At 70.8% G+C, this 57,671-nt stretch carries 50 protein-coding genes and 3 pseudogenes (2 of these 53 cut by a window edge); 30 read left to right on the top strand and 23 right to left on the bottom strand.

Annotation, left to right across the window (positions count from 1 at the left end; all coding sequences use genetic code 11):
* The 12 genes from ACFZAX_RS22150 to ACFZAX_RS22095 all read left to right on the top strand — a co-directional run.
* On the top strand, positions 1–255 hold the 3' portion of the coding sequence (locus ACFZAX_RS22150; protein WP_390963595.1) for a TadE/TadG family type IV pilus assembly protein. The gene continues 165 nt to the left of window position 1, outside the view; the window shows 255 of its 420 coding nt (coding positions 166–420); its start codon lies off the left edge, out of view; the stop codon is at positions 253–255.
* A 104-nt stretch (positions 256–359) separates the two neighbouring features.
* On the top strand, positions 360–1,697 hold the full coding sequence (locus ACFZAX_RS22145; protein WP_390963593.1) for an ATPase, T2SS/T4P/T4SS family: 1,338 nt from the start codon (positions 360–362) through the stop codon (positions 1,695–1,697).
* Between the two features lie 11 nt (positions 1,698–1,708).
* Positions 1,709–2,641 (top strand): type II secretion system F family protein, encoded by a 933-nt coding sequence (locus ACFZAX_RS22140; protein WP_390963592.1) that lies wholly within the window; start codon positions 1,709–1,711, stop codon positions 2,639–2,641.
* Between the two features lie 13 nt (positions 2,642–2,654).
* Positions 2,655–3,542, top strand: coding sequence for a DUF5936 domain-containing protein (locus ACFZAX_RS22135; protein ID WP_390963591.1), 888 nt, complete (start codon positions 2,655–2,657; stop codon positions 3,540–3,542).
* A 69-nt stretch (positions 3,543–3,611) separates the two neighbouring features.
* Positions 3,612–4,952, top strand: coding sequence for a histidine kinase (locus ACFZAX_RS22130; protein WP_390963640.1), 1,341 nt, complete (start codon positions 3,612–3,614; stop codon positions 4,950–4,952).
* A 13-nt stretch (positions 4,953–4,965) separates the two neighbouring features.
* On the top strand, positions 4,966–5,994 hold the full coding sequence (locus ACFZAX_RS22125; RefSeq protein WP_390963590.1) for a response regulator: 1,029 nt from the start codon (positions 4,966–4,968) through the stop codon (positions 5,992–5,994).
* 252 nt (positions 5,995–6,246) lie between these two features.
* Positions 6,247–6,477: a hypothetical protein gene (locus tag ACFZAX_RS22120; protein ID WP_390963589.1), complete on the top strand. Its 231-nt coding sequence runs from the start codon at positions 6,247–6,249 to the stop codon at positions 6,475–6,477.
* Positions 6,474–7,082: a pilus assembly protein TadG-related protein gene (locus ACFZAX_RS22115; RefSeq protein WP_390963587.1), complete on the top strand. Its 609-nt coding sequence runs from the start codon at positions 6,474–6,476 to the stop codon at positions 7,080–7,082. The genes ACFZAX_RS22120 and ACFZAX_RS22115 overlap by 4 nt, the downstream gene beginning before the upstream one ends.
* Before the next feature lie 29 nt (positions 7,083–7,111).
* Positions 7,112–7,717 (top strand): hypothetical protein, encoded by a 606-nt coding sequence (locus ACFZAX_RS22110; protein ID WP_390963586.1) that lies wholly within the window; start codon positions 7,112–7,114, stop codon positions 7,715–7,717.
* Between the two features lie 8 nt (positions 7,718–7,725).
* Positions 7,726–8,373: an OmpA family protein gene (locus ACFZAX_RS22105; protein WP_390963639.1), complete on the top strand. Its 648-nt coding sequence runs from the start codon at positions 7,726–7,728 to the stop codon at positions 8,371–8,373.
* 655 nt (positions 8,374–9,028) lie between these two features.
* Positions 9,029–9,658: a hypothetical protein gene (locus ACFZAX_RS22100; RefSeq protein WP_390963585.1), complete on the top strand. Its 630-nt coding sequence runs from the start codon at positions 9,029–9,031 to the stop codon at positions 9,656–9,658.
* A 142-nt stretch (positions 9,659–9,800) separates the two neighbouring features.
* Complete coding sequence (locus tag ACFZAX_RS22095; RefSeq protein ID WP_390963584.1) at positions 9,801–10,559, top strand: hypothetical protein; 759 nt, start codon at positions 9,801–9,803, stop codon at positions 10,557–10,559.
* Between the two features lie 30 nt (positions 10,560–10,589).
* Here ACFZAX_RS22095 and ACFZAX_RS22090 read toward each other — a convergent pair whose 3' ends face one another.
* Entirely contained in the window at positions 10,590–10,967 is a 378-nt protein-coding gene (locus ACFZAX_RS22090) for a DUF192 domain-containing protein (protein WP_390963583.1), read from the bottom strand.
* A 122-nt stretch (positions 10,968–11,089) separates the two neighbouring features.
* Here ACFZAX_RS22090 and ACFZAX_RS22085 point away from each other — a divergent pair, with 122 nt between their 5' ends.
* The 7 genes and pseudogenes from ACFZAX_RS22085 to ACFZAX_RS22055 all read left to right on the top strand — a co-directional run.
* Complete coding sequence (locus ACFZAX_RS22085; protein WP_390963581.1) at positions 11,090–12,097, top strand: prepilin peptidase; 1,008 nt, start codon at positions 11,090–11,092, stop codon at positions 12,095–12,097.
* A 152-nt stretch (positions 12,098–12,249) separates the two neighbouring features.
* The gene (locus ACFZAX_RS22080) at positions 12,250–13,086 is read left to right on the top strand and encodes a methyltransferase domain-containing protein (RefSeq protein ID WP_390963580.1); all 837 of its coding nucleotides are present in this window, start codon (positions 12,250–12,252) and stop codon (positions 13,084–13,086) included.
* Between the two features lie 86 nt (positions 13,087–13,172).
* Positions 13,173–13,610 carry a hypothetical protein gene (locus tag ACFZAX_RS22075; protein WP_390963579.1) on the top strand — a complete coding sequence of 146 codons (438 nt, stop codon included), beginning with the start codon at positions 13,173–13,175 and terminating at the stop codon, positions 13,608–13,610.
* Positions 13,611–14,297: 687 nt separating this feature from the next.
* Complete coding sequence (locus ACFZAX_RS22070; RefSeq protein ID WP_327180140.1) at positions 14,298–15,059, top strand: isoprenyl transferase; 762 nt, start codon at positions 14,298–14,300, stop codon at positions 15,057–15,059.
* 454 nt (positions 15,060–15,513) lie between these two features.
* Positions 15,514–16,830: a PhoH family protein gene (locus tag ACFZAX_RS22065; protein ID WP_327177722.1), complete on the top strand. Its 1,317-nt coding sequence runs from the start codon at positions 15,514–15,516 to the stop codon at positions 16,828–16,830.
* A 413-nt stretch (positions 16,831–17,243) separates the two neighbouring features.
* On the top strand, positions 17,244–17,963 hold the full coding sequence (locus ACFZAX_RS22060; RefSeq protein ID WP_390963578.1) for a lytic transglycosylase domain-containing protein: 720 nt from the start codon (positions 17,244–17,246) through the stop codon (positions 17,961–17,963).
* A gap of 145 nt (positions 17,964–18,108) precedes the next feature.
* Positions 18,109–19,482: pseudogene (locus ACFZAX_RS22055) on the top strand (AI-2E family transporter); the annotation flags it as partial.
* A gap of 362 nt (positions 19,483–19,844) precedes the next feature.
* Here ACFZAX_RS22055 and ACFZAX_RS22050 read toward each other — a convergent pair.
* Positions 19,845–20,243, bottom strand: coding sequence for a VOC family protein (locus ACFZAX_RS22050; protein ID WP_390963577.1), 399 nt, complete (start codon positions 20,241–20,243; stop codon positions 19,845–19,847).
* Between the two features lie 125 nt (positions 20,244–20,368).
* Between ACFZAX_RS22050 and ACFZAX_RS22045 the strand changes: the two genes are divergently transcribed.
* On the top strand, positions 20,369–21,352 hold the full coding sequence (locus ACFZAX_RS22045; RefSeq protein ID WP_390963576.1) for a WYL domain-containing protein: 984 nt from the start codon (positions 20,369–20,371) through the stop codon (positions 21,350–21,352).
* Between the two features lie 109 nt (positions 21,353–21,461).
* Here ACFZAX_RS22045 and ACFZAX_RS22040 read toward each other — a convergent pair whose 3' ends face one another.
* Both ACFZAX_RS22040 and ACFZAX_RS22035 read right to left on the bottom strand, forming a co-directional pair.
* Positions 21,462–21,995, bottom strand: coding sequence for a carboxymuconolactone decarboxylase family protein (locus tag ACFZAX_RS22040; protein ID WP_390963575.1), 534 nt, complete (start codon positions 21,993–21,995; stop codon positions 21,462–21,464).
* A gap of 12 nt (positions 21,996–22,007) precedes the next feature.
* Entirely contained in the window at positions 22,008–22,562 is a 555-nt protein-coding gene (locus ACFZAX_RS22035) for a redoxin domain-containing protein (protein ID WP_390963573.1), read from the bottom strand.
* A gap of 133 nt (positions 22,563–22,695) precedes the next feature.
* On the opposite strand from ACFZAX_RS22035, the gene ACFZAX_RS22030 reads away from it, so the two are divergent.
* Positions 22,696–23,661 (top strand): LysR substrate-binding domain-containing protein, encoded by a 966-nt coding sequence (locus ACFZAX_RS22030; RefSeq protein WP_390963572.1) that lies wholly within the window; start codon positions 22,696–22,698, stop codon positions 23,659–23,661.
* Between the two features lie 29 nt (positions 23,662–23,690).
* Here the strand turns inward: ACFZAX_RS22030 and ACFZAX_RS22025 are convergent, their stop codons facing one another.
* The 6 genes and pseudogenes from ACFZAX_RS22025 to ACFZAX_RS22000 all read right to left on the bottom strand — a co-directional run bounded on the left by ACFZAX_RS22025 (position 23,691) and on the right by ACFZAX_RS22000 (position 28,612).
* Positions 23,691–24,014, bottom strand: coding sequence for an FtsX-like permease family protein (locus tag ACFZAX_RS22025; RefSeq protein ID WP_390963637.1), 324 nt, complete (start codon positions 24,012–24,014; stop codon positions 23,691–23,693).
* A gap of 1,080 nt (positions 24,015–25,094) precedes the next feature.
* Positions 25,095–25,424, bottom strand: a pseudogene (locus ACFZAX_RS22020) (FtsX-like permease family protein); the annotation flags it as partial.
* Positions 25,425–26,047: 623 nt separating this feature from the next.
* Positions 26,048–26,764 (bottom strand): ATP-binding cassette domain-containing protein, encoded by a 717-nt coding sequence (locus tag ACFZAX_RS22015; RefSeq protein WP_390963570.1) that lies wholly within the window; start codon positions 26,762–26,764, stop codon positions 26,048–26,050.
* A complete protein-coding gene (locus ACFZAX_RS22010; RefSeq protein ID WP_390963569.1) occupies positions 26,761–27,285 on the bottom strand; it encodes a helix-turn-helix transcriptional regulator in 525 nt (174 codons plus the stop codon). The genes ACFZAX_RS22015 and ACFZAX_RS22010 overlap by 4 nt, the downstream gene beginning before the upstream one ends.
* Before the next feature lie 86 nt (positions 27,286–27,371).
* Positions 27,372–27,632 (bottom strand): hypothetical protein, encoded by a 261-nt coding sequence (locus tag ACFZAX_RS22005; protein ID WP_390963567.1) that lies wholly within the window; start codon positions 27,630–27,632, stop codon positions 27,372–27,374.
* Entirely contained in the window at positions 27,629–28,612 is a 984-nt protein-coding gene (locus ACFZAX_RS22000; RefSeq protein WP_390963566.1) for an SPFH domain-containing protein, read from the bottom strand. Before ACFZAX_RS22000 ends, ACFZAX_RS22005 begins: the two co-directional genes overlap by 4 nt.
* Before the next feature lie 315 nt (positions 28,613–28,927).
* On the opposite strand from ACFZAX_RS22000, the gene ACFZAX_RS21995 reads away from it, so the two are divergent.
* Positions 28,928–31,162, top strand: a complete 2,235-nt coding sequence (locus ACFZAX_RS21995; RefSeq protein WP_390963565.1) for a transglycosylase domain-containing protein — start codon at positions 28,928–28,930, stop codon at positions 31,160–31,162.
* An 83-nt stretch (positions 31,163–31,245) separates the two neighbouring features.
* Here the strand turns inward: ACFZAX_RS21995 and ACFZAX_RS21990 are convergent, their stop codons facing one another.
* The 6 genes from ACFZAX_RS21990 to ACFZAX_RS21965 all read right to left on the bottom strand — a co-directional run bounded on the left by ACFZAX_RS21990 (position 31,246) and on the right by ACFZAX_RS21965 (position 40,011).
* On the bottom strand, positions 31,246–31,473 hold the full coding sequence (locus ACFZAX_RS21990) for a hypothetical protein (RefSeq protein ID WP_390963564.1): 228 nt from the start codon (positions 31,471–31,473) through the stop codon (positions 31,246–31,248).
* Between the two features lie 108 nt (positions 31,474–31,581).
* Positions 31,582–33,504, bottom strand: a complete 1,923-nt coding sequence (locus tag ACFZAX_RS21985) for a SpoIIE family protein phosphatase (RefSeq protein ID WP_390963563.1) — start codon at positions 33,502–33,504, stop codon at positions 31,582–31,584.
* Positions 33,505–33,986: 482 nt separating this feature from the next.
* Positions 33,987–34,673: a DUF402 domain-containing protein gene (locus ACFZAX_RS21980; RefSeq protein WP_390963562.1), complete on the bottom strand. Its 687-nt coding sequence runs from the start codon at positions 34,671–34,673 to the stop codon at positions 33,987–33,989.
* Between the two features lie 109 nt (positions 34,674–34,782).
* Positions 34,783–36,186: an aspartate ammonia-lyase gene (locus ACFZAX_RS21975; RefSeq protein WP_390963561.1), complete on the bottom strand. Its 1,404-nt coding sequence runs from the start codon at positions 36,184–36,186 to the stop codon at positions 34,783–34,785.
* 208 nt (positions 36,187–36,394) lie between these two features.
* A complete protein-coding gene (locus ACFZAX_RS21970; protein ID WP_390963560.1) occupies positions 36,395–37,699 on the bottom strand; it encodes a M18 family aminopeptidase in 1,305 nt (434 codons plus the stop codon).
* A 644-nt stretch (positions 37,700–38,343) separates the two neighbouring features.
* Positions 38,344–40,011 (bottom strand): FumA C-terminus/TtdB family hydratase beta subunit, encoded by a 1,668-nt coding sequence (locus ACFZAX_RS21965; protein WP_390963558.1) that lies wholly within the window; start codon positions 40,009–40,011, stop codon positions 38,344–38,346.
* Between the two features lie 246 nt (positions 40,012–40,257).
* Here ACFZAX_RS21965 and ACFZAX_RS21960 point away from each other — a divergent pair, with 246 nt between their 5' ends.
* Together ACFZAX_RS21960 and ACFZAX_RS21955 are read left to right on the top strand one after the other, a co-directional pair.
* A complete protein-coding gene (locus ACFZAX_RS21960; RefSeq protein WP_390963556.1) occupies positions 40,258–40,953 on the top strand; it encodes a DUF1707 domain-containing protein in 696 nt (231 codons plus the stop codon).
* 221 nt (positions 40,954–41,174) lie between these two features.
* On the top strand, positions 41,175–41,549 hold the full coding sequence (locus ACFZAX_RS21955; RefSeq protein WP_390963554.1) for a WhiB family transcriptional regulator: 375 nt from the start codon (positions 41,175–41,177) through the stop codon (positions 41,547–41,549).
* Positions 41,550–41,659: 110 nt separating this feature from the next.
* Here ACFZAX_RS21955 and glpX read toward each other — a convergent pair whose 3' ends face one another.
* The gene (gene glpX, locus ACFZAX_RS21950) at positions 41,660–42,691 is read right to left on the bottom strand and encodes a class II fructose-bisphosphatase (protein WP_390963553.1); all 1,032 of its coding nucleotides are present in this window, start codon (positions 42,689–42,691) and stop codon (positions 41,660–41,662) included.
* Positions 42,692–42,847: 156 nt separating this feature from the next.
* On the opposite strand from glpX, the gene ACFZAX_RS21945 reads away from it, so the two are divergent.
* On the top strand, positions 42,848–43,366 hold the full coding sequence (locus ACFZAX_RS21945) for a DUF4245 family protein (protein WP_390963552.1): 519 nt from the start codon (positions 42,848–42,850) through the stop codon (positions 43,364–43,366).
* A 115-nt stretch (positions 43,367–43,481) separates the two neighbouring features.
* Here the strand turns inward: ACFZAX_RS21945 and ACFZAX_RS21940 are convergent, their stop codons facing one another.
* From ACFZAX_RS21940 to ACFZAX_RS21925, 4 genes are all read right to left on the bottom strand, one after another.
* Positions 43,482–44,072 carry a malonic semialdehyde reductase gene (locus ACFZAX_RS21940; RefSeq protein ID WP_390963550.1) on the bottom strand — a complete coding sequence of 197 codons (591 nt, stop codon included), beginning with the start codon at positions 44,070–44,072 and terminating at the stop codon, positions 43,482–43,484.
* A gap of 194 nt (positions 44,073–44,266) precedes the next feature.
* Positions 44,267–44,509, bottom strand: coding sequence for an exodeoxyribonuclease VII small subunit (locus tag ACFZAX_RS21935; protein ID WP_390963549.1), 243 nt, complete (start codon positions 44,507–44,509; stop codon positions 44,267–44,269).
* Positions 44,510–44,579: 70 nt separating this feature from the next.
* Positions 44,580–45,791 (bottom strand): exodeoxyribonuclease VII large subunit, encoded by a 1,212-nt coding sequence (gene xseA / locus ACFZAX_RS21930; protein ID WP_390963548.1) that lies wholly within the window; start codon positions 45,789–45,791, stop codon positions 44,580–44,582.
* Between the two features lie 120 nt (positions 45,792–45,911).
* Positions 45,912–47,312 (bottom strand): amino acid permease, encoded by a 1,401-nt coding sequence (locus tag ACFZAX_RS21925; protein ID WP_390963547.1) that lies wholly within the window; start codon positions 47,310–47,312, stop codon positions 45,912–45,914.
* A gap of 122 nt (positions 47,313–47,434) precedes the next feature.
* On the opposite strand from ACFZAX_RS21925, the gene ACFZAX_RS21920 reads away from it, so the two are divergent.
* Both ACFZAX_RS21920 and ppgK read left to right on the top strand, forming a co-directional pair.
* The gene (locus ACFZAX_RS21920; RefSeq protein ID WP_390963546.1) at positions 47,435–48,424 is read left to right on the top strand and encodes a 4-hydroxy-3-methylbut-2-enyl diphosphate reductase; all 990 of its coding nucleotides are present in this window, start codon (positions 47,435–47,437) and stop codon (positions 48,422–48,424) included.
* Between the two features lie 135 nt (positions 48,425–48,559).
* A complete protein-coding gene (gene ppgK, locus ACFZAX_RS21915) occupies positions 48,560–49,303 on the top strand; it encodes a polyphosphate--glucose phosphotransferase (protein WP_390963544.1) in 744 nt (247 codons plus the stop codon).
* Positions 49,304–49,367: 64 nt separating this feature from the next.
* Here ppgK and ACFZAX_RS21910 read toward each other — a convergent pair whose 3' ends face one another.
* Positions 49,368–50,141 carry a DUF6542 domain-containing protein gene (locus ACFZAX_RS21910; protein ID WP_390963542.1) on the bottom strand — a complete coding sequence of 258 codons (774 nt, stop codon included), beginning with the start codon at positions 50,139–50,141 and terminating at the stop codon, positions 49,368–49,370.
* 283 nt (positions 50,142–50,424) lie between these two features.
* Here ACFZAX_RS21910 and ychF point away from each other — a divergent pair, with 283 nt between their 5' ends.
* Positions 50,425–51,513: a redox-regulated ATPase YchF gene (gene ychF / locus ACFZAX_RS21905; RefSeq protein ID WP_386887593.1), complete on the top strand. Its 1,089-nt coding sequence runs from the start codon at positions 50,425–50,427 to the stop codon at positions 51,511–51,513.
* 111 nt (positions 51,514–51,624) lie between these two features.
* On the opposite strand, the pseudogene ACFZAX_RS21900 reads toward ychF, so the two are convergent.
* Positions 51,625–51,893: pseudogene (locus tag ACFZAX_RS21900) on the bottom strand (type II toxin-antitoxin system RelE/ParE family toxin).
* A gap of 529 nt (positions 51,894–52,422) precedes the next feature.
* Between ACFZAX_RS21900 and ACFZAX_RS21895 the strand changes: the two are divergent.
* Positions 52,423–52,794: a hypothetical protein gene (locus ACFZAX_RS21895; protein ID WP_390963541.1), complete on the top strand. Its 372-nt coding sequence runs from the start codon at positions 52,423–52,425 to the stop codon at positions 52,792–52,794.
* Between the two features lie 27 nt (positions 52,795–52,821).
* A protein-coding gene (locus ACFZAX_RS21890) for a caspase family protein (protein ID WP_390963540.1) crosses the window boundary here: on the top strand, positions 52,822–57,671 show its 5' portion. The gene runs 43 nt beyond the window's last position; 4,850 of the gene's 4,893 nt are visible here — the first part of the coding sequence; it begins with the start codon at positions 52,822–52,824; the stop codon falls past the right edge of the window.

The raw sequence follows: 57,671 nt of genomic DNA, 5'->3' as shown, positions 1-57,671 counted from the left end.
TACGCGGCCAACCAGGCGGGCACCGCCGCCCGGGTCGCGGCCCGCAGCGCCAGCCAGGACTACCCCCGGGGGGACGCCGAGCAGGACGGCCGTGACGCCATCAGCGACTGGCTCACCGACTCCGACGAATTCCACATCAACGTGTCCGGCGGGGCCAGGGAGGTCACCGCCACCGTACGGATCAAGGTCCCGAGCGTGGTCCCCGGTATCGACTGGTCCTGGGCCCGGCGCAGCGCCACTTTCCCCCGGGGCTGACCACGCCCTCCCCCGTGCCCCGTACCTCTTCCCCCGCACCCCCTACCCCGTACCTCTTCCCCGCCCGCGGCACCGACCGGACAGCCAGAGAGAGAGTCACGCACATGAGCCTGCGGGCACGCATCACCGCTCCCGAGGAGAACGGCGGGGCGCGCGAGGACGGCCACATGGTCGCCCTCTACCGCGCCAAGCTCCTGGAGGAGATCGACCTCGCGGAGATGTCCTCGCTGGCCGCCGCCGACCGGCGGGTCCGACTGGAGCGTGTACTCGGCCACATCATCAGCCGGGAGGGCCCCGTCCTCTCGACCCTGGAGCGTTCCCAGCTCATTCGCCGCGTCGTGGACGAGGCCCTCGGCCTCGGCATCCTGGAGCCGCTGCTCGAAGACGCGTCCATCACCGAAATCATGGTCAACGGCCCCGACCAGGTCTTCGTCGAGCGCAGCGGCAAGGTCGAGCAGCTGCCCCTGCGCTTCGGATCGCACGAACAGCTGATGCAGACCATCGAGCGCATCGTCTCCACCGTCAACCGCCGCGTGGACGAGTCCAACCCGATGGTCGACGCCCGGCTCCCCAGCGGCGAGCGCGTCAATGTGATCATCCCGCCGCTCTCGCTCACCGGCGCGACGCTCACCATCCGCCGCTTCCCCCGCTCCTTCACCCTCCACGAGATGATCGGCTTCGGCTCGCTCGACGAACAGATGCTGGTGCTGCTCGCCGGGTTCGTCCAGGCCAAGCTCAACATCATCGTCTCCGGCGCCACCGGTACCGGGAAGACCACCCTGCTCAACGCGCTCTCCGGGCTGATCCCGAACAACGAGCGCATCGTCACCATCGAGGACTCCGCCGAACTCCAACTCCAGCAGAACCACGTGATCCGGCTGGAGTCCCGCCCCGCCAACGTGGAGGGCAAGGGCCAGATCACCATCCGGGACCTGGTCCGCAACTCCCTGCGTATGCGCCCCGACCGCATCGTCGTCGGTGAGGTCCGTGGCGGCGAGTCGCTCGACATGCTCCAGGCGATGTCCACCGGCCACGACGGCTCGCTCGCCACCGTCCACGCCAACAATGCCGAGGACGCGCTGATGCGCCTCCAGACCCTCGCCTCGATGTCCGAGATCAAGATCCCGTTCGAGGCGCTGCACGACCAGATCAACAGCGCCGTCGACATCATCGTCCAGCTGACCCGGCACGCCGACGGCACCCGCAAGATCACCGAGATCGCCGCCCTGGACTCCCACGGCCGCGACCCTTACCGCATCGTGAGCGTCGCCCGCTTCAACGCGCAGCCGATGGCCGCGGACGGCAGGATCTACGGCCAGTTCCAGTACCTCCCGCTGCCCCGCCGCATCGCCGACCGCCTGTACATGGCCAGCCAGCCCATCCCACAGGCCTTCGGCGTGGCCATGCACTCCGACCAACTCGCCACCCGAGAGGCCATGTAGGTATCCCCGCCATGAACTATCTCCCTCTGATCACGGTCGGCGTGACCCTGCTCTGCGGCGTCCTCGGCGTCTGGGGCCTGCACGCCTACACCGGCGGCAAGGCGGACCGCGACGCGCTCGTGGAGCGGTTGTCCCACACGGGCCATGTGCCGATCACCCCCCGCCGCTTCGCCGCTCTCGACCGGCGGCTACGGGCCACCAAGCTCGGCCGACGGATCGAACTCAAGCTGGGCGCGACGGGCCTGGAGATCACACCGGGCGAATTCTTCGTGTACGCGCTTGCGGCGATGGCCCTTCTCTGGGGTGTGGCCTCGGCGATGCTCGCCGCGTTCTTCGGTCCAGTGGCCGCCCTCATCGGGTTGTGGGGGACGAACGCGTTCCTCAACTGGCAGCGTGCCAAGCGTACGGAGCGCTTCATCAATCAACTGCCCGAACTGTCCCGTATCCTGGCAAACGCCACCCAGGCCGGTCTCGCCCTGAGGACATCACTCTCGATGGCGTCGGAGGAGCTGGAAAACCCTGCGGGGGAGGAACTGGCGCGAGTCGCCCGTCGCCTCGCCGTCGGCGAGTCCCTTGACGATGCCCTGAGCGAACTGACGGACCGACTGCCGTCGCGCGAACTGGCCGTGCTCGTCAGCACTTTGGTTCTCTCCAATCGAGCCGGCGGTACGGTTGTCAGTTCGCTGCGCAACCTCACGGAGACCCTGGAGGAGCGCAAGGAGACCCGTCGCGAGGTCAAGACCCAGCTCTCCCAGGTCACGGTTACCGCCTACGCCGTACCCATCTTCGGCCTCGGAGCGATGCTCCTGATGAACGCCGTGATGCCGGGGGCCCTGGATCGCATGACGGGCGCCTTTCTCGGCCAGGTCGCCGTAGTGGTTTCCATCGCCCTGTACACGATCGGATTCATCGTGATCCGTCGTATGTCCCGTATCGACGTCTGAGGGAGGAACGGACATGGATCTGCTGCTCGCCGTGGGCATGGGAATTGCCGTTTACGGCGTCATCTACGGCTACCGGATGTACCGGGCCGACGCCAAGCTCCCCACCGACCTCGCCATCGCCCTCGAAGTGGGTGCCACCCGCACCAACGCCGTCGGCTCCGGTATCGACCGGCTGGGCATGCGCTGGGCCCCCACCGTCCTGCGAATGATGGGCGAGAAAGCCGTCAACAAGAAGCGTCGCCAGATCGACATGGCGGGCAACCCTGGCGGCCTCACCATCGACCGGTACGCGGCCCGGCGCGCGGTCTACGGCGCACTCGGCATGTTCGGCGCGTTCGCCATGTTGCTGCGCGGCCAGATCTTTCTCGCCCTGCTGATGGTCGGTTTCGGCCTCTTCTGGGTCGAGGCGGGTATCTGGTCGGCGGTCCGTGTCCGGCGGGAGCACATCGAACGGACCTTGCCGGACTTCCTCGACGTGCTGGCCGTCGTCGTGTCGGCCGGCCTGGGATTCCGGCAGGCGCTGGGCCGGGTTTCGGAGAAGTACGAAGGCCCCTGGGCCGATGAACTCCGGATCACCCTGCGACAGATGGACATGGGCGTCAGCCGACGCCAGGCCTTCGACGAGCTGCGCAAGCGCAACGACTCCGAGCAGGTCGCCATGTTCGTCACCGCCCTCCAGCAGGGTGAGGAGCTGGGCGCCCCAATCGTCGACACGCTGATCCAGATCGCCAACGACATGCGGCGCACCGATGCCCAGAACGCCCGTCGGAAGGCCGCCCGTGCCGTACCCAAGGCGACCTTCGCCGTCACCACCTTCCTTCTGCCCGGCACGCTCGTCCTTCTCACGGTCGGGTTCATCTACGGCGCCAACGTGGACTTCGGGTTCGTGACGGGCGGATGAGATGAAGGCCGGAGGCCATGCGCGGGAGGGAGAGAAGTGTCCGTGGAACGAGCAAGCAGATGGCATGCGTTGATCGGGGAGATCACCCACTCCTCCGTCGTTCAGACGCTCCCCACGCTGTCCATCCAGGTCAACGCGCTGCAGGCCATGTGCAGGCAAGTTTTCGGCTTCAGGCTGGCGATGATCGCCATCGCCACTCCGTTCGCCATCGGCCACACAGCACCTGGACCCGCTACCTGGCTGATCGGCGGTGCGATTCTCGTCACCTTCATGGGGTCGTACGTCCTTTTCCGCGACTGGGAGCGGTTCGGCCCACAGTTGCTGCGGCACCGCTGGATCCTCGGCATCGATGTGTTCCTCGGAGCCTTGCTGCTGATCACGGCCACTCCCGAATCGACCCTCGCCTACGTCACCGTCTGTACCCCCTTACTGGCCGGACTGGTCTACGGCTGGCGGGGCGCGGCCGTTTTCGCGGCGCTCGAGATCGTGGTCGTCCTCGGCGTGTACAACACCGTCCCGGGTCCGGGGAAGGAGGACGCGAGCGTTCTTCTCCTCCCTGGCTTCTGCGTGATCGCCGGCGCGGTCGGCGTGACCCTGCGCAACCTGCTTCTCCGGTTCGGCACGGCCAGCCAGGCTCTCACCGAGACCAGAGCGCGGCTCGCCGTCAACGAGGCGGTGGAGGGTGAGCGCACCCGTCTTGCGCGGGAGATGCACGACTCCGTGGCGAAAACCCTGCACGGGCTTGCCATGGCGGCGGACGGGCTCGCCGGTTCGGCCGACCGGATGGACCCGCTCACCGTCCGGAGCCAAGCCGAACTCGTTGCTCGCTCCGCGCGCCGCGCCGCAGCCGAGTCCCGTGAACTCCTCACCGATCTGCGGCGGGAGTCGGGGCTGGACGGCGGCATCGACGTGATGGCCGAACTGCGAGCGCGTACGGACGACTTCACGAATCGCTACCCTGTGAGCGCCGCGTTCCGGCCGCTGAGCGACCTGACCGTCCCGCACGTGCCTCACGCGGTGGCGCGGCATCTCCTCACCGTCGCCTCCGAGGCGATGGAGAACGCCGGCCGGCATGCCGATCCGACCCGCCTTCTCGTTCTCGCGGGCGTACATGGTGACGTCCTGCGTGTGAGCGTGTGGGACGACGGGCGCGGGCTGCCCGACGGCACATCGCTCGAGACCTTCCGGAGGGCCGGGCATTTCGGTCTCGTCGGCATGGTGGAACGTGCGGCGTCGATCGGTGCGCGCATCCGGATCGGTCAGGGCGAGGCGGGGCGCGGCACCGAAGTGCGCGTGGACCTTCCGCTGGCCGCTCTCAGCTCCCCGGGAACCGCCCCCGAGCAGGCGCGGCCGGGGCCGAACCTTCTCCGGTCCGCTCCCTCGCCCGCCCCCACATCCGAGAGATTCTGAGAGGAGGTCGCAGATGCCGGAGGACAGATGCCGGGAGCAGGGACCACTGGCACGGAGTCATGGGCCGGGTCACGTCACAGCTGCCGGTCCGGACCGAAGCGCGCAGGGAGCTCCAGCGGGCCAGCAGTCCGCGACACCCGAGGCCCAGCCTTCGCCTTTCCCTCCGTTCCCCGTCGCGACCTCACCCAAAGTGCTGAGAGTGGTGGTTGCCGACGACAATCCCGTCGTCCGGGCGGGCCTCGGGGCCTTGCTCTCCGGGCGGCCCGACATCGACGTGGTGGCCGAGGCCACGGACGGACGGCAGGCGTACGAAGCGGCGCTGTTCCACCGCCCGGACGTTGTCCTGCTGGATGTACGGATGCCGGGCGTGGACGGCATATCGGCCCTGCCGTACCTGGTGGGGATCGCGCCGGTCCTGATGCTGACGTACAGCCGCGAGAACGAGATCGTCCAGGAAGCACTTCGACTGGGTGCGGGCGGATATCTGGTGCACGGCGAGTTCACGGCAGGCCAACTAGTGCAGGCGGTGCGCGATACGAAGGACGGCCGGGCTGCTTTCACTGCCACCGCGGTGGAGGCCCTGGTGGCACACATGCGTCAAGAGGCTTCCGAGCACTCGGGCGGACTTCCCGAGGGACTGGGTACCGCACTCGCCTCGGGTATCTCGACCCAGGGCGTCGTCACCGACATGCCCACCGGTTCCGAACCCGGTCCTCCTGAGATTCGACAGGACGGACCCGGGGAAAGTCTTTCGCAACTGCAATCGATTGTGGGACAGTCGATCGGAGGTGTCAGCCGGGTTGGCCCTGTCAACCACCGCACATACGGCTTGAGTTCGCGGGAGATGGAGATCATGGAGTTGATTGCTAGCGGGATGAGTAATCAGCAAATCGCTGCCACGTGCTTCATCAGCGAGAAGACCGTGAAGAATCACATCAACCGCATCTTCACCAAGCTGCACAGTCGCACCCGCGGCGAAGCCATAGCGCGCTGGCTGGGTACGGCTCCTCCGGCGGGCCCGGGCCCGCAGGGGGGCCGGTAGCGATGGCCCGCAGGATGACCGGGCGCCGGGAAGCCGGCTGGGTACACCATCGCGATCAGGTCAACGGCGCTCTCCGTAGCGGGCTTTGGGTCCGGAAATGGGCCCTGGGGCCCTCTGGCGGCGAAGCCGCTCCGTCGTATGTTTCTCATGCTGTGAACGGCACCGGCCAGGAGAAAGCCGGCACCTGGAGTGGCACTACGGGAATGTGCGAGTCGGCCGGCAACCGGTCGGCCGGACCAGGAGGGGACCACCATGTCGAACATCACCTTGAAGACTGCCGTCCGCGTCAACGGATGGGCCAACACTGCGGTCTCCGCGATCCAGAAGCGCCACGCGGCGAGGGACCGGGGTCAGACGGCTTTCGAGTACCTCGGCATCATTCTGGTGGTCGTAGCGATCATTGGAGCCATCGTGGCGACCGGGATCGGTGGCGCGATCTCGGAGCGCATCAAGGGCCTGGTCACGTCCATCACGACCAAGTGACCGCACGTTCGCGGCTGGAGCGAGGGCAGGCCTTCCCCATCTACATCATGATGGTGGCGGGCCTGCTCTTCCTTGCGTTGGCCTTTTTCGCTGTCGGTAAGGCTTCGGCGCTCCGCAATGGCGCACAGGGGGCGGCGGACGCGTCCGCTCTGGCAGCTGCACAGTCAGCCCGTGAGCAGTTCCAAGCCCCGTTCATCGCCGCGCTCTGGGCCAACTCGATCGACACGTTCCTCCAGAGGTCCCCCTTCTACGCCGCGTGCAGCGCAGCCCAGGGGCTAGCCTCGGACAATGATGCGGACCTCAAGAGTTGCAGCCCGAAAGAGGGCGGCCGTCGTGACACGATCACGACGAAGGTGGAGGGCCGCGGCACGGTGGATTCGTCGGTGATTCCGGGGTCCGACCACATCGTGGCCAAGGCGAAGGCGACGGCCATAGTCGAGTTCCGGTGTGACTGGACGTCTGTGGATCTGAACAACGACGGGGTCCGGGACGTCTACTTCTTCACCTGTGATGACGGGAAGATGGCCGAAATCCGGCCAAGTAGCCCTCCCCCGTGGTCCAGCGTGAGCAAGATTCTCTTCGACGTGCACTTGGTCGACCAATGACAGCGAACGACGAGTAGAGGAATCGGCCCATGAGCATTCGGCGCACCACGAGACCCCAGAGGGTGATGATGACTGTCGCGATGTCCGCGACGGTTGCCCTCGCACTCACCGGTTGTGGCGGGGACAGCGACCGCACGGACAGCGGGGCCGCCGGCTCGCCCTCGGCCAGTCCCGCTGCCGAGGACAAGGGGCCGCAGCAACCGGACACCGCTGCCGGGGACCCCGTCGACCCGAATGCGAAGCTCGCCGAGGCCCAGGGAGCGGGCGGACTCACTCTCGTCGTCCACCAGGTGAAGCGGGACGCCGGTGGTTTTGTCACGGTCCAGGCCGAGATCAAGAACACGGGAACCGAGACCCGCAACAGCGCGGACTGGGGAGGCCAGGAGTCCGATATCGTCGCCAAGAACCCCAACTCCGTCGCGGGGGCGACCCTGGTGGACGCGGTGGGCAAGAAGCGCTACTACGTCCTGCGCGACACCGACGCGCGTTGCTTGTGTACTACTGCCATCGCGCCCCTGTCGCCGGGAGAGGCGGCGTCCGTTTTCATGCAGTTCCCCGCGCCACCCGACACGACGGACGAGGTGGACTTCACGCTGCCCACCTTCGCCACCACTTCGCTGAAGATCTCTGGGTGAGCGGCGAGATGACCACCGTGCAGAGGCAACGGCGCGCCCGCCATGCCGGAGCCACCATGGCTGTGGGGCTCATGCTCGTGGGCACTACAGTGCTCTTCGGCGCCCCCTCGTACGCCGACGACGGGCCCTCCGTCCCTCCGGGCACCGAGGCCACCTCCGAGGCTCCCGTCCCTCTCGACGCCAACGACCCCGACCTCCGGATGCCCGAGGGCGGCACGCTCGCCCCGGGCAAGGTTCTCGACATCGTCCAGGTCGTCGAGGACATGGGGGGCGAGGAGCGGCGGGAGGACTCGAACCAGTCCATCAAGTTCGCGCTCCAGGCCGAGGTGCTCTTCGGCAAGGACAGCGCGAAGCTCAGCCCTCAGGCGAACTCCCGGATCGCGGCCATCGCGGCCGAGATCAAGAACCAGAACGCCACCCAGATCCGGGTTTTCGGCTTCACCGACAATCTCGGTTCCTCCGCCCACGGCGACGTGCTCTCCAAGCAGCGTGCGGAGGCCGTGCACGCGGTGCTCTCCAAGCAGCTCGGCGCCGAGGTCACCTTCGAGATCCGCGGGTACGGCGAGGAGTACCCGATCGCGGACAACAGCACCGAGGAGGGGCGGAAGAAGAACCGGCGCGTGGAGGTCTCCTTCCCGCGCGGCGCCACCTCCTGAGGCTCCGATCGGCTGAACCGCCGGGCCCGGGCCGCGAGCACCTCGTGACCCGGGCCCCGCCCTTTCCGGCCCGGCCCGCCGGCAGCACGGCGCACGCCGTGACGGCGAGGCCGGGCACGTGCAGTAGTCCCATCCGCCAGCCGAAGCTGTCCAGGCGTTCCGAGTTGCCGAGTGTCACGTCCAGTGCCCGGCCGAGCATGAAGCCGCCACCCAGGTGGACGAGCGCACCCGTCACCCAGCTGCGGATCAGAGGGAGGAGCCGGCCGGTGCGTGGCCCCGTACCGGCTTCGACCCGCTCTCCGCCCGGGCCGCCACCGCTCACGGTCCACCTCTTCTCGGCGTACGCCCATGGCTCTCTTCGAGAGAGTAGGCGTTGTACGGGCTCCAGGCGCGGGTCTCCAGCCCCCATCGAGGGCCCAAGTCGTCCCTGGGGCAGGCCTGTTGGGGTGCGCGGGCAACCGAACGGCGGTCCGCGCGCCCGTAGTTGCTCCCACGACGGCTCTCCCGCCGTGTGCGGATCAATGGGCCCCCGCTGAGCCCACGGACCCAAGACCGGGCTCCCTACGGGAGTTAGCGTCGGACCCGTAGATCACGAGACAGCGATCCGGTGCTCGCTCCTCCACCGCGCCGGGCCGCACGCCGACGGGAACCTGCCGTGAAATTGCTGGAAAGTGTGCGCAGTCTGGTCTTCCTGGGGAGCCTCCCGCAAGCCAGGGCCTTCGCCGCCGGCTGCGCGGAACGCACCTCCGTGGTGCTGCTGCGATCCCTGGACCTCGCCGGGCGCGTCGACGACCTGGCGGCGTGTCGGGCCGCCGTGGACCTGCTCTGGAGTCCGCACCCGCAGCCCACGAGCGTCCCGAAACTGCTCCAACACCTGCACGCGCTGCCCGAGCTGCACGGTCCCGGAGCCGTCGCCGGTCTCGACGTGCTGGCGAGGACCGGAGCCCGCGCGCTGTACTCCGCGCTGGTCCTCGCCGCCAGCCCCGAGGACCGTGGCGGACCGGGAGGTGCGGTGGAACCGTCTTTCTTCGCCCGGGACTTCGCGCGGGAGCTGTACTTTCATGGGGCGAAGCGGCTCCCGGCCGAGGAGGACGGTGCGCAGAACCGCGACGTTTCGCTGATCATGTCCTTGCGCGGCGCGGAGCTTCCTTCGTCACTGGTGTCGTTACGGGCGAAGGCGGTGGAGGAGGGACGCTACCGGCTGACCCTGGCCGTCACCGGGTGCACGTCCGAGGCGCCCGGCCCGGTGCGCCGGAGGAGGGGCGACCTGCGGCGCTCCGCCTGATTCCGCGTCCCGCTCGTCGTCACGCGGCCTCCCGCGACATGCAAGCGAAACGCGGGACGTGCAGGGTGGAGACACGACGGACGGGACGGACAGGGCGGGCGCCCGACGCGGGTGTGCCCAGCAGAGGACGGACGGTGGGCGCATGCGAAGTCGGCCCGGGCGCTCGGCCGGCGCGCTTGCCGCCGTCGCGCTCTGCCTGGTGGCGGGAGCCTGCGCACCGGACGGCGACGTGGCCGATCGGGCGAGTTCGCTTCCCGGGACCGCGAGCCCGGCGCCCGCGGCCCTCGCGCCCGCCACCGGAATCACACCGGCTGCCGGACCGTCCGCCCGCACACCGGCCGACATGGTCCTGAACAGCGGCGAGTTGAAGGGATACGAGATCACGCCTCTGCGGTACGAGGAGGTGGGCGGCACCGAACGGTCCGACGACTCCGCGTGCGCCCCGCTGGTCGGCCTGGTCAACTTGGCGCCTCAACCAGTCCCTGTGTCAACCGTGTTGCGCACCGCCGTCGACGCCTCCCGCGCCGGGCGGGACGATCAGACCGTGGTCACAATGCTGTTGGCCGCGTACACCCGCGACGACGAGGCCGCGTCGCTCGTGGACCGGGTGCGGCGGGCCGTCGCCGACTGCGGGCCCGGCTTCCGTACGCGTGGAGGCGACGGGCCTGCCGTGTACACCGCCATCACCGCGCTCCCCGCCCCGCGTGCCGGCGAGGACGCGCTGGCGTTCCGGATGTCGTGCGGCAGGGGCGGGCAGCCGAGCCCGCTGGTGTTCACCGTCGTACGGAGCGGGGCCGCCGTGGTCGTCTTCAGCGCGGCCAACTACCTGGACGGCGTGATCCCCGTCATACCCCCCGCGCTCGTCACCGTGCAGGCCGCGAAGCTCCCGCACGCCTCATGAGGCCCGAAGCGCAACCCTCGTCGGGTGAGCTCAACCGGATACCGACCCCGCCAGGTCCACCGTCACCCGAACTCCCGGCCGAAGCCCCCATTCGGCCATCGCCCCTGCCTCCGACTCCACCGCGTGGCGGGCACGCAGCCGGGGGAGGCCGAGTCGGCCCGGCCTCATCGTGCGGACGGCGACCACGTTCAACTTCCGGTCCAGATAGGCCACGTCGATGGCGAACCGCATCCGGAAGGTATGGACGCTCGAACAGGGTGTGAGCAGCAATGCCCCCTCGATCCCGTCCTGCCCGAGCAGCCCTCGGGTACGTGCCCGGTACGAAGCAGCCACCCGCAGCGGGACCGTCCGCGCCTCGCCGCCCGTACCGACGGTCAGTGTTCCGTCGCCATCACGCCATCTGCCCATGGGCACCGACCGTAGCGCCCGCCGGAGGGGCCCGCGCCCTGTCGGGTAAAAGAGCACGCAGTCCCGTCAGTGGGCCCTGAGGCCCAAGACCGGTGCGGGGGAGTGCGATTAGGGTCGGGGCCGTGGACGCCACCTGGATCGCCGTCGTCACCTTCGCCGCCGTCTGGGGCGCTGCCACCGGGCTGCTGATCCCGCGTGCCGCGTACCGGTTCTCGGTGGAGCCTGAGGAGAAGTGGCGGGACGCCTGCCCTGCCGGACATCCGTTTACCGGCAGCACCAGCAGCACCAGCAGCACCAGCACCAGCACCAGCACCAGCAGCACCGGCAGCACCGGCAGCACGGGCCGCAGCTTCACCCGTGGCTGGCTGGGCCCCGCCCGCTGCCCGTCCTGCGCGCCGGGCAGCACAGACACGCCGAGCAGCACAGACGCGCCGGGCAGCACAGACACGCCGGGCACCACAGACACGCCGGGCACCACGGACGCGCCGGGCACGACGGACGCGCCGGGCACGACGGGCACCACGGACGCGACCGGCACCACAGGCTCGAGCCCCACCCCAGCCCCCACCCTCACCCCCACCCCAGCCCCCGCCCCGTACGCGCCGCAGTTCGCCCTCCCCGTGGTGACCGCCCTGGTCTGCGCCCTGCTGGCCGCGGCGACGGGGGCGCGTCCCGAGCTCGCCGTCTGGCTGCTGCTCACCCCCGTCGCCGTACTCCTCGCGGCCGTCGACCACCGGGTCCACCGGCTCCCCGATCAGCTGACCCTGCCGCTGGCCGGAGCCGCCGTCGTCCTCCTGGGCGCGGTGGCCCTGCTGCCGGAGCACGTGGGCTCCTGGACCGGGGCGCTGCTCGGCGGGGCCGAACTGGGCTGCTTCTACCTGGTGCTCCATCTGATCAACCCGAACGGGATGGGTTTCGGCGACGTGAAGCTCGCCCTCTCCCTGGGAGTGGTGCTCGGCTGGTACGGCTGGCCCGTGCTGGTCGCGGGCGGGTTCGCCGGGTTCCTTTTCGGCGCCGCGTACGGCCTCGGGCTGCTGGTGCTGCGGCGCGCGAACCGTCGTACGGGCATCCCGTTCGGCCCCTTCATGATCGCGGGCGCGCTGACCGGTGTCGTTCTGGGCGCCCTGTGACGCCCGGCCACGGGCAGGCCGGGGCGAGGTACCGCCGGCTGGGCGAAGGGCCCCGGCTCCCGAAACCGGCTCCCGAAACCGGCGGCCGAACCCCAAGACACAGGCCCCCAAAACCGTTCGCGGTCGCGGCGCCGTCCTGCGACCCTGCGGACATGCCCGAGCAGCCCGAGAACCCCGCCGTCTCCCCGCCTCCCACCGGGGCGTCCGCCGACCGCTTCGCCGCGCTGGTGGCCGAGGCGGAGGCGGCGCCGATCGACGGCTGGGACTTCTCCTGGCTGGACGGGCGGGCGACCGAACAGCGGCCCTCGTGGGGGTACGCCCGCGCCATGGCCGACCGGCTCGGTCGGGCCACTGCCGCGCTCGACCTCCAGACCGGCGGCGGCGAGGTACTGGCCTCGGCCCCCGTACTCCCGCCGCTCATGGTGGCCACCGAGTCCTGGCCGCCGAACGTGGCCCGCGCCACCGGCCTGCTCCACCCGCGCGGGGCGGTGGTGGTCGTGGACTCCGACGAGCCGCCGCTGCCGTTCGGGGACGGCGCCTTCGACCTGGTGACCAGCAGGCACCCGGTCACCACCTGGTGGCAGGAGATCGCCCGGGTCCTGGCCCCCGGCGGTACGTACTTCTCCCAGCAGGTCGGGCCGGCGAGCGTCTTCGAGCTCGTCGAGCACTTCCTCGGCCCGCTGCCGCCCTCGGCGTACGCCGCCCGCGACCCCGAGCGGGCCCGCGCCGAGGCCGAGGCGGCGGGGCTCGTGGTGACCGACCTGCGGACGGAGTCGCTGGACACCGCGTTCTTCGACATCGGGGCCGTCGTCTACTTCCTCCGCAAGGTCATCTGGATGGTGCCGGGCTTCACGGTCGACGCCTACCGGCCACAACTGGAGTCGCTGCACCGGCGGATCGAGACCGAAGGCGCTTTCACCGCCCGCACCACGCGCTTCCTGATCGAGGCGCGCAGGCCGACCGACGCCCCGCAGAACGGCTTTCGGTGAGGAAATCATTAACCTCCCTCCCCTTGTGCCGTCTTGTACCGCAGAGTGCGATCCTGGACGAGTTGTACGGAGAGAGGGAGCGTGTCGTGGGGAGCGAGCAGTCCGGGGGGACGGCCGGCCGGCACCGCTCGGGCAGGTCCGACTGGCTCCGGGGCGCCCGGATCATCGGCGTCCACGGTGTCTTCTACCGCCCGGACGGCCGGGCCGGCGGCGCCGAAGCGGTCGAGTTCGTCCTCGCTGACGACCGGTCCGTCCTCATGACCTGCGCCACCGACTGGACGCTCCGGGTGACCGCCGGCACCTGGCCCCACCTGCCCGAATGGTGCGTGCCCGCAGGGCTGTGGCTGCACGGCCCGTTGAACAGCGTGCCGCCCGCCCCGTACGGGGGAGGCTGGACGGTCACCGGAGCGCGGGAGAGCAGGGACGAGAACGACGAGGTGCGCGAGGCCGTCATCCACTGCGAGAACGGCGACTTCGTGGTCGCTGCCGGGGACGCGCTCGTCATCCGCTTCCACCCGGCCTGAAACCGGTCTGCAACCGGCCCCGAAGCCGCCTCGAATCCGGTCCCGAAGCCGGCGTCGACACCGGCCCCAGGCTCGGACCACGCCCCCGGTCCGAATCGTCCCCGCATCCGTCCCAGGCTCCCCCCTCACGCCCGGAATGTCGGATTCCCTGCCCGGAACGGAGTCCGGTGGATCCGGAGAGTAGTGGTGGAGTGGCGCGGCAGGCGGAAACGCTCACGAAGGGTTAGGGTGGAGCTCCCCCCCTCGGGCCGGTCCGTATCCCCCCCCACGGACCGGCCCGAATTTTTTCGGGCCCACGCTTCGGTTCCGTCTCCGCCTTCTCCACCCCTCCGCCTCTCCGCCCCCCACCCGGCCTTCCGCCCGTCCACCCGGCCTTCCGCCGCCCTACCCGCCGGAGCCTCCGGCGCGGGCCCGGCACTCCCCGCAGTCGGCGCGCGACGCGGGGGTACGAGAGGTGGGTGAGTGCTCACATTTCTCTGTTTTTCGCGGAGTTGTGACAGACCGGGTTGGGCCCGTGCCGCCTTCCCGCAGTAATGTGACGGCTTCGGGGAATGCCGGCGCGCGGCGCGGCACTCGTCCGCGCGGGGCCGTGCGGACATGGCGGCGAACCCCCACGGGGAGGTCCCCGTATCCCCGTGAAGGGGCAGGCGGGCCGATGACCCGTACGGAACCGAGAGGGTGAACTCAGTGAACTTGCGCGACCTGGTGTACGGGCTCTACGCACGCCGGGTGGAAGGCCGGCTGGACCACTCGCAGGTGCCGAAGCACATCGGGGTCATCCTCGACGGCAACCGCCGCTGGGCGAAGGCGTCCGGTGGTTCCGCGGTGCAGGGGCACCAGGCCGGAGCGGACAAGATCTCCGAGCTGCTCGGCTGGTGCAACGAGACCGATGTCGAGGTCGTCACTCTCTGGCTGCTGTCGACGGACAATTTCGACCGCCCCGAAGCCGAGCTGAAGCCCCTTCTCGGCATCATCGAGAACACGGTGAGCAACCTGGCGTCGGACGGCCGCTGGCGGGTCCACCACGTGGGCACCATGGACCTGCTCCCCGCGCAGACCCAGCTGGTCCTCAAGGAGGCGGAACAGGCCACCGCCGACATCGACGGGATAATCGTGAACGTCGCCGTCGGCTACGGCGGCCGCCAGGAGATTGCCGACGCCGTGCGGTCGCTGCTCCTGGACCACGCCGACAAGGGCACCACCTTCGAGGAGCTTGCCGAGGTCGTCTCCACCGACCTCATCTCCGAGCACCTCTACACCCGCGGCCAGCCCGACCCCGACCTGGTGATCCGTACGAGCGGCGAGCAGCGTCTCTCCGGATTCATGCTGTGGCAGAGCGCTCACTCCGAGTACTACTTCTGCGAGGTCTTCTGGCCGGCCTTCCGCAAGGTCGACTTCCTCCGCGCGCTCCGCGACTACGCGGCCCGCCACCGCCGCTACGGCGCCTGAGCCGAGCCCCCGGGTCCGCGCCTGCTCCTTATATACGTACGCACCACGCCACGAGACATACGTACGCACCGCGCCACGAGGGCGTCCCCACCGACCGGGGGCGCCCTCGTGGCGCGTGGGGGCATCCGTCGCCCGGCGGTTGCCACGTGTCCACCTGGGCGCCTCGGGACGGTGGCGCAACCCGTGGCATGGCTTCGGGCGTTCGAGGGAATACCCCTGACAGGTCGACGTCCGGTCAGCAACCAGGCGGACGTCGCATCACGTGGGCGGCCCACCGGACCGTCCACCCGGGAGGCCCTTTGCACACGAAGGACCGTACGCACCGTACGTCCGACGCGGAGGGCCGGCGTTCGGCCCGCGCATTCGGGGCCGAACCCGGTCCGTCCTCTTCCTCCGGGAAGTTCCGCGACGTCCGTCGCACTCCCCGACCTCGTCCGAGGGGGTACGTCCTTCCGTGGTGACCAGCTCAAAGCGCCGCATGCCCGACAGGCGCACCTATGTTCTCGACACCAGCGTCCTGCTGGCCGACCCCAACGCCATGACGCGCTTCGACGAGCACGAAGTCGTGCTGCCGATCGTCGTCGTCACGGAGCTGGAGGCCAAAAGGCACCACCCGGAGCTCGGTTACTTCGCCCGGCAGGCCCTGCGTCTGCTCGACGACTTCCGCGTCCGGTACGGCAGGCTCGACGCCCCGATCCCCCTCGGGGACCTGGGCGGCACGCTCCGTGTCGAACTCAACCACTCCGACCCCGGCGTGCTGCCCGCCGGCTACCGGCTGGGGGACAACGACTCACGGATTCTCGCGGTGGCGCGCAACCTCCAGGCCGAGGGGTACGACGTCACCGTCGTCTCCAAGGACCTGCCGCTGCGCATCAAGGCGTCCTCGGTCGGGCTGCTCGCCGAGGAGTACCGCGCCGAGCTCGCCATCACCGACTCGGGCCACACCGGCATGGCCGAACTGCCGCTCTCCGGCGAGCAGGTGGACCTGCTGTTCGCCGAGGAGACGCTGTACGTCCCCGAGGCGGCCGAACTCCCGGTGCACACCGGGCTCGTCCTCCAGTCCGAGCGGGGCAAGGCGCTCGGCCGGGTCACGGCGCAGGGCAACGTCCGCCTGGTGCGAGGGGACCGGGAGGCGTTCGGCATCCACGGCCGCAGCGCCGAACAGCGGATCGCGCTCGATCTGCTGCTCGACCCGGAGGTCGGCATCGTGTCGCTCGGCGGCCGGGCCGGTACGGGCAAGTCGGCGCTGGCGCTCTGCGCCGGCCTCGAAGCCGTCCTGGAGCGCCGCCAGCACCAGAAGGTGATGGTCTTCCGGCCGCTGTACGCGGTCGGCGGGCAGGAGCTGGGCTATCTCCCGGGCAGCGAGGCCGAGAAGATGAGCCCCTGGGCGCAGGCCGTCTTCGACACGCTCTCGGCGGTGGCCGGGCGCGAGGTGATCGAGGAGGTGCTGGGGCGCGGCATGCTGGAAGTCCTGCCGCTCACCCATATCCGGGGCCGCTCGCTGCACGACGCGTTCGTGATCGTCGACGAGGCGCAGTCTCTCGAACGCAACGTCCTGCTGACCGTTCTGTCCCGTATCGGGGCGAATTCCCGTGTGGTGCTCACCCATGACGTGGCCCAGCGGGACAACCTCAGAGTCGGGCGGTACGACGGAGTGGTCGCCGTCGTGGAGAAGCTGAAGGGTCATCCGCTCTTCGCCCACGTGACACTCACCCGCTCCGAGCGTTCGCAAATCGCCGCACTGGTGACCGAAATGCTCGAAGAGGGGTAGAACAACGACAGATTCGATGATCTGTCCTGCATGTCCGTGAGGGTCGCCCGGTGAGCGAAGGAGCTTAGCCGGGCGTCTTCATGTCGCGCCGTCATTTCCGTCAAACGGGTGGTGTAAACGGCGTGTGAGCTTTCCCACGCAACAGGGAATTGCTTCCCGGCGTCCTTGTCCGGCAGAGTCTTGCTTCCGTCAGGCCCCGCATACGGAAACCGGGCACCTTCCGAGGCGCTCAGCACCACACAACTCAACAACCGATCTCCGTATGCCGCCCGCGAGCACTACGCGGCACTTCCGCGAGGAAGTCGCCCACCGGGCCCGTGCCTCCCGTGACCCAAGCAGTAGGGAGGCCAGTGTCAGAGGGCACGATCGCGCCCGCGAGGTCACCTAAGCGGGCGATGCTGGAAGGACACCGTGTGAGCCGGATCTCGGTCCGGGGGTTCGCAGTGGCATCAGCCACCGCGGTCACCACCGTTGGCGCCGTCGTAGGCGTTGCTTCGGGCAGCACTCCCGCTGTCGACGACAACAACTTCGAGGCGACCGCAGCCGACACCACGCTGCTCGCAGACATCCCCGTGGGCCACCAGGCCCAGGTCCAGACCGCTTCGCTGACGCAGCAGGCCGATGCCCAGGCATCCGCCGCCGACGCCGCCGCGAAGAAGTCCGCCGAGGAGTCCGCCCGGCTCCAGGCCGCCAAGGACGCCAAGAGCAAGAAGCAGGCGGCCGAGGACCAGGCGGAGCGCGAGAAGGAAGCCAAGGAGGCCCAGGACGCCAAGGACGCCGAGGAGCGCGCCAGCCGCTCGGCCGTCCGCGACGCCACGTCGTTCTCCGCCCAGGGCTCGTACAGCGTCGCCGAGGTACAGGCGATGGCCCGGCAGATGATCCCCGCCGACCAGTTCCAGTGCTTCAGCAACATCGTGAACCACGAGTCGACGTGGAACTACCGCGCGGTCAACGCCTCCTCCGGCGCGTACGGTCTGGTCCAGGCACTCCCGGGCTCCAAGATGTCCTCCGCGGGCGCCGACTGGCAGACCAACCCGGCCACGCAGATCAAGTGGGGCCTCAGCTACATGAACGCCAGCTACGGCAGCCCCTGCGGCGCCTGGTCGTTCTGGCAGGCCAACAGCTGGTACTAGACCAGTCGCTCAACCTTCCGATGCCCCGCACCGTCCAACGGTGCGGGGCATCGTGCGTGGTGCGACACGTTGCCCATGTACGGTCGCATTCCGGCCGTTCGGGGGTAGACGGTCGGTGCACACCCACGGGGGAGAGGGCCCACGTATGTCGAAACTGCCCGGTTGGCTCGGACGAGTGGGGTCCGAACTGACGGACCTGGCCGACCGCCTGGACGAGCGGCGGCAACGAGCCGAGGCCGAGGAGGCCGAGTCCGGGCACGCGCACGCGCATCACCGGCACCACCACGCCCCGGCCGCGCAGAGCGCCGCCGACGCGACATGCCAGGTGCCCGCGCCGCCCGCCTACGCCCCCGACGTCGCCGCCCGGGCCCATCCGGTGGCCGCCATCCCCTGGGGCATGCGGGTCGCCGCCGAGGCGGGCTGGCGGCTGCTCGTGCTCGCGGGCACTCTCTGGGTGCTGATGCGGGTCATCAGCGCCGTCCAGCTCGTCGTGCTCGCCTTCGTCGCCGCCCTGCTCGTCACGGCGCTGCTCCAGCCGACCGTGGTGCGCCTCAGGCGGTACGGGCTGCCGCGCGGCCTGGCCACCGCCGTCACCGCCGTACTGGGCTTCGTCATCATGGGGCTGGTCGGCTGGTTCGTCGTCTGGCAGGTGATGGACAACCTCGACACGCTCTCCGACAAGGTCCGTGACGGGATCGACGAGTTGAAGCGCTGGTTGCTCGACAGCCCCTTCCACGTCACCGAGTCGCAGATCAACGACATCGCCAAGAACCTCAGCGACACCATCGGCACCAACACCGAGGAGATCACCTCCGCCGGCCTCCAGGGCGTGACGGTGATGGTCGAGTTCCTCACCGGGATGCTGCTCGCGATGTTCTCGACGCTCTTCCTGCTCTACGACGGCAAGCGGATCTGGGAGTGGACCCTCAAGCTGGTCCCCGCCCAGGCCCGCCCGGGTGTCGCCGGCGCCGGGCCGCGCGCCTGGCGCACCCTCACCGCCTACGTGCGGGGCACCGTGATCGTCGCGATGATCGACGCCATCTTCATCGGGCTCGGGATCTACTTCCTCGACGTGCCGATGGCGGTCCCGCTCGCCGTGTTCATCTTCCTCTTCGCCTTCATCCCGCTGGTCGGTGCCGTGGTCTCCGGGGCGCTGGCGGTGGTCGTCGCGCTCGTCACCGAAGGGGTGTTCACCGCCCTCATGGTGCTGATCGTGGTGCTGGCGGTGCAGCAGATCGAGGGACACATCCTCCAGCCGTTCATCCTCGGCCGGGCGGTGCGGGTCCACCCGCTCGCCGTGGTGCTCTCCGTCGCGGCCGGCGGGATGGTCGCGGGCATCGGCGGCGCGGTGGTCGCCGTACCGCTGGTCGCCGTCACGAACACGGTGGTCGGCTATCTGCGGTCGTACAGCCGCCAGGAGGCCCAGCGGCACGCCCCGCACCCGCACGGCGCCTCCGCACTCGACGTGGCCCCCACCCCTGCCCCCGGCACCCCGCCGGAGGACCGGTACGACGAGTCGTACCCGGGCGGCGACGGGACGGGTGGTACAGGGACGGGCGGTACGGGGACGGGCGGTACGGGGACGGGTGCTACGCGGACGGCGACCGCGGGTCCGGCCGACGGCGGCAGCGCCCGGTCGGCCGAGGACGCGCCCACCGAGGCGCACGACGCACCCGGAGAGGGCGAGGACCGCCCCCGGGCGTGACGGGCGGAGCGAGACGGACGGGACGAGCCCCAGGACCCATGAGCCCCAGGACCCATGAGCCCCGGGACCCATGAGCCCCGGGACCCATGAGCCCCAGGACCCCTGAGCCCCGGGACCCACGGGCCCCGGGGCTCCCGCGTGCGAGGGGGCTGCGCGGTGTCCGGGCGTCCGGGCCGTCAGCGGGCGGCCCTCGCGGTGGCCGCCGGGGTGAGGGGGGTGAAGAAGTTGACGAGGGTGCCGTCGGGGTCGCGGAACAACAGCGACCGGTTGCCCCAGGGCATCGTGGTGGGCTCGTTGACGAAGTCGGCGACGAAGCCGGTGAGGTTCCCGTACACGCGGTCCACGTCCTCGACGAGGAACTCGATGATCACACTGTGGTTCTCCGCGGGGCGGGCGGAGCCCGGTGCGAACAAGGGCACGGTGCGGGTGCTGCCGATGGCGAGCGTGGCGCCGGCGGTCCTGATCTCGGCGAAGTCCTCGGTCGACCAGGTCGCCGGCACGCCGGTGGCCTTCTCGTAGAACTCGACGAGACGCGAGATGTCGCCGGTGATGATGCGGATCGATGCGAGGTCCATGGCGGTCTCCTTGGTGCGGTGGAATCGCTGCACTGCGCACGTTAGAAGCAATACCGGACAGAAACGGTCCGGTATGGGCGGCGAGATTCCTCGGGCCCGCGAACGCTCGCGCTAGGCTCCGGGCCATGACCCGCCCCGCCGGCCGTGTGCTCGCCCTCCTGGAGCTGCTGCAGTCGGGCGGTGTCCGCACGACCGCGGAACTGGCAGGCCGGCTCGGCGTCGACGTCCGTACCGTGCGGCGGTACGTCGGCCATCTGATCGACCTCGACGTGCCCGTCGAGACGGTGCGCGGCCGCTACGGCGGCTACCGGATCGGCCCCGGACACCGCGTGCCCCCGCTCATGTTCAGCGACGACGAGGCGCTCGCCGTGCTGCTCGGCCTGATCGCCGGGCGCCGTGCCGGGCTGACGACGACGGCGGACACGGCGGGCGAGACGGCCGCCGCCAAGATCCGCCGGGTGCTGCCCGAGCACGTCGCCCGCAGGCTCGCCACGGTTCTGGAGACCCTGGCCTTCACGGATCCGCCCGGCGAGCCGGCCGCCCCGGACGCCGGGGTCCTGCTCACCGTCGCCGACGCGGTACGTCACCGCCGGCCGCTCTCGATCGCATACACCGGCCGTGACGGCCGGCGCGGCGAGCGCGGGCTGCACCCGTACGGGATCGTCGCCCACGCGGGCCGCTGGTACGTCACCGGCACGGACCCCGGGATCGGCGAGGACCGGACCTTCCGGCTCGACCGCGTCGCGGGCGCGAGGACCCTGCCCGGTTCCTTCGAGGCCCCCGAGGGACCCGGGCCGGCCGAACGGCTCCTGTCCGGGTTCGCCGCGGCCGCCTACCGGCACCGGGTGACCCTGCGCATCCACGGTACGGCCGAGCAGATCCGAGCCCGGCTCCCCGCGGCCGTCGCGAGCCTGGACGAACCCCCCGCGGACACCGCCCCGGGGGCCGAGCGCTGGCACCGTGTCGAACTGCGGGCGGAGCGGCTCGACTGGCTGCCCCCGGTACTCGCCTCGCTGGACCGGCCGTTCGTCGTCGAGCGCCCGGACGAACTGCGCGACCTCGTCGTCGCGTACGCCGACCGCTTCGCCGCCCGCGCCCGCCGGACCTGACGCGGGCGGGCGGACACGGAGGAGCGGGCAGCCCCCGCGCACACCAGAAAAGAAGGACCCGCGGACGGTCGGTCGTCCGCGGGTCCTTCTCGTACAAGGTACCGCTGTCCTATTCGGCGAGCACGGCCTCGGCTTCGAGGGTGACGCCGACGGCCTGGAGCACCGAGGCGATCTTCACGGCCTCCTGGATCGTCTCACGGCCCACGCCGGCCTGGCGGAGCACCTGCTCGTGGGAGTCCAGGCACTGGCCGCAGCCGTTGATCGCGGAGACGGCGAGCGACCACAGCTCGAAGTCGACCTTCTCCACGCCCGGCTTGCCGATGACGTTCATCCGCAGACCCGCGCGGAGGTTGCCGTACTCCGGGTCCGACAACAGGTGCCGGGTCCGGTAGAAGACGTTGTTCATCGCCATGATGGCGGCGGCCGACTTCGCGGCGGTGTACGCCTCCGCGGAGAGGTTGGCCTTGGCCTCCGGCTCCAGCTCGCGCAGGACCTTCGGCGAACGCGAGGCGATCGCGCAGGCGAGCACGGTGCCCCAGAGCTGCTGCTGCGGCAGCTCGCTGTTGCCGATGACCGAACCGAGGTTCAGCTTCAGGTCCTTCGCGAAGTCCGGTATGGCGGACTTGAGTTCGTCGAGTGCCATGGTGATATCAGCTCACTCGCCGGAGAGGAGGGCGACCGGGTCCAGGGTGTTCTCGCCCTTGGTCCAGTTGCACGGGCAGAGCTCGTCGGTCTGCAGGGCGTCGAGGACCCGCAGGACCTCCTTGGGGTTACGGCCCACGGAACCGGCGGTCACCATCGTGAACTGGATCTCGTTGTTCTGGTCGACGATGAAGACGGCGCGCTGCGCGAAGCCGTCCTCGCCCTCGATGCCGAGGTCACGCATGAGCTCGTGCTTCGAGTCGGCCATCATCGGGAAGGGCAGGTCGGTCAGGTCCGGGTGGTCCTTGCGCCAGGCGTGGTGCACGAACTCGGAGTCGCCGGAGAAGCCGAGGATCTGGGCGTCGCGGTCGGCGAACTCGTCGTTCAGCTTTCCGAAGGCGGCGATCTCGGTCGGGCACACGAAGGTGAAGTCCTTGGGCCACGCGAAGACGATCTTCCACTGACCCTCGTAGGTCTTGTGGTTGATCCGAGCGAACTCCTTGCCGCTCTCCAGCGACACGCAGGCGGTCAGGTCGAACTCGGGGAACTTGTCACCAACAGTGAGCACGCGATCTCCTAGCAGGTCAGGAATTCCCCTTTTGGGGGCCTTCCTGGAGGGTTGGACTGACTCCACCTTGGCACAGAGTGCATTGATCGCGGAAATAGCTACACTCGGTTCCGATGATCGGAGGTACCTATCAGTGGCTCAGGCAATCCAGGGCAACAGGACCAAACAACCCAGCCTCTCGCAGCTGCGCGCCTTCGTGGCCGTCGCGGAGCACCTGCACTTCCGGGACGCGGCGGCGGCGATCGGGATGAGCCAGCCCGCCCTCTCCGGGGCCGTTTCCTCGCTGGAGGAGGCACTCGGTGTCCAGCTCATCGAGCGGACGACGCGCAAGGTGCTGCTCTCGACGGCGGGCGAACGTCTCGCCCTCCGCGCCGGTGCCGTCATGGACGCGGTCGGCGCGCTCATCGAGGAGGCCGAAGCGGTACGCGCGCCGTTCACCGGAACCCTGCGGCTCGGCGTGATCCCGACCGTCGCCCCGTACCTGCTGCCGACCGTGCTGCGCCTCGTCCACGACCGGTACCCCGAACTCGACCTCCAGGTCCACGAGGAGCAGACCACCTCGCTCCTTGAGGGGCTCTCCGCCGGACGGCTCGACCTGCTGCTGCTCGCCGTGCCGCTCGGTCACCCCGGGGTGACCGTGCTGCCGCTCTTCGACGAGGACTTCGTGCTGGTCACCGAGCGGGACCACCGGCTCGGCGGGCGCGAGGACCTCCCCCGCGAGGAGCTGCGCGGCCTGCCGCTGCTGCTGCTCGACGAGGGCCACTGTCTGCGCGACCAGGCGCTGGACATCTGCCGGGAGGCCGGGCGTACGGACGGGGCACCGGTGACGACGACCGCCGCCGGGCTCTCCACCCTCGTGCAGCTCGTCGCCGGGGGCCTCGGGGTGACCCTGCTGCCGCGTACCGCCGTGGCCGTGGAGACCGGCCGCAACCCGGCGCTGGCCACCGCCCGCTTCGCCGAACCCGCCCCGTCGCGGCGGGTCGCGCTGGCCATGCGGACCGGGACCGCCCGGCACGAGGAGTTCGGCCAGTTCGCCGCCGCGCTGCGCGAGACGATGGCCGCGCTGCCGGTACGGGTGACGGCCGCCGGGGACGGGTGAACCCCGGCGGCTGCCGCCCCGCCGCGCGACTACTCCGTGCGCAGCCCGTCCGGCCGCATCAGGCGCCAGAGCACCGGCAGCGAGAGCAGCGTCACCAGCAGCACCACGCTCGCGCCCGCGCCGGCCATCGGCAGGAACAGCCACCAGTCGGAGACCGGTTTGGCGGTCATCCAGGACAGCCCCCAGCCCAGCGCCAGCCCGCCGACGACCGCGACCACCAGGCCCACGCCCACCGGGATCGCCGTCTGCCAGAGCACCGACCACCCCAGCGTCGAGCGCCGGGTCCCGAAGGCCACCAGGACCGCCAGCAGCCTGCGCCGCTCCCGGAGCTGCTCCAGTTGCTGCACCAGCATCGAGACGGCCATCAGCAGCAGGACCGCGGTCCCGCCGACCTTGAGGGCGGTCTGGATGCTCGCGTACCGGCCGTCCCGCTCGGTCGAGTTCAGGGCGACGACCCGCATCGAGGGATCGATCACGGCCGCCGTGTTCCGTACGAACTCCGAGACGTCCGGCACCCGCTCGTCGATCCTCACCTGGAGGACGATCGTCGCGCTCGGCAGGGTGGCCGGATCGATCGCGCCGAGCGTGGCGAGGATGCCCGTGGTCTCCTCGCCGTGCGGGTCGAAGCGCCCGGTGACGGTCCGCGCCGATGCCGGAAGGGTCCAGCGGACCGGTCCGTCGGCGGTCCCGTAGTCGTCGATCTCGACCTGTTCGCCCTTGCGGGCGGCCTCGTCGACCCAGTCGGACATCTCCCGGTCGTGGGCGGGGTGGGCGACGAAGGTGTCGCCGTCCGCGCAGTCGCCGATCCTGGCCAGTTCCTTCAGCGTCGCGCAGTCGCCGACCGTGAGCGAGGTGGTGGGCTGGACCTCGTCCTCGGTGTACGTGCCCGGCTTGGTCGCGAACACGTCCACCGTGCCGATGACGTTCTCCACGCCCCGGGTGGACCGGAGCGACGCGATCGCGCCGGTGGCGCCCTCGGCGGAGACGTTCTGGGACGCCATGTAGAACTGGGCCCGGCTGGGGTCCTGGCCGGTCATCCGGTTGAAGTCGGCGTTCATCGAGGCGAACAGCATCTGGAGCGCCACCGCGCCCGCCACCGCCACCGTGATCCCGCTGACCGTCCGCGCCGCCGTCCCCGAGCTCAGCTGGAGCCGGCGCCCGGCCAGCTGCCAGGGCACCGGGCCGCCGCGCAGCCTGCTCACGCACGCCTCCAGCGCCCAGGGCAGCAGCAGCGCCAGTCCGCCCAGGACGAGCACCGCGCCGATGACGACCGGCGTCGCCCCGGCCGTGCCGTCCTCGGGCGCCCTGCCCTGTGCGGCGAAGACACCGAGCCCGGCCACCGGCACCACCAGCCGCCACCAGAGCCGCCGCTTCCGGCCGCGCGCGTCCCGTACGACACCCAGCGGCTCCACCACCACGGACCGCATGGCGACCAGGGTCACCAGCACCGCGCAGACCGGGACGGCGCACAGGACCAGCGCGACCAGGGGAGCGGAGGGGGAGAGGTCGGCGGGGAAGACGCTCTGCTCCCAGACCGAGAGGGAGCCGACGAACGGCCGCCCGGCCAGGAAGAGGGCCACCCCGCAGACCAGCCCGAGCAGCGCGCCGAACAGCGCCTCTCCCGCCGCGATCCAGCGGACCGAGCGGATGTCCGCGCCCACCAGGCGCAGTGCGGCGAGGCGGCGGTCCCGGCGGTCCCCGCCGAACCGCACGGCGGTGGCGATGAAGATGGCCACCGGCATCAGCAGCACCACGCCGACCATCACGCCGAGCACGAGGAGCAGTGGGCTGAGCGGGGGGACGGGCAGCCCGCCGCCGTAACCGTTCAGCCGGTGGCCGCCGTTCGCCCGGTCGAGGGTGGAACTGCCCAGATAGAAGAGGCGTTCGCCGGGGGAGACCAGCCCGGCATCGGAGATCGTGCCGTCGACGGGGTACGGCAGACGCTCGCGCAGCAGGCGTCCGTCCGGGGCGTCCAGCATCTCGGCGAGGGCGGGCGACACGTACATCCGGCCGGCGGCGGGGACGCGCGGCAGGCCCGGTGGGAGCACCGGGTGCGAGCCCTCGGCGCGCATCAGTACGCCCTGCACCGCACGGTTGCGGAACTCGGTGTCGATCCGGGTGACGAGGACCGTGCGGTCCGTCTTCTCGTTGGTCTCGGGCGCGAGCGAGGAAAGGCTCTCCGACCGGGCCTCGCTGCGATCGTCGCGCGTCTCCAGCAGGTGCGGGACGGCGGAGGCGACGAGCAGCAGCGCCACGCCGATGCCCACCCCGACCGCCGTGAGCACCGTGCGCGCCCAGCCCTCGCGCCCGCCCGCCGCGGCGAAGCGGACACCGAGCCCGAGGTCACGGAGCCATGCGGGAGTGCGCGTGCGGGCGTCCGGTCCGGTCACAGGGCGTACTCCAGGTCGGTGGCCCGGCCGTCCCGGACGGTGACGTCCCGGTCGGAGTAGGCGGCGACCCGCGCCTCGTGGGTCACCAGCACCACCGCGACCCCGGAGGAGCGGGCGGCTTCGGTGAGCAGCTCCATGACCCGCTCACCGTTGAGGGAGTCCAGCGCACCGGTCGGCTCGTCCGCGAAGAGCACCTTCGGGGAGGACGCGAGGGCGCGGGCGACCGCGACGCGCTGGCCCTGGCCACCGGAGACCTCACCGGGGCGTTTTCCGGCCACGTTCTCGACCTCCAGCCGCTCCATCCAGTGCAGCGCGGTCCGCTCGGCCGGCTTGCGGCGGACACCGCTCAGCCGCAGCGGGAGCGCCACGTTCTCCACGCAGGTCAGCTCGGGGACGAGCTGGCCGAACTGGAAGACGAACCCGAACTCGGTGCGGCGCAGGGCGCTGCGCTCCGCGTCGGACATCGTGGAGAGCTCGCGGCCCGCGTAGCCGACCGAGCCGGAGTCGGGCGTGATGATCCCGGCGAGGCAGTGCAGCAGCGTGGACTTGCCGGAGCCGGAGGGGCCCATCACCGCGACGACCTCGCCGGGGCGGACGGAGAAGGACGCGCCGTCGAGCGCGGGCGTCGCGCCGTACGTCTTGTGCAGGTCGCGCGCGCCGAGCAGAGGGCCGGGGAGCGGGGATCCGGAGGGCTGGAGGCCGGGGAACGTCACGGGGCGACCACCTCGGCGAGCTTGTCGAGCCGGGCGGCGGTCAGTTCCAGCCACCGCAGATCTGCCTCCAGGTGGAAGAGCGCGTGGTCGCAGATCAGCTGGTCGGCGAGGTCCCCACCGCGCTTGCGCGCCGTCAGCGTCCGCATCAGCCGCAGGTGTTCGGCGCGCTGCGTGTCCAGCACCCGGGCGGCGCCGCGGCCGGTCAGGATGGCCAGCACCACCTTGGTGTACAGCGTCGACTGGAGGTACGGCTCCGGCTTCTCCGGCTGGGCGAGCCACGTGGCGACGTCCGTGATCCCGGCGTCCGTGATGGCGTACCGCTTGCGCTCGGGGCCTCCGTCGCTCTCCACGCCGTCGACCTCGACGAGCCCGTTCTTCAGCAGCCGGGACATGGTCGAGTAGACCTGCCCGTAGTGCAGCGGGCGGTCGTGGCCGAACTTCTCGTCGAAGGTGCGCTTCAGGTCGTAACCGTGGCGGGGGCCGGACTCCAGGAGCCCGAGCAGGGTGTGGCCGATAGACATGCGGAGCACTGTACACGGTGTGTATACCTACCGTGTATAGCTGGCCGAAAGGCGGGCGGGCGCGCCCGAGGCGGGCGCGTCCCCCCTCATTCCGTCGGGTGGGCCCCCGGCTCCGGCTCCGTGTCCGGAGCCTTCGGCGGGCGGCCCCGGCGGGCGATGGGCGCCGTCGCGCCGGGCAGCCGGCCCGCCTCCGCCAGCGCCCGGCGCAGCAGGAACTCGATCTGCGCGTTGGCGCTGCGCAGTTCGTCGGAGGCCCAGCGCGCCAGCGCGTCGTGCACGGCGGGGTCGAGCCGCAGCAGCATCTGCTTGCGCTGCCGCGGCCCGCGCCCGGAGGTCTCGTCGGTCACTGGTAGAGCGTGCCCGTGTTCAGGACCGGCTGCGCGGCACGGTCCCCGCAGAGCACCACCATCAGATTGCTGACCATGGCCGCCTTGCGCTCCGAGTCCAGCTCCACGATGTCCTGCTCGGCGATCCGGGTGAGCGCCATCTCGACCATGCCCACCGCGCCCTCCACGATCTGCTGCCGGGCCGCCACGACCGCCCCGGCCTGCTGCCGCTGGAGCATCGCCGAGGCGATCTCGGGGGCGTACGCGAGGTGGCTGAAGCGCGATTCGATGATCTGGACCCCGGCCGCCCGCACCCGTGCCGTCAGCTCGACGGCCAGCTTCTCGGTGATCTCCTCGGCGTTGCCGCGCAGCGAGAGGCCGCCCTCCTCGTGGGCGTCGTACGGGTACTCGATGGCGATGTGCCGGACGGCCGCCTCGGTCTGGGTGGCGACGAACTCCAGGAAGTCGTCCACCTCGAAGAGGGCCTGTGCGGTGTCCTCGACCTTCCAGACGACGATCGCGGCGAGTTCGATGGGGTTGCCGTACGCGTCGTTGACCTTGAGCACCGCGGTCTCGTGGTTGCGGACCCGGGTGGAGATCTTCCGGCTGCTGGTGAGCGGGTTCACCCAGCGCAGGCCGTCGGTCCGGATGGTGCCGACGTACCGGCCGAAGAGCTGGACGACCCGCGCCTCGCCCGGCGCGACCATCTTCACCCCGCTCATGCAGAAGAAGGACGCGACGACGAGCAGGATGCCGACGATCACCAGGGCCGCGCCGAGGCCGTCGCTGCCGCCCGAGCCGAGGACTCCGCCGACGACGATCACGCCGACCCCGATGAGGACGCCGACGACGGTGAGCAGCAGGCCGAGGCCGCCCGGGATGGAGTGCGCGGTCACCTCCCTGACCTGCGAGGCCGGCATCTGCGGCGCGTCGACGGGCAGTTCGGTGGTGGGTGTGGGTACGGACGGGGCCGGCTGGCGGTCGTGGTGCTGTTCGGACACGGGGTCCCCCGATTCGTCTGGTTCCCCTGCGGACGCGGGGAAGTTCGCTGCTTCCAAAGTGATATCACATTAGCGGTTTTCGCAACCATGGGGCCCTCCAGGGAGTCGGTTCCTGGAGAAGCGGGTGCTGATTCTCACGTCCGGAAAAGGCCGGATCGCTTGCTTTTTGTCCGTCCTGACAGTGTTAGCTGTCTTGGCTGGGCAGAGCTGACGGCAGAACTGACGGCAGGGCTCACGGCGGTGCGGACGGCAGGGCCGACCGGACCGACGGAGCCGCGGGGGACCGACCGACCGAGAAACAGGAGCGACACAGCGATGGGGCGAGCGGATGAGCGTCGTGCCCGCAGCCGCGAGGCGCGGGCCGGCAAGAGGGGCGGCATACGCGGGCTCTTCACCTGGAAGCGGATGCTGGGCACGTTCTTCGGTCTCTGCCTGCTGGTGATGGGCGCCTTCGTGGTGCTGTACCTGTACGTACCGGTGCCCGAGGCGAACGCCCAGGCCCAGATGCAGAGCAACGTCTACAAGTACAGCGACGGCACCGTGCTCGCCCGCGAAGGCGAGGTCAACCGGGAGATCGTCGACCTCGCGCAGGTCCCGAAGCCGGTGCAGCACACCTTCGTCGCCGCCGAGAACAAGTCCTTCTACCAGGACAAGGGCGTCGACCTGAAGGGCACCACCCGTGCCATGCTCAGCACGCTCTCCGGCAAGGGCAAGCAGGGCGGCTCGACCATCACCCAGCAGTACGTGAAGAACTTCTACCTCACGCAGGACGCGACGGTCTCCCGCAAGCTCAAGGAACTGGTGATCTCGCTCAAGGTCGACCAGAAGATGACCAAGGACGACATCCTCGCCGGGTACATCAACACCGCCTACTACGGCCGCGGCGCCAGCGGCATCCAGGCCGCCGCCCAGGCCTACTACGGCGTGGACGCCTCCAAGCTCGACGTCTCCCAGGGCGCCTACCTCGCCTCGCTGCTCCAGGCCCCCAGCCAGTACGACTGGGCCACCGCGACCGCGACCGGCAAGCGCCTGGTCAAGGAACGCTGGGGCTACACCCTGGACAACATGGTCGAGAAGGGCTGGCTGAGCAGCGCCGACCGCCAGAGCCTGGAGTTCCCCGTCCCGAAGGCCCCCAAGCCCTCGCCGGGAATGGAGGGCCAGACCTACTACCTGGTCGAGGCGGCCAAGGCCGAGCTCAAGAAGCAGGGCCTCACCGACGACCAGCTCCGGGCCGGCGGCTGGACGATCACGCTCAACATCGACAAGAAGCGCCAGAAGCAGCTGGAGAAGTCGGTCGACGCCCAGCTGGAGTCGAAGCTCGACCGGAAGAACAGCAAGGTCGACGCCACCGTCCAGGCGGGCGCCACCTCGGTCGACCCGAAGACCGGCGCGGTCGTCGCCCTCTACGGCGGAGTCGGCCCCCCCGCGCACTACGTCTCCAACGCCACCCGTCGCGACTACCAGCCGGCCTCGACGTTCAAGCCGCTGGTGCTCGCCTCCGCCCTGGAGAACGAGTCCACCACCCAGGACGGCGACCTGATCGGCCTGAACACGACCTACGACGGCACCAGCAAGCGCCCCGTCGTCGGCAGCGACACCCCGTTCGCCCCGCAGAACGAGGACGACCAGGACTACGGCGACATCAGCGTGCAGAAGGCGCTGAACGCCTCGGTCAACTCCGTCTTCGCGCAGATGGTCGTCGACGTGGGGCCGGGGACCGTGAAGAAGACCGCGCTGAGCCTCGGCCTGCCGGACGAGAACTTCCCCGAGCGCCCCGCCATCACGCTGGGCACCATGAACGCCTCGACGTGGGACATGGCAGGCGCGTACGCCACCCTCGACAACCACGGCAAGAAGGTCACGCCCTTCATCGTGAAGTCGGCCGAGCACCGCGACCGCAAGGTCGACGCCGTGGACGGCGTCGGCAAGCAGGTGATCAGCCGCAAGTCGGCGGACACCGTGACCAAGGCGATGACCGGGGTCATCGACTCCGGCTCCGGCCAGGCGGCCAACACCACCGCGTACGAGGCGGCCGGCAAGACCGGTACCTCCGAGAACAACAAGGCGGCCTGGTTCGCGGCCTACACGCCCGAGCTGACCACCGTCGTCGCGCTCTACGGCGAGTCCCCGAAGGAGGGCGGCGGCCAGGTCAGCCTGACCGGCACCGCCAACTCCGGCCGTGCCAACGGTGGTGGCTTCCCCGCCCGGATCTGGGCCGACTACACGCTGGGGGCGCTGAACGGCGGCTCCGACGCGCAGTTCGACCTGGAGGACGTGGAGGCCGGCGAGGTGCCCTACACCCCGCCGCCGAGCCCGACCGCGTCGAAGTCGCCGACCCCGACGCCGAGCGCCACGACCGCGTCCCCCTCGGCGACGCCCTCGCAGGAGCCGACGGAGACCGAGACCCCGTCGCCCGACCCGAGTCAGTCGACCACCGTCGAGCCCAGCGAATCCCCCTCCGACGGATACGACCCGGGGGACGGATCCGACGACGGCGACGACGGCGACCAGTCGGGCGAGCGCCCCGGCGGTGGCGGCCTGCTGGGCTGACCCGCGGCGGCGGCCCGCGCACCCGACCGCGGGGCGGAACCGGAGACGATCCGGTTCCGCCCCGCGGTCGTGTGCGCGGCCGGTCAGCCGCCGTTGACCTCCGCTGCCACCCGGTCGCCGAGGTGCCTGCCGACGTCGCGCCCGTCCTGCGGCGCGCGCTCCGGCACCGGGGCGCTCACCCCGTCCAGCAGATGGCGCCAGGTCCTCGCCGACGCGGCGCGGGACCGGCTGGTCCCGAACCTCTCCGGGGCCGGGTCGCCGAACCGGGCGGTGTCCGCGGCCGGGCCGCCGTACGAGTTCCGCGCGCACACCGCTGCCGTCCGTGACGGTTCGCCGGGACCGGGCCGACTCCCCGGCCCCGGGGGTCGGCACCATGTGCTCCGGCCCCCGACAGGGCCTACCACCCTCGCACGCTCCTCCTACTGTCCCCCGGTCGCCATCTCGAACCAGACCACCTTGCCCGTGGAGAGCCGCGTCGCCCCCCACCGCCGGGCCAGCCGGTTCACCAGGAACAGGCCGCGCCCGCTCTCGTCCGTCTCCCGGGCCCGGCGCTGCCGGGGCAGCTGCGGCGAGTCGTCACCGACCTCGCAGCGCAGGATGTCGGTCCGCAGCAGCCGCAGCGTCACCGGCCGCTCGGCGTACCGGACGGCGTTCGTGACCACCTCGCTGACCAGCAGCTCCACCTCGTCCAAGAGGTGCTCCATGCCCCAGCGCTCCAGCGCCCCCCGGGCCAGCCTCCGGGCCCGGCCCGGCGCCGAGTCCTGCGGGTCCAGGGACCAGTACGCCACGTCGTTCGGCGCGATCCCGTCGAAGCGGGCCGCCAGCAGCGCGATGTCGTCGTCCCGGTCGCCCGGCCCGAGCATGTCGAGCACGTCGTCGCAGAGCGCCTCCAGCGGCGGCGAGTGGTCGGGACCGGTCAGCCGCGCGGTCGCCGCCAGCCGCTCCCGCAGCTGCTCGATGCCGGTCCACACGTCCCGCACCCGCGACTCCACCAGGCCGTCCGTGTACAGCAGCAGCGTGCCACCGGCCGGCGCGTCCAGCTCCACCGCCTCGAAGTCGACCCCGCCCACCCCGATCGGGGCGTTCGGCGGCACGTCGAGCACCTCCGCACGCCCGCCCAGGTGCAGCAGCACCGGCGGCGGATGACCCGCGTTGGCGACCGTGATGCGGTGCGCCACCGGGTCGTACACCGCGTACAGGCAGGTCGCCATGCGGTTCTCGCCCAGCCGCTGCGCCTGCTCGTCCAGGTGGTGCAGGACCTCCTGGGGCGGCAGGTCGAGACCGGCGAGCGTCTGCGCGGTGGTGCGCAGCTGCCCCATGATCGCGGCCGAGGTCATCGAGTGGCCCATGACGTCGCCCACGACCAGCGCGACCCGGCTGCCCGGCAGCGGGATCGCGTCGTACCAGTCGCCGCCGACCCGGGCGGTCTCGGCGGCCGGGAGGTAGCGGGAGGCGAGCCGCACCCCGGTGGGCTGCGGCAGCGAGTCCGGCAGCATCGTGCGCTGGAGCTCGTCCGCGATGTACGCCTCGCGGCCGTAGAGGACGGCCTTGTCGATGCCGAGCGCGGTGTGCGTCGCGAGCTGCGCCGCGACCAGCAGGTCGTTCGCCTCGAAGGGGGCGCGCTCGGTGGTGCGCAGGAAGACGGCCGAGCCGATGACCCGCCGCCGGCCCCGGAGCGGGGCCAGGATCGCGCGGTGACCGGTGGGCGCGGGCCGCCCCGAGCCGAGCAGCTCCGGCAGGGCCGACCGGGCCGCCGCGTTGTCGCCGAAGACCGGGCGTACCCCGCGCAGCACCTCGCCGAGCGCACCGCCGCTGCGTACCTCGCAGAGATCCGCGACGGGCAGCAGATCGGTCCCCGGGTCGATCAGCGGCGGTCTGAGCCGTTCGGGGTCGTGGAGCGCGTCCACGTCCTCCTCGGCCGTGCGCAGCCGGTCGCTGCGCCGCAGCCGGAGCACGAACGGCTCCACCGGCCGCTCGTCGCCCACCGGGAGCGGATCGCGCAGGTAGATGAGGATCTCGTCGCAGAAGGTCGGCACGCTGGCCCGGCAGAGACCGAGAACGATCTCGTCGAGATCGATGCCCCGGGCGATCCGGCGGGTGGCCGCGCCGACGAACCGCAGCCGGTCGCCCTCGCGCCGCGCCGCCGCCTGCGGGTCGGGCGCGGCGAGGACGCCGGAGGCGGCGGGCGCGGAGCCGGGGGCTCTGGGCGCCCCGGCGGGACCCGGGATGGCCGCGGGCGTCGCGGTGACCGGCGCGGCGTCCTGCTGCCGGGGCCGGGTGCGCTCCTGCGGCCGGGCGACGAGAGGCCGGTGGCCTTCGTGGGAGGTGGGATGCTCCGTCACGCGTGGGGTTCCGTCCGTCCGGGCCGGTTGTATGAGGCAGTCACCTCGTGGGGCGACACTCTGCCCCGGTGAGAGCGGTGGGAACAACGACGCTCACCCGTGACCGCCGCGCGCGGGGCCGAAACCATGCGCACACGTGACCGGGCGCTGACAACGTTTTCGGTGTCCGAGGCGTCCGAGGTGTCCGCCGCGCCCGAGGCGTCCGGGACACGCGGTGCGGCCCCGGCAGCGCGGACCGCACCGGCCGCGAGTGCGGCCGTGCCGCGGTGTGCACCCGCTCGTGCGAGCACCACGCCTCCACCCCCTCGTAGTGGCTTCCGCGACCGTGCGGTCCGTCCGGGCTGCGGCCCGGGCGGGTGGTACGGCCTGTGCGGTGTCGCCTGTGACATGCGGTCAGGTCCGGTGGCCGGTACGCGGGTTGTCGCGCACGGGCCCTCGGGAGGCTGATCCTACGGGCGCCCCCCACGGGTGATTCAAGAGTCTCACGACGGCGTACGCGCGCGGGTGCGGTCCCAGTCATCCGGCAGTGCCGGGACGGGCCAGGCCGGATCGGGCCGCCAGTGCTCCCAGCCGTCCCGGAACGGCGACCCCCACGCCTCGATCACCGAGACCGCCGCACGCCCTGCCCCGCGCACCCGCCCGGCCGTGCCGGCGTCCATCAGACCGACCCGCTGGGCCTGTGCAAACTCGTCCTCGTCGAGCCACTTCCAGCTCCGGTCGGGGTTCACCGAGATGTCGAGGAAATGATCCTCGGAATCGACCCCGGAACTCCAACGAGTGAGTGGTTCCTCGAAGTTGACGTACCAGTTCCGGAAGACCCAGCCCCGGTCCCAGAAGAGCCAGACCGACCAGGGCTCACCCGGCCGCGCGAGCTTCAGCACGCCCATGCCCCACCAGGTGTACCGGGCCGTGGTGCGCGGCACGGTGTAGCGGGTGGCCAGCGGTTCCGTGTGCACCTCGGTGCCGTTCGCGAGCACCGGCCGTACGCACTCGGTGCCCGGTGCCATCCACACCGCGAGGAGGTCCTCGGTGTCCTGCACGACCGTGACCGGACGGCAGATGCGCAGCGGCGGAGCGTGTGTGGCCCCGACCTCGCTGCCCTTGTCCCGGTAGCGCCAGAGGATGTGGTCCCCGGGCGCCCAGCGTGTGTGCTCTCCCGTACCTTCCATGAACAGATCTTACGGACGTCGCCGCGCGGGCGCTGCGATACGTACCACCTCGCGGTCCGGACCCCGACGGACCGTCAGTGAAAGCTGACGACCCGTCCGGGGCGGAGCTTCACGGCCTGGTCATCCGCAGGACGTCCAGTGCCGCGTCCAGCTGTTCCACCGTCAGGTCGCCCCGCTCCACGTACCCCGAGGCCAGCACGGTCTCGCGGATCGTGGTGCCGTCCGCCAGCGACTTCTTGGCGACCTTGGCCGCCTCCTCGTACCCGAGGTACTTGTTCAGCGGGGTCACCACCGAGGGCGAGGACTCCGCGTAGGCGCGGGTCCGGGCGGTGTCGGCGGTGATGCCGTCCACCGTGCGGTCCGCCAGCAGCCGGGCGGCGTTGGCGAGCAGCCGCACGGACTCCAGCAGGTTCTTCGCGATGACCGGCATCATCACGTTCAGCTCGAAGTTGCCCGCCGCGCCCGCCACCGCGACCGTGGCGTCGTTCCCCATGACCTGCGCCGCGACCATCAGCACCGCCTCGGGGATCACCGGGTTCACCTTGCCCGGCATGATCGAGGATCCCGGCTGGAGGTCGGGCAGGGCGATCTCGGCCAGCCCGGTGCGCGGCCCGGAGGCCATCCACCGCAGGTCGTTGGAGATCTTGGTCAGCGAGACCGCGACCGTACGCAGCTGGCCCGAGACCTCCACGAGGCCGTCCCGCGCCCCCTGCGCCTCGAAGTGGTTGCGGGCCTCCGTCAGCGGCAGCCCCGTCGTACCGGCGATCTCCGCGATCACCGCGGCGGAGAAGCCGGGCGGTGTGTTGATCCCGGTACCCACCGCCGTGCCGCCCAGCGGGAGTTCGGCGAGCCGGGGCAGGGTGGCGCGCAGGCGCTCGACGCCGTAGGAGATCTGCGCCGCGTACCCACCGAACTCCTGTCCAAGGGTGACGGGCGTCGCGTCCATGAGATGGGTACGCCCCGACTTGACGACCTCCGCGAACTCCCGCGCCTTGCGCCCCAGCGACGCGGCCAGGTGCTCCAGGGCCGGGACGAGGTCGCCGGTGACGGCGGCGGTGGCGGCGATGTGGATCGAGGACGGGAAGACGTCGTTCGAGGACTGCGAGGCGTTGACGTGGTCGTTGGGATGCACGTCACGGCCGAGACGCTCGGAGGCCAGGGTGGCGATCACCTCGTTGGTGTTCATGTTGGACGAGGTCCCCGAGCCGGTCTGGAACACGTCGACCGGGAAGTGGTCGTCCCACCGGCCCTCGGCCACCTCGGCCGCGGCCCCCCGGATCGCCTCCGCGACCTCCGGATCGAGCACCCCCAGATCCGCGTTGACCTTGGCGGCGGCCGCCTTGATCCGGGCCAGTGCCTCGATGTGGGCGCGTTCGAGGCGCTGGCCGGACACGGGAAAGTTCTCCACCGCCCGCTGGGTCTGCGCACGCCACTTGGCGTGGGCCGGGACCCTCACCTCGCCCATCGAGTCGTGTTCGACACGGAATTCCGCCGGTTCCTGTGCATCGGTCATGTTGTTCGAACCTCCTGTGCCGTTGAGCGCGCGCTTCCGCGGGGCTATTCCCCGGGCGGCGGCCGGCGGATCATGGCCGGGGTCGCGACCCCGATCCGCCGGACACGAGCCCGGCCCGCCCCGGGGCCACCCTCTCCCGCACCCGTACCCCGCGCGCACACGGCACGCGGGGTACGGGGACGACGGGCGGGGCCGGCGCCCGGCCCGCTCAGGCGGCCGACAGCACGGCACGCAGCGCCGCCGCCAGATGCGCCGGGTCATCGGCCCCGCACAGCTCGCGCGCCGAGTGCATGGAGAGGCCCGGGACCCCGACGTCGAGCGTGGTCACCCCGAGGCGTGCGGCGGTCAGCGGGCCGATCGACGTGCCGCAGGGCATCGCGTTGTTGGCGGCGAAGGACTGCCACGGCACCCCGGCCAGGTCGCACGCCTCGCGGAAGAGCGCGACCCCCGTGCTGTCGGTGGCGTACCGCTGGTTGGTGTTGACCTTCACCGTCGGGCCGCCGTTCGGCAGCGGGTGGTGGCCGGGGTCGTGGCGCTCCTGGTAGTTGGGGTGCACGGCGTGGGTCATGTCGGCCGAGACGCAGAAGGACCCGGCCAGCGCCCGCGCCCAGTCCTCCGCGCTGCCGCCGCGCGCCGCCACCGCGCGCGACAGCACCCGCTCCAGCAGCGGGCTCTGCGCCCCGGTCTGCGAGGCGCTGCCGACCTCCTCGTGGTCGAAGGCCGCCAGCACCGGCACGTACCGGGGCTGCTCGACGGCGGTGGCGGCGTCCGCCAGCGCGGTGACGCCCGCGTGCACGGAGACCAGGTTGTCGAGACGGGGAGCGACCACGAACTCCTTCTTCACGCCCAGGTATCCGGGCGGCTGGACGTCGTGCAGCATCAGGTCCCAGCCCAGTACGTCCGCCGGGTCCGCGTCGGCCGCCGCCGCGACCCGGCCCAGCAGCGCGCCCTCCTCGGGGGCGCCGAGCGACCACACCGGGGCGAGGTGGCGCTGCGGGTCGAGCAGCGCGCCCTCGTTGACCTTCCGGTCGAGGTGGATGGCGAGTTGCGGGACGCGCAGCAGCGGCTCGTCGATCCGTACCAGCAGTTCGCGCGGGGCGCCGGGAGTGCTGCCGCGCAGGGTGAGCCGGCCGCTGATGCCCAGGTCGCGGTCGAGCCAGGTGTTCAGCGGCACCCCGCCGTAGATCTCGACGCCGATCTGGCGCCAGCCCGCCGTCCCGGTGTCGGGGTTCGGCTTGACCCGCAGGTTCGGCGAGTCGGTGTGACAGCCGACGATCCGCAGGGGGGTGTGCACGGGCGCGTCCTCGGGGACGTACCAGGCGATCAGCGCCCCCGCTCGGGCGACGTAACAGCCGCCGGTCGTACCGCTCCAGTCGTCCGTGCCGCGCATCTCGCGGAATCCCGCCTTCTCCAGGCGCGTCACGGCGCTCGCCACCGCGTGGTAGGGGGAGGGGCTGGCGGCGATGAAGGCCAGCAGGTCGTCGGTGTGGCTTCGGTGGGGGGCCGGCGTCATGCGTCGTCCGCCTTTCCGGTGGTGTGCGACCGCGAGGGTGGGGCACGGGGGTGGTCGGCGATCTCCCCGCCGCTCGCGGCACACGGGCGAGTTGGGCGCGCGGCTCGTGCGGGCGGTGGGGGTGCCCGGCGGATCAGGCCCGGACGCGCTCAACCCACCGCAGACGCCGGGCACCGCGCAAGCCCGCCCCCGGGCACGCTGCGGGAAAGGGGCGGTGGTCCGGGCGCCGGTCGGCCCCCCGGGCCACGGGGCCGCGGCGGCACCGGAGGGCGGGGGGCACCGGCCCACCGCATCGGGTGCCGGGCCGAATTCGCTGTCCGCGCGCGCCGGACGCGCTTCCACGGGGGCCGCACCACGGGGCGGGGACGCCGCCCGCGCACCACCGGTCCGCCGCCCCGGGAAGAGCGGCTGTCACCTGGCGCCATTTCGCGAAATTGGCTTGATTTCGACGGTGCGCCCGGGAGCGGCCCGCAGGCGCCCCGAGGGCGCCCGAAGGGTGCGCGCATGGGGGCGCGTGGGCGGCTCCGTACGACGGACAGGGGCGTTCCGGCCGGATGACACCGGCCGGAACGTCCCTGGGAAGGCTTCCGCGTACGTCGCGCAGCGTACGGATCAGGCTCCGTGCGCTGCGCGGACGGCAGGGATCAGGCGAGGCCGGGGCCGCGCACCGGGATGCTGGTGAAGGTGGGCGCCGGAGCGGGCTCGGTGAAGAAGTCGTTGCCCTTGTCGTCCACCACGACGAACGCGGGGAAGTCCTCGACCTCGATCCGCCAGACCGCCTCCATGCCGAGCTCCTCGTACTCGACGACCTCCACCTTCTTGATGCAGTCCTGCGCCAGCCGGGCCGCCGGGCCGCCGATCGAGCCCAGGTAGAACCCGCCGTGCGTGCCGCAGGCGTCGGTGACCTGCTTGCTCCGGTTGCCCTTCGCCAGCATCACCTTCGAGCCGCCCGCCGCCTGGAACTGCTCGACGTAACTGTCCATCCGGCCGGCCGTCGTCGGGCCGAACGAACCGGAGGCGTACCCCTCCGGCGTCTTCGCCGGGCCCGCGTAGTACACCGGGTGGTCCTTGAGGTACTGCGGCATCTCCTCGCCCGCGTCCAGCCGCTCCTTGATCTTGGCGTGCGCGATGTCGCGGGCCACGACCAGCGGGCCGGTCAGCGAGAGGCGGGTCTTGACCGGGTACTTGGTCAGCTCGGCGAGGATCTCGTCCATCGGCCGGTTGAGGTCGATCCGTACGACGTCACCGGACTCGTCGAGGTGCTCGTCCGTGGTGTCCGGCAGGAAGCGCGCCGGGTCCGTCTCCAGCTGCTCCAGGAAGACGCCCTCGGCGGTGATCTTCGCGGTCGCCTGGCGGTCGGCGGAGCAGGAGACGGCGATGGCCACCGGCAGCGAGGCGCCGTGCCGGGGGAGGCGGACCACGCGCACGTCGTGGCAGAAGTACTTGCCGCCGAACTGCGCGCCGATCCCGATCTTCTGCGTCAGCTCGAAGACCTTCTCCTCCAGCTCCTTGTCCCGGAAGCCGTGCCCGGTGGGGGAGCCCTCGCCGGGCAGCTCGTCGAGGTAGTGCGCGGAGGCGTACTTGGCGGTCTTCAGCGCGAACTCCGCCGACGTACCGCCGACCACGATCGCCAGGTGGTACGGCGGGCAGGCCGCGGTTCCCAGCGAACGGATCTTCTCCTCCAGGAACTTCATCATGGAGGCCTCGTTCAGGACGGCCTTCGTCTCCTGGTAGAGGAACGACTTGTTCGCGGAGCCGCCGCCCTTCGCCATGAAGAGGAACTTGTACGCGCCGCCGTCGGTGGCGTACAGCTCGATCTGCGCCGGGAGGTTGGAGCCGGTGTTCTTCTCCTCCCACATGGTGAGCGGAGCCATCTGCGAGTACCGCAGGTTGAGCTTGGTGTACGCGTCGAAGATGCCGTGCGACAGCGCCTCCTCGTCACCACCCTCGGTCAGCACGTTCTGCCCGCGCTTGCCCATGACGATGGCCGTCCCGGTGTCCTGGCACATGGGCAGCACGCCGGCGGCGGCGATGTTCGCGTTCTTCAGCAGGTCCAGCGCCACGAACTTGTCGTTCGAGGACGCCTCCGGGTCGTCGATGATCCGCCGCAGCTGGGCGAGGTGGGTGGGCCGCAGGTAGTGGGAGATGTCGTGCATCGCCTCGGCGGCCAGCGTGCGCAGCGCCTCGGGCGCCACCTTGAGGAACGTACGGCCGTCGGCCTCGAAGGTCGAAACGCCTTCGGAGGTCACCAGCCGGTAGGGCGTGGTGTCCTCTCCCACGGGGAGCAGATCGGAGTACGCAAACTCTGGCATTTCGGCCATTCCTTACTCGGCGACAGCGGCTGACCTCCCTTGGGCAGCGCACCCACCAGGGTAGAGCTCGGGAGGGAGGCCGGTTCTGTGAGGTAAGGCTCACCCCCGAGGGCGGGGGCGGGGGCGAGGGGGGCGAGCCGGGTCCTCCGCCGTGCGACGCACCGCACCGGACGCCGCCCGCCGATCCGGCGCGAATTGTCGGGCACGGCCTGGTCGCGATCTATCGCGTTTGGGTACGCTGGGCCGGTGGACCTCGAAAAGCAGCCTCAGCAGTCCCCGCGGCCGACGGCCACGGCCGCCGCCCCGGCCTCCGGGCCCTCCGGCCTCCGCGCGTCCGACGCCGACCGCGACCGGATCGCGGACATCCTGCGCGAAGCGGTGGCCGAAGGCCGGCTGACCGCCGAGGAGCACGCGGAGCGGGTCGAACTCGTCTACCGCGCCAAGACCGTCGGCGAGCTGGAACCCCTGGTGGGCGATCTTCCCGCCACCGGGAGTCCCGCGCCGGGGCGGGCGGCGGCGAGCCCCTTCGCGGCGGAGGCGGGCACCGCCTCCGCCGACGCGGAGAAGCTCGTCGCGGTCTTCAGCAGTGCGACGCGCAGGGGCCGTTGGCGGGTCGGCGGGCGCACCCACGCGTTCGCGCTCTTCGGCACGGTGGAGATCGACCTCACCGAGGCGCTGTTCGGGCAGCGGCTCACGGTCATCAACGCGACGTCGATTTTCGGCAATGTCGAAGTCAAGGTTCCGGAGAACATCACCCTGCGCGGCAGTGGCACCGGGATTTTCGCCAACTTCGAGGTGGAGAACACCGAGTCCGCCGATCCCGAGGCGCCGGTGGTCGTCGTCAACGGCTACTCCGTCTTCGGGAACGTCGAGGCCAAGCCCAAGCGGGGCAAGCTGATCGAGAATCTCCAGCGTCAGCTGCGCAAGCACCTCGGCCACTGAGCGGCGGTCGTCGAACACCCGCCGTCCGGTGCGCGACGCGGCCCGGCCGGGGGTGGAGTGATCGGGCGTGACGGGAGTGGGCGGCGCTATTCGGCCAGGGCGCGGGCCGAGCCCTCTTGCACGCCCCGTTCGGCGGTGCCACGCAGCGCATAGCTGTGCGTACAGCGGGTAAAGAATCCTGCATCGTCTCTCGCTCGCGAAGCCGTCGTCAGGAGTAGACCGTGCTGCAACTGCCTCATCAGCCCCTGCAGGTCGCCGCTGTGCCCGCTCAGCGAGCTCCCGCACGGGAAGACCAGGCGGGACCCTGGCATTCCGAGGCGGTGTGCCGCCGGGACGAAGCCGGGCTTTTCTTCGCGCCGTCGAAGGAGCCGACAGCCGCCCGGCTGTCCCGTGAGGACGCCGCGAAGCGGGTCTGCGCCCGCTGCCCCGTCATGGTGGAGTGTCAGGAGCATGCCCTGATGCAGCCGGAGCCGTACGGGGTCTGGGGTGGTCTCACCGCCGCCGAGCGGCGGGTGGTGCTGGCCCGCAGGCGCCGGCGCGACATGGAGCTCAAGGCGGCCGCGGCCGCCAAGGGGCATATCGCCGCCGCCGGCTGATCCGCGCACGGCGCGAAGGGGGCCACCGCCCGGTGGCCCCCTTCGCGTTCCGGCGGCGCGGTGCGCTCGCCGGGGTCGCGGGTCTCCTGCGCTCGCCCGGATTCGCGGGTCTACTGCGCCCGGTCGAAGTCGATCGCGCTGTACGCCCGCAGCTTCGACAGCCGGTGCGTGGACGAGATGGTGCGGATCGTGCCCGACTTGGAGCGCATCACGATCGACTCCGTGGTGGCGGTCTCCGCCCGGTAGCGGACCCCGCGCATCAGTTCACCGTCGGTGATCCCCGTCGCCACGAAGAACACGTTGTCGCCGCGGACCAGGTCGTTCGTCGACAGCACCCGGTCCAGGTCGTGTCCGGCGTCCAGTGCCTTCTGCCGCTCGGCCTCGTCCTTCGGCCACAGCTTCCCCTGGATGACACCGCCCAGGCACTTTATGGCGCAGGCCGAGATGATGCCCTCGGGCGTGCCGCCGATGCCCATGAGCAGGTCGATGCCGGTCCCCTCGCGGGCGGCCATGATCGAACCGGCGACGTCGCCGTCCGAGATGAACTTGATCCGGGCCCCGGTGTCCCGGATCTCCTTCACGATGCCCTCGTGGCGCGGGCGGTCGAGCACGACGACGGTGACGTCCTCGGGCGAGGAGTGCTTCGCCTTCGCGACCCGTCGGATGTTGACCGCGACGGGTGCGTCGATGTCGACGAAGTCGGCGGCCTCGGGCCCGGTCACCAGCTTGTCCATGTAGAAGACGGCCGAGGGGTCGAACATCGCCCCCCGGTCGGCGGCGGCCAGCACCGCGATGGCGTTGGGCATGCCCTTGGCGTTGAGCGTGGTGCCGTCGATCGGGTCCACGGCGATGTCGACCTCGGCGCCGGTGCCGTCGCCGACCCGTTCGCCGTTGAAGAGCATCGGGGCCTCGTCCTTCTCCCCTTCGCCGATGACGACCACGCCGTTCATCGAGACCGTGGAGACGAGGGTCCGCATGGCCCTCACGGCGGCCCCGTCGGCACCGATCTTGTCGCCGCGCCCGACCCAGCGGCCGGCGGCCATGGCGGCGGCCTCGGTGACCCGGACCAGTTCGAGGGCGAGGTTGCGGTCGGGGGCCTCCGGAGAGACTTCCAGCTGGGACGGCAGATGGTGCTCGGGCATCGGAGCACGCCTTTCTGTACGACGACGACCGGAAATGAGCGTGCTTCGACTCTATCGGTAGGCCGATAAAATGAGCAGAGCGCCCCACGGATGAGCGCACGAGCCCGGGCCGGGGTCCCGGGCGGTCGCTCTCGGGCCGCATGCCACCATGTATCCGTGGCAAGCAAGCGAGGTAAGCAGACAATCCGGGACATGTTCCTGTCGATGGTGTTGATCGTCGCCGCGGCCGGCGTCATCTACGTCTTCGTTCCGCACGACGACAAGGCCGACCCGGTCCAGACCGTCGACTACCGCGTCGAACTCGCGACCGCGCGCCGCGCGGCCCCGTACCCGGTGGCCGCCCCGTCCGGGCTTCCCGACGGCTGGAAGGCCACCTCCGTCTCGTACGACGGCGCCGACGGCAGCAGCTGGCACCTGGGATTCATCGACCCCGACGGCAGGTACGTCGCGGTGGAGCAGTCCACGACGCCCGCGAAGAAGTACGTCCCCGACGTCAGCCAGGACGCCGAGGACACCGGCCGCACCGAGACCGTCGCCGGCCAGGAGTGGCAGTACTGGAAGGGCGCGAAGTACGACGCCCTGGTGCTGAACGCCGACGGCGCCACCACGGTGGTCACCGGCTCCGCCCCCACGAAGCAGCTGGTCGCGATGGCCACCGCGCTCACCACGTCCTGAGCCCGGCCCCTCCCGACTCCTCCCCGCTCTCCCTCCCGGGCGCCTGCCCGAAGACGCCGGGAAGCCCGGAACACCTCGGGTGTTCCGGGCTTCCCGGCGTTCGTGACCGGACCGGTCAGACGGTGGTGACGACCTCGTCGTACGACAGGCGCGGCAGGCGCGGGAACCAGGCGTCCTCGCCGGGCTTGCCGATGTTGACGACCATGAGCAGCTTGTGGTCGGCGTCCAGGAACTCCTTCTCGATGCCCGCGGCGTCGAAGCCGGTCATCGGGCCGGCGGCCAGGCCGGCGGCGCGGACGCCGACGATGAAGTAGGCGGCCTGGAGCGCGGCGTTCAGGGCGGCCGACTGCTCGCGGACCGGGCGCTCGGAGAAGAACGCGTCCTTCGCCTGCGGGAAGTGCGGCATGAGCGCCGGGAGCTCCTCGTGGAACTCGTTGTCCGCGGCGAGGATCGCGACCAGCGGCGCGGCGGAGGTCTTCGGGCGGTTTCCCTCGGCCATGTGCTCGACGAGGCGGGCGCGGCCCTCCTCGGAGCGGACCAGGACGACGCGCAGCGGCGACTGGTTGAAGGCGGTGGGGCCGTACTTGACCAGTTCGTAGATCGCCTGGATCTGCTCGTCGGTCACCGGCTCGTCGGAGAAGGTGTTGGCGGTGCGGGCCTCGGTGAAGAGGAGGGCCTGCGCGGCGGGGTCAAGGGCGAGAGACATGCGCGATCTACCTTCTGGACGTACGGAATCGGGCGACGGGGTCACCGTAGCCGAGAGGTAGATTAACTTTCAACTAAATCGGGCGAGGAGTGATCCACGCCATAGGCCCGGTGGGGCGATCACCCGATCCGCACGCCGGTCGCCGCGGCGACCCGGAGCCGGCCGACGCGCCGGTCACTCCGCCGACGCGCCGGTCATTCCGCCGGCGTGCCGTCCTCCGGCCCGGCCAGGGCCGCGTCGAGGCGGGCGCGGGCGCCCTCCAGCCAGCGGCGGCACACCTTCGCCAGCTCCTCGCCGCGCTCCCAGAGCGCCAGCGACTCCTCCAACGTGGTGCCGCCCGCCTCCAGCCGGCGCACGACCTCGATCAGCTCGTCGCGCGCCTGCTCGTAACCGGGCGTGCCGGTCGCACCGGCGGTGGTCGTCCCGTCGTCCGTCATGCCGCCCACTCTATGTGCGCCCACCGACAGTGGTCCCGGCCGCGGACCCGGCCCGGGGCGCCCGGGCGGCTCACCCCTCCACCCGTACCGCGAACTCGCCCTCCGACACCCGCGCCCGCAGCACCTCACCCGGTGCGCCGGCCTCCTCGGGGGAGCGCACCACGTGGCCGTCCGCCCGCTGGAGCACCGCGTAACCGCGCTCCAGGGTCGCCGCGGGGGAGAGCGAGACCACCCGGGCCAGGGTGTGCGCGATCTCCGAGTCGGCCCGGTCCAGCAGATGCCCCAGCACCCGGCGCCCCCGCCCGGCCAGTGCCTCCACCTCGTCGGCCCGCTCGTCCACCAGCCGCTGCGGACGCTCCATCGCCGGCCGGCCGAGCGCGTGCGCCAGCCCCCGCTCCTCGCGTTCCAGCAGCCCGCGGACGGTCCGCAGCGCCCGGTCCCGCAGCTGCTGGACCCGGTCCAGCTCCTCGCCCACGTCCGGTACGACCTTCTTCGCCGCGTCGGTGGGCGTGGACGCGCGCAGGTCCGCGACCAGGTCCAGCAGCGGGGAGTCCGGCTCGTGCCCGATCGCGGAGACCACCGGCGTACGGCAGGCGGCCACGGCACGGATCAGCGTTTCGTCCGAGAACGGCAGCAGGTCCTCCACGCTGCCGCCGCCGCGCGCGACCACGATCACGTCGACGTCGGGCATCGCGTCCAGCTCCTGGACCGCCTGGACCACCTGGTTGACCGCGTGGACGCCCTGCACGGCGGTGTTGCGCACCTCGAACCGCACCGCCGGCCAGCGGCGCCGCGCGTTCTCCAGCACGTCGCGTTCGGCCGCCGACGCCCGCCCGCAGACCAGCCCGATCAGCTGCGGAAGGAACGGCAGCGGCTTCTTCCGGTCCAGCGCGAAGAGTCCCTCGGAGGCGAGGGACTTCTTCAGCTGTTCCAGCCGTACCAGCAGCTCGCCGATGCCGACCGGGCGTATCTCCGTCGCCCGCAGCGAGAGCTGCCCGCGCGGTGCGTACCACTCCGGCTTCGCCAGGACCACGACCCGGGCGCCCTCCGTCACCACGTCCGCGATCCGGTCGAAGACCTGCCGGAAGCAGGTCACGCTCACCGAGATGTCGTGGGCCGGGTCGCGCAGGGTCAGGAAGACGACTCCCGCGCCCGGCCGCCGCGAGAGCTGCGTGATCTGCCCCTCGACCCAGATCGCGCCGAGCCGGTCGATCCAGCCGCCGATGAGCCGGGACACCTCACCGACGGGCAGCGGGGCTTCCGCGGACGTGTTGAGAGCCATACGGGCGAGCGTAACCGCCCCCGCGGACACCGGCCCCGTTCCCGCACCGCGCCCATGTTCCCGCACCGCGCCCGTGTTCCCGCACCGCGCCCGTGTTCCCGCACCGCGCCCCCCGCCCGTTCAGGTCCCGGGCCGGGTGCCCCCGCTCCGGCCCATGGTCTCCTCGTCACCGCCGGGGCGCCGGCCGCCCTGCACCGCCACCACCACGAGCCCGACGGCGAACCAGCAGGCACCCACCACCTGCGCGCTCGTCGTCGCCTCCACGATCACCGCGACCAGCGCCGCCGCACCCAGCACCGGCACCACCAGATGGCGCCACCAGCTCGGGGCGCCCTCCATCCGGCGGACCACGAACCAGCCGACCACCGACGCGTGCAGCAGCACGAACGCGGTCAGCGCGCCGATGTTCACCACCGACACCAGATGGTCGAGCCCGTCGTCCCGCCGGGCCGCCCAGACCGCCGCCACCAGCGTCACCACCGCCGCGCAGAGCACCGCGACCCTCGGCACCCCCGACTTCGCGTCGATCCGCGCCAGGAACGACGGCAGCCGCCTCTCCCGCGCCATCGCGAACACCAGCCGCCCCGCAGCCGCCTGCCCGGCCAGCGCCGCGAACGCAGCCCCGACCGCCTTGCTCGCCGCGACCAGGTCGTGCAGCCAGGTGCCGACCGAGGCGTCCACCGCGTCGTAGAACGCCGACCCCTGCGCCGCCGGATCGGCCGCCAGCTCCGCCGACGAGACCGGCTCCAGCAGCGCCGCCAGATACGACTGCACCACGAAGAGCGCCCCCGCCATCACCAGGCAGAACAGCACCGCCCGCGCGACCTTCGCGGACCCGCCCGTCACCTCCTCGGCGAACGAGGCGATGGCGTCGAACCCCAGGTAGGAGAGGACCGCGACCGACACCGCCCCGATCACCGCCGTCGTCGAGAACCCGGAGTCACCGGTCAGCGGCGTCAGCCAGCCCCGCTGCGCCCCGTCCCGTACCAGCACCACCACCGCCGACACCACGAACACCAGCAGCACCGCGATCTCCAGGCCGAGCACCGCGAACCCGACCCGAGCGGCGGCCCGCACCCCCCACAGGTTGAGCGCCGTGGTCAGTACCACCGCGATGGCCGTCCACACCCACCGCGACACCTCCGGGACCAGCGCGTTCATCGCGATCCCGGAGAAGAGGTAGGCGACCGCGGGGATCAGCAGGTAGTCGAGCATCGCCATCCACCCCGCGATGAACCCGGGCACCTCGCCGAGCCCCTTGCGGGCGTACGTGAAGACCGACCCGGCCTTCGGGGCCACCCGCACCATCTGCGCGTAACTGAACGCCGTGAACGCCATCACGACCGTCGCCACGACGTACACCAGCGCCACCGCGCCGTCCGACTTCGCGTCCAGCGTGCCGAAGACGCCCACCGGGGCCATGGGGGCGATGAACAGCAGTCCGTAGACCACCAGGTCCCTGAACCCGAGCGAGCGGCGCAGTCCGCTCCGCGCGCTGCTGCCCGTTTCCGTTCCCGGCATCTGGCCCTCCATGGTGTCCGGCCCGGCGGCGGGCCCGCCGGCGCGGGCGGGCTCGTACCCCGGTGATCACGGCCCAGTCTCCCGACCCGGCCGAGCCCGCGCCTGTTCGGTACGGCCTTACGATGGGACGCATGACTGCAACCCCTGCCCGCCGTGTCCTGCTCGCCGCTCCCCGTGGCTACTGCGCGGGCGTGGACCGTGCCGTGATCGCCGTCGAGAAGGCCCTGGAGCAGTACGGCGCCCCGGTCTACGTGCGCCACGAGATCGTGCACAACAAGTACGTCGTGCAGACCCTGGAGAAGAAGGGGGCGATCTTCGTGGAGACCACCGCGGAGGTCCCCGAGGGCTCCATCGTGATGTTCTCCGCGCACGGCGTGGCCCCGACCGTCCACGCCGAGGCCGCCGAGCGCCGGCTCGCCACGATCGACGCCACCTGCCCGCTCGTCACCAAGGTCCACAAGGAAGCCGTCCGCTTCGCCAAGGAGGACTACGACATCCTCCTGATCGGCCACGAGGGCCACGAAGAGGTCATCGGCACCAGCGGCGAGGCCCCCGACCACATCACCCTGGTCGACGGCCCCGAGGACGTCGCCAACGTCCAGGTCCGCGACGAGTCGAAGGTCGTCTGGCTCTCCCAGACCACGCTCTCGGTGGACGAGACGATGGAGACGGTCGACGCCCTCAAGAACAAGTTCCCGAACCTGCTCTCCCCGCCGAGCGACGACATCTGCTACGCCACGCAGAACCGCCAGGTCGCCGTGAAGAAGCTGGCCGAGGACGCCGAGCTGGTCATCGTCGTCGGCTCCAAGAACTCCTCCAACTCGATCCGCATGGTCGAGGTCGCCCTGGACGCCGGAGCCCCCGCCGCCCACCTGGTGGACTTCGCGTCGGAGATCGACGAAGCCTGGCTCGAAGGCGTCACCACGGTCGGCCTGACCTCCGGCGCCTCCGTCCCCGACGTCCTCGTCGACGGTGTGCTGGAGTGGCTCGCCGAGCGCGGTTACGCGGACGTGGAGACGGTCAGGACGGCCGAGGAGTCGATCACCTTCTCGCTGCCCAAGGAGCTCCGCCGCGACCTGCGCGCCGAGGCCGCCGCCCTCGCCCAGCAGTAACGCTCGACACACGCTCCGCAGCCTTCCCCCGCAGCAACGCTCGATCCACGCTCCACACGCGTCCGGTGGGAGTGGTCTCGCACGTCCCGTCGACTCCGGACGTGCGAGACGCCCGCTGCCCTTACCGTGGTGCCCATGGAGATCTTCGGCGTGGACATCGGCGGTTCAGGGATCAAGGGCGCTCCCGTGGACCTGGATCGTGGGGACTTGGCGCAGGAGCGCCACAAGGTGCTGACACCGCATCCGGCGGTACCCGACGGGGTGGCCGACTGCGTGGCCGAGGTCGTCGGCCATTTCAAGTGGTCCGGACCGGTCGGCATCACCTTTCCCGGTGTGGTCACCGACGGCGTCACCCGTACCGCCGCCAATGTCGACAAGGGCTGGGTCGATCTGGACGCCCGCGCGCTCCTCTCCGAGCGGCTCGGGTGTCCCGTGACGATCCTCAACGACGCGGACGCGGCGGGCGTCGCCGAGATGACCTTCGGCGCGGGCAAGGGCCGCAAGGGCACGGTCATCACCCTCACCTTCGGCACCGGCATCGGCTCCGCCGTCTTCACCGACGGCCGGATCGTGCCCAACACCGAGCTGGGCCACCTGGAACTGAACGGCCACGACGCGGAGAAGCACGCGTCGACCAAGGCCAAGGAGGACCACGACCTGAGCTGGGAACACTGGGCGCACCGGGTACAGAAGTACCTCGCCCACGTGGAGATGCTGTTCTCGCCCGATCTCTTCATCATCGGCGGCGGAGTGAGCCGCAAGGCGGAGAAGTTCCTGCCGCTCATCAAGCACGTACGGGCGGAGATGGTCCCCGCCCAGCTGCAGAACAACGCCGGCATCGTCGGTGCGGCCATGGCGGCCCGCGCGGCGGGGAAGTAGCGGAATCCCGGGCCCGCCCGCCTCTCCCCAGGACCTCGCGATTCCGTGATCCTGCTCGTGGTTCCTACGCCTGGGGGGTGCGGCGGGCCCGGCCCTGTCCGACGGGGCCACCGCGCGCCCCCGGGGCGGGACGCGCCTTCCCCGGCCGGGGGCGCGCGCCCGGGCCGAGCCGGTCCTCCGGGCGGGGCTGGTCCTCCGGGCAGGGCTGGTCCTCCGGCCGCCCGTCGGCGCTCGCGCTCCGGTCCCCGGGCTGCTGCCCGGCGGCGGCCGGCCGGAGCGCCCTGGCGGCGAGCAGCAGCTGCCGTTGCCGCATCTGCCGGACCTTGCGTACGGTCGCGATCACCCCGGCCACGAGCGTGCCCCCGTACAGCCAGCCGGCGTGCACCGCGAGCGCGGTCACGACCGCCATCAGCTGCCCGCCGAGCCCGCCGTCGCCCCCGGCGACCGGCAGCACCCCGACGGCGAACGCGATCGGCACGCTGATCGGCGCGGTCACCAGGTCGGCGGGCCTCACCCAGAGCGCGGTCAGCGCGCTGACCGGGACGAACAGCGCTCCGTAGACGAGGGCGGACGCGTCGAACAGCAGCCACACCAGGCAGGCCAGCACGAACATCGCGGCGGCGGCGAAGAGCCCCGCGCCGATCCCGGTCAGCCGGGGGTTCGGAAATCTGCGCAGCGCCAGCACCACGGGAGGCACGTTCCGCCGGGCGCCGGGCGTGCCGACCACCCGGTAGACGGCCGAACTCTCGGCGAGAGGGGCGCCGCCCCGAGGGGCCGGGGCCGCCGAGGGCTCCTGGGGCTTCCTGCGCTGCGGGGGACGAGTCCTGTGCTGCTCCACCTGGACAACGTAGGTCGCGGAACAGGGTGAATCAGGCGTTGGACACGCGCTTTGGCCGAGCTTGGGGCTGCGTTCGACGTCACACGGCCGAATGAGGGCCCTGTTCGGTGCGGGGCGCCTCTCCCGGCGTACGCCCCGGGCCGGGGCCCTGGCGTCGGCGCCCTCCACCGGACCCGTGACGGCACGGTCGGCCCCGCCCGTAAACTGGAGAATCGGTCCACTGCCGGGCCCGCCCGGTACGCCCCGCCCCTCCGCCCCGTCCTCACTCCAGGAAGTCGCCAACGTGTCGCTCACGATCGGAATCGTCGGTCTGCCGAATGTCGGCAAGTCGACCCTGTTCAACGCCCTGACCAAGAACGACGTACTGGCGGCCAACTACCCGTTCGCCACCATCGAGCCGAACGTCGGCGTCGTCGGCGTGCCCGACCCCCGGCTGAACACGCTCGCGGGGATCTTCAACTCGCAGAAGATCCTCCCCGCCACGGTCGACTTCGTGGACATCGCCGGGATCGTGCGCGGCGCGAGCGAGGGCGAGGGCCTGGGCAACAAGTTCCTCGCGAACATCCGTGAGTCCGACGCGATCTGCCAGGTCATCCGTGCCTTCAAGGACGAGAACGTCGTCCACGTCGACGGCAAGGTCTCGCCCAAGGACGACATCGAGACGATCAACACCGAGCTGATCCTCGCCGACCTCCAGTCCGTCGAGAAGGCCGTCCCGCGCCTCACCAAGGAGTCCCGCCTCCAGAAGGAGAAGGTCGCCGTCCTGGCCGCGGTCGAGGAGGCCCAGAAGATCCTGGAGTCCGGCCAGACCCTCTTCGCCGCCGGCATCACGGCCGCCACCGAGAAGGGCCGCCTCCTCCACGAGCTGCACCTCCTCACCACCAAGCCGTTCCTCTACGTCTTCAACGTCGACGAGGACGAGCTGGTCGACGAGGACTTCAAGAACGAGCAGCGCGCCCTGGTCGCCCCGGCCGAGGCCATCTTCCTCAACGCCAAGATCGAGTCCGAGCTCATCGAGCTGGACGACGAGGAGGCCCTGGAGCTCCTCCAGTCCATGGGCCAGGAAGAGCCCGGCCTCGCCACCCTCGGCCGCGTCGGCTTCGACACCCTGGGCCTCCAGACCTACCTCACGGCAGGCCCCAAGGAGACCCGCGCCTGGACGATCAAGAAGGGCGCCACGGCCCCCGAGGCGGCCGGTGTGATCCACACCGACTTCCAGAAGGGCTTCATCAAGGCGGAGATCATCTCCTTCGCCGACCTCGTCGAGACCGGCTCCGTCGCCGAAGCCCGCGCGAAGGGCAAGGCCCGCATGGAGGGCAAGGAGTACGTCATGCAGGACGGGGACGTGGTGGAGTTCCGGTTCAACGTGTGAGCGAATGACGTGTCACGCTGCTCAGTCGGCGAGTATGCATGTCGGAAGGGGCCAACTCCTCGGGGAGTCGGCCCCTTCGTCCATTCCGCGCCGGACGTGCTGCAGCCTGGTTCAGGTGCCGTAGACGGCGGGGCGATGCCCGACGTGGACGACCCACACCACGACCTCTCCATCGTCGATCGTGCAGACGACCCGGCAGCCGCAGAATCGCAGGCGGCGGCGTTCCGGCTGTGACACGAGCGCGGTGGTGTCGAAGCCGGGGTAGGGAGGGGCGCTCTCCGGCTCGGTCAGTTGGCCAGGATGCGCAGGGCCGGGTCGCGGGGGATCTTCCGGAGCTCGGCCTGCGCCTCGGGGCGGAAGGCGGTTCGGTACCCACGCACCGTGGGCCGGCGTCTCCCTCATGGTGTCCTCGATCGGGATGCCGGGTGCGGAGCCGGCCGTGCGCTCGTCGATGATTCGATTGATCTCGCGCTCCGCTCCCGCAGCACCTCGACGGAGACGGCGGAGACTCCCGGGCCGGGTATACGCGGCAACGCGGGCGCTGGGTGACCGTCCTGGTCGTGGAAGGCGGGTGTGACCGGGTGGTCGACCGTCCCCCTACGGAGTCCTCGCCGTCGCTGGGCGTCGACCTTGCATCCGAAGTGGCTCATTCCCCGGCGTCGTTGAGGTGACCTGCCGCCACCTGCCTCCGGCGCGCTTGCGAATGCCGGGGGAGTGGCTTCTCGTTCGCTTCGGTTGTCAGTATCGAGAGCCGTGTCCGTTGTTGCTACCGAGTGGGCGGGTGCCCCGATCGTCGCTCATGAGTAGAACAAATGCCCCTGTTCGCCCGCGAGTTCTCAGGGTGCCTGATGTTGTCGGCGCCGTATAATCGCGCGTACTTGCATTGCCTGTGAAACGGGGGATACAGCTATGCGCATCAGTCTGGTCTGTGTTGATGGTTCGGAGAGTCTTTCCTCGCTCCGGGACGCAGTCAACCGGCAGGTCGGCAGGCCGGACTTCGCGGCCGAGATCACCAAGAAGCCCGGTGCGCGCGGGGACATGGGCGTACTGGACGAGGGGATCGCCTTCGCCTCTCAGCACCCGCAGGTGATCGAGCAAGCACTGACGGCCTTCCTCATCTGGCTGGAGGCACGTCTGGGGCGGACCAGCACCTGGACCGTGACCGATGGCAGGCGCACCGTGCAGGTGGAGGCGACGAAACTCGACCGTCGCGCGCGAGAAGCCATCGCCGAGCTTCTGAAGGAAGCGGCAGAGGAAGAGACAGACCGGCCGGGTAGCTGAGTCCGCCCCTGAGGAAGAGGGCCGTTGATGACCAGCCAGCCCAGACCGTTCGACCCGCAGCGATCCCGTGCCATGCTCATCGGCTGCCACGAGTACTCACGCAGCCCCGGGCTGGAAGACCTGCCCTCGGTCGTGCACAGCCTCGATGCGATGAGTGACCTGTTGCAGAGCTGGGGGCTCCCCAACCGCAATTACACGCGGTTCAGCTCCCAGGACGTGCCGCTGCAGCCCGACAACGTCCTCAGAGCGCTGGAGAATACGAAGACGAACTCTCCGGAGCAGATGGACCTGTTCCTGGTCTACTTCTCGGGACACGGGTACCCCCTCGGCGAGCAAGGCCTCCACCTGGCGTTGAGCGACACGACCTCGGTGGAGGGGAGAAGCGGCAGCCTGGCCTTCCAGGACGTCGCCCGCATTCTGCAGGACGCGACGTTTCCCGCCGACCATGTCATCGTCATCCTCGACTGCTGCCATGCGGGCGTGGCGATCGACCACGTCCGGGCCGAATTGCAGCAGCCCGGGGTGGTGGAGAAGATAGCCCTGCTGGTCGCGGCCGACAAGGACAAGCTGGCCAGGTCGCCGGTGGAGGACGGTCCCAGCTTCTTCACCAACGCACTGGTCAGGGCCGTCACCGAACTCGCCCCGCCGAAAGACGCCTATCTGAGCCTCGACACTCTCGGTCTTCTGATCAAGAAGCAGGCCGAAGACCACAACCACAACCTCGGACTCCTCGACTCGGACAAGTACGTACCGGAACCGCTCTTGTCACCCGGCGGTATCCGGCACATGCCCTGGCTTCCCAACCTCGCGCCGCAGACCGTGGTCGAATCCTCCGCGCCGGAGCCCGCGCAGGGTTCCTCACCGGCCGCGGCCGTGCACGGGGACGCTGCGTCGGGGGGTGCCGGTTCCAAGCCCGCACGCCAGGAGCCCCCTCCCCCCGCGGGACTGCGATGGCCTTGGGACTACCGGCGGGCCGGCCGCCCGGCCCTTCCCCGGCCGAAGCAGTTCGTTCTGCTTCAGGAGCGTGCCCGGTCCGGTGCGGTGGTGCCGGTGACCGGAGAGCCGGGCGTGGGGAAGAAGGCCCTCACGGAAAGTTTTTTGGGCGCCCCCGGAGGCGTGTGCGCCGCTCTGCCCCTGGACCCTTATGTGCTGGGCCTGGATCTCGACCTGATCCGGTACGACAGCCCGGTCCCGGCCCTGCGGTCTCTTCAGCTCGCCCTGGGAGTGACCAGGGAGGACAGTGCTGGGCTCGAACCGACCACCGCCGACTTCGCCGATGCCCGTGAACGGGCGGTGGCGGAGCTCGCCCGTCGCGCCGGTGGGCGGCCGTTGGTCCTCTACATCACCCTCCGTGCCACCAGGAGTGACCTTCGCAAGGTCTACGAGGACCTGGAACTGCTCCTCGCCTATCCGCTGTTCCGGGACGCACTGGTCCTGTTGGTCGCGGCCCGGAACGCCGGAGGCATCACTGGTAACGGCCAGCTGATGCCTGCCGCCGCGGTGCCGGTACCCGGCTTGGAACGGGGCGAGGCCGCCGAACTCATCCGGCAGCTCCTGGACGAGTACGGCATCACCGGTCTGGATCCGGACGAGTCGCTGCGGTTGGCCGGCGACGAAACGATGACCCTGCGCCCGGTGGTGCTGATGCAGGCCGTCGCCGCCCTGGGCGCGCGTACGAGTCTCCTCAACGAACAGCCCGACAACGCCCGTCTCGGTAAGGAGATCAGGCGGGCGACCCACTATGTGATCGAGCCTGTGCTGATCGAATCCGGCTGCCGGCTCCGGGAGGGGGGCGAGCCAGGTGCTCTCGCCATTCTGCTGGCGTGGGTCCAGTTGGGTACGCCTCCCATCGTGGTGGACGAATTGCCGGTCGCGCTGAAGCCCTTGCAGGGGGTGGTCGACTGGCTGCGGGCATCCGGAGTCCTGGTGGACACAGTTCTCGGCGCGGGGCCGCTGGAAGTGACGGTCGGCTCGGTGGCCCAGGACGCGCTCCGGGAGATCCGCAGAAGGCTCCAGTTCTCCCCCCGCGACCGGTACGGGGAGAACCGGGTTCCCGACGTGCTTCTTGGCGCCGCGCAGGTCGACGAGGCCGAAGTCGACCGGCTCGTCGGGAAGGCATCCGCGGAACTGCTTGCCCACATGCATCAGTTCGGCTCGCCGTCGAGCCCGGAAATGGTCGACAGCCTGGTGGACCACCGACGGCAGGCAATGGACGAGTTCCAGTCGGTGGGGGCCCTGGAACGGGCCCTCAACGAACTGGACGAGCTGGAGCTCCCGGGCCTGTCACGGTCACGCCTCGAGGAATGGTCCGAGACGCGGTCCGTCCTCACCACACACCTGCTGGCACAGTCCGTCGACACCCCATTCCTCCCCGTCGACCTGAGAGAGTCCCAGGCCGGTCTGGGCAGGTTGCAGAGAACGTCCCCGATCCATACCCCAGGCGTGTTTCCGCCCTTCCGGGTCGGCATCGCACAGCTCAACGTGCTGTCCCGTCTGCCTGTCCACACGCCAGGAGTGCGCGACAGCCTGTCGGAGGTCCTGCTTCATCTCGAAGAAGAGTTCCGCCGGATGCCGGGCATCGGTCACACGGAGATCAACACGCTGGACCGCCTCACCTTGCTCTGCGCGCGGCAGCTGGACGCGGTCGACGAGGTCTGTGAGTTCCGTACCTATGTGCTGGACCGGCTCGCCCTCGATTTCTGTCTCGACTTCTCGGCGGGGCGCGTGAGCAGAGTCTTCGCTCTGGCGGGCTGGGGGCTGCAGACGGTACAGCTCACCGACGACCACGAGATTCTGCGGCGGATCGCAGGATCGGTGGAGAAGCTGATCGACAGTCTCGAGGACTCGATCAAGGCTTCGCCGAGCGACGGACTCGCGCGGCTGTGCCATCAACTGCATCTGCTCGAGGCGCGGGTCGGCGACGCCCCGGAGACGAAGGCCCGACACCTGATCGAAGCCGTCCGGATCGCGAAGGAGTCCGTGCAAGTAGGGATGAGGCAGCAGTTCGAGAAGACGCTGGAAGCCATCATCGGCGAGGAGTCGGCCGCGGCGACACTCGGATGCCTGCTGAAAGGCCTTCTGATCTACGACTCGCACGGCCCCGCGAAGGGCTTGACCCCGGTCACTCGCTGGCGGGTGGCCAGCCAGGTAATGGAAACCCTTGTCGGCCAGGAGTCGGCCGCGACGATACTGGGGTGCCTGCTGAAAGACCTTCTGAGTCAGGACTCGCACGGCTCCGCCGCGGGTCTGGACCCGGTCACCCGCTGGCGGGTGGCCAGTCATGCGATGAATTCCCTCATCTCGATGCGTTCCTCGCTACTCGGGCGCGAGCGGCTGGCTGTGCTCGAAGACATCGAGGCGTCCGGCGCGCTGGTTCCCGGTTCGGACAGGGACGAGCAGGTCTTCAGAGCGTTCCTCATCACGGCCGGCGTTCCGGACAAGGAGTCCCTGGGCATGCACCGCGAGGTGCTGCGGGATCTGCACGAGGTGAAGGCCGGTCTGGACCGGTCGCTGGACGGCAGCCAGGACTGGATGGTGCTGCGCAGCTGGCTCACTGTGAACAGCATGCTGGCCCAGCGGGTCTGGTCCGAGACGCTGCGGGACGTCGCGGGCCCGGCGCTTGCCCGCTGGACGGCTGCGGTCGGGCGGGCTGCCGACACGAGGGAGCCCGAGACCTGGTCCATGTTCGTGGGCCAACAACTGTTCGGCGAAGTGGACTCCCCGCTGGTTCTGCCCGGACCGTGCTCCCTGGCTCCGGTGCCGGAGGCGGACCGGGAGCCGGAACTCGAGCTCGAGCGGAACCTGCGCGCTGTTCACGCGGAGCGGCAGGCCAGGGTGCGGTCATTCGCCGAGACCTATGGGCCGTCCAACACGTGGTTCAGGGCGCACCACTGCCTGGAGCGCCGCTTCCTGCACGAGTTGGCCGTCGTCACCGGGAGAGCGATCCCGGCCGGAGCCTTCCGCCGGATCTACTCCGTGACTCAAGGACGTCAGCCGCGACCTCAGTACGAGTTCCTGACGATCATGGCCATGGACGCCATGGCTGACTGGAACTTCTCCGCCGCTGCCAAGAGAGCGGACCCCAGACACAAGGTCCTGCCGGAGCACAGGAGGAGGGAACTGCTTCTGCTCCGCGCGGACGCCCTGCTTCGGGAGGGGCTGTGGAGCAACTCCCCCGGACCGCAGCGCAGCCGCCTCCTGGAGACCGCTCACAGGGAGCTCGCCGAATCCCCGAAGTCCGTGCCGGGGCACTGGGGTGAGGTACTTCGCCTCCGTGCGGCGTGCGCGTTCAGTCCGTCACCGGATCCCTCGCTGACGGGGATTCCCGCCGAGCTGGACAACCTGCTGACCTCGGCGGAACAGGCCGGCTTCCTGCAGCTCGCGGCAGCGCTCACCGATCTGGGCCAGGCCACCACCGAGGGCGAACGAGGTTCCTTCACCGCTGCCTTCACCGACCTCGGAGTCACGATCGAGACGGTCCGGCAGCTGGCCCTCTTCCACCTGGAGCAGGCGGAACGGCTCTGCGGCTTCGTTCCCCTGTCATGGGACGCCCGGGGCCCTGGGCGTCCCGGGCTCACCCTTCCGTCGACCGAGGAGAGTGAAGAGCGCGTAAGGAATCGTCTCGTGCGGGCGTGGGCTTGCCTCAGCACGGCGGTGTGGCTCAACCCGGGGAGTTGGGAAAGCCGGGTCGCTCTCGCGCTGGCTCAAGGCCGTGTCCTGGCGCTGGCCCACCTGATCTGGGGTGAAGACGCCGTCCGCGTGCTCGAGCTGGACCAGGGATACACCGGGTCGTGCGCGGGTCTGGGGCGTACGCTGCTGGGCTTTGCGGTGGACCACACGGCGAGCCACGGGCAGTCGGCCGGGAAGCGGTTGCTCAC

The sequence above is a fragment of the Streptomyces sp. NPDC008125 genome, assembly GCF_042957125.1.
Taxonomy (GTDB): domain Bacteria; phylum Actinomycetota; class Actinomycetes; order Streptomycetales; family Streptomycetaceae; genus Streptomyces.
Note: the sequence above shows the minus strand (reverse complement) of the source record. Positions and strands in the feature narration are given on the sequence as shown.

Bases quoted from the DNA above. Each gene is read 5' to 3' on its own strand.
- ppgK (WP_390963544.1), top strand. From the start codon at position 48,560: ATGGAGATCTTCGGCGTGGACATCGGCGGTTCAGGGATCAAGGGCGCT.
- ACFZAX_RS22050 (WP_390963577.1), bottom strand. From the start codon at position 20,243: ATGGACCTCGCATCGATCCGCATCATCACCGGCGACATCTCGCGTCTC.
- ACFZAX_RS21935 (WP_390963549.1), bottom strand. From the start codon at position 44,509: ATGACGGACGACGGGACGACCACCGCCGGTGCGACCGGCACGCCCGGT.
- ACFZAX_RS22025 (WP_390963637.1), bottom strand. From the start codon at position 24,014: ATGCTGGTGCAGCAACTGGAGCAGCTCCGGGAGCGGCGCAGGCTGCTG.
- ACFZAX_RS21925 (WP_390963547.1), bottom strand. From the start codon at position 47,312: ATGCCGGGAACGGAAACGGGCAGCAGCGCGCGGAGCGGACTGCGCCGC.
- glpX (WP_390963553.1), bottom strand. From the start codon at position 42,691: ATGCCCGAGCACCATCTGCCGTCCCAGCTGGAAGTCTCTCCGGAGGCC.
- ACFZAX_RS21920 (WP_390963546.1), top strand. From the start codon at position 47,435: ATGGGACGCATGACTGCAACCCCTGCCCGCCGTGTCCTGCTCGCCGCT.
- ACFZAX_RS21940 (WP_390963550.1), bottom strand. From the start codon at position 44,072: ATGTCTCTCGCCCTTGACCCCGCCGCGCAGGCCCTCCTCTTCACCGAG.
- ACFZAX_RS22010 (WP_390963569.1), bottom strand. From the start codon at position 27,285: ATGTCTATCGGCCACACCCTGCTCGGGCTCCTGGAGTCCGGCCCCCGC.
- ACFZAX_RS22105 (WP_390963639.1), top strand. From the start codon at position 7,726: ATGACCACCGTGCAGAGGCAACGGCGCGCCCGCCATGCCGGAGCCACC.
- ACFZAX_RS21895 (WP_390963541.1), top strand. From the start codon at position 52,423: ATGCGCATCAGTCTGGTCTGTGTTGATGGTTCGGAGAGTCTTTCCTCG.
- ACFZAX_RS22110 (WP_390963586.1), top strand. From the start codon at position 7,112: ATGAGCATTCGGCGCACCACGAGACCCCAGAGGGTGATGATGACTGTC.
- ACFZAX_RS21995 (WP_390963565.1), top strand. From the start codon at position 28,928: ATGGGGCGAGCGGATGAGCGTCGTGCCCGCAGCCGCGAGGCGCGGGCC.
- ACFZAX_RS22095 (WP_390963584.1), top strand. From the start codon at position 9,801: ATGCGAAGTCGGCCCGGGCGCTCGGCCGGCGCGCTTGCCGCCGTCGCG.
- ACFZAX_RS22135 (WP_390963591.1), top strand. From the start codon at position 2,655: ATGGATCTGCTGCTCGCCGTGGGCATGGGAATTGCCGTTTACGGCGTC.
- ACFZAX_RS21975 (WP_390963561.1), bottom strand. From the start codon at position 36,186: ATGACCGATGCACAGGAACCGGCGGAATTCCGTGTCGAACACGACTCG.
- ACFZAX_RS22145 (WP_390963593.1), top strand. From the start codon at position 360: ATGAGCCTGCGGGCACGCATCACCGCTCCCGAGGAGAACGGCGGGGCG.
- ACFZAX_RS22120 (WP_390963589.1), top strand. From the start codon at position 6,247: ATGTCGAACATCACCTTGAAGACTGCCGTCCGCGTCAACGGATGGGCC.
- ACFZAX_RS22140 (WP_390963592.1), top strand. From the start codon at position 1,709: ATGAACTATCTCCCTCTGATCACGGTCGGCGTGACCCTGCTCTGCGGC.
- xseA (WP_390963548.1), bottom strand. From the start codon at position 45,791: ATGGCTCTCAACACGTCCGCGGAAGCCCCGCTGCCCGTCGGTGAGGTG.
- ACFZAX_RS22090 (WP_390963583.1), bottom strand. From the start codon at position 10,967: ATGGGCAGATGGCGTGATGGCGACGGAACACTGACCGTCGGTACGGGC.
- ACFZAX_RS22125 (WP_390963590.1), top strand. From the start codon at position 4,966: ATGCCGGAGGACAGATGCCGGGAGCAGGGACCACTGGCACGGAGTCAT.
- ACFZAX_RS22080 (WP_390963580.1), top strand. From the start codon at position 12,250: ATGCCCGAGCAGCCCGAGAACCCCGCCGTCTCCCCGCCTCCCACCGGG.
- ACFZAX_RS21965 (WP_390963558.1), bottom strand. From the start codon at position 40,011: ATGCCAGAGTTTGCGTACTCCGATCTGCTCCCCGTGGGAGAGGACACC.
- ACFZAX_RS22045 (WP_390963576.1), top strand. From the start codon at position 20,369: ATGACCCGCCCCGCCGGCCGTGTGCTCGCCCTCCTGGAGCTGCTGCAG.
- ACFZAX_RS21970 (WP_390963560.1), bottom strand. From the start codon at position 37,699: ATGACGCCGGCCCCCCACCGAAGCCACACCGACGACCTGCTGGCCTTC.
- ACFZAX_RS21980 (WP_390963562.1), bottom strand. From the start codon at position 34,673: ATGGAAGGTACGGGAGAGCACACACGCTGGGCGCCCGGGGACCACATC.
- ACFZAX_RS22040 (WP_390963575.1), bottom strand. From the start codon at position 21,995: ATGGCACTCGACGAACTCAAGTCCGCCATACCGGACTTCGCGAAGGAC.